We start from the raw sequence: 54727 nt of genomic DNA, 5'->3' as shown, positions 1-54727 counted from the left end.
AGTTCCAGGCGCTGCTGACCGAGATCGCCTCGCTCAACCCCGATGCCGTGGCCTGCTTCTTTGCGGGTGGCGGCGCGGCCAAGTTCCTGCGCGATTTCGCAGCGGCCGGCCTGAACAAGAACATCCAGCTCTACGGCTCGGGCTTCCTGACCGAGGGTGTGCTGGACGCCGCCGGTGACGCCGCCAACGGCGTGCTGACCACCATGCACTACAGCGACGCGCTGGACACGCCACGCAACAAGAAATTCCGCCTCGACTACGCCAAGACCTTCCGCATGCAGCCCGATGTGTACGCGGTGCAGGGCTACGACACGGGTCTGTTGCTCATCAAAGGGGCCAACGCCGTGAAGGGCGATCTGAGCAACAAACCAGCGCTGTACGCCGCCATGAACGGCGCCGAGATCGACAGCCCACGCGGCAAGTGGAAGATGAGCGCGGCGCACAACCCGATCCAGGACATGTACCTGCGCAAGGTGGAGAACAAGGAAAACAAGGTGATCGGCATTGCGGCCAAGGCCGTTGCCGACCCGGCCACCGGCTGCCGCATGGGCTGAAGCCGGCGGACCAGCGCCCGATCCGGGCGGGACGCACCACAGGCCGGCGCCTCACGGGCGCTGGCCTGTTTTTTGCACGCTTTCAAGATCCCACCACCCACCTGCTTGCCCATGGATTTCGCCAACTTCCTCATCCAGCTGCTCAACAGCCTGCAATACGGTCTGTTGTTGTTCATGCTGGCCGCGGGCCTCACGCTGATCTTCGGGATCATGGGTGTGGTCAATCTGGCCCACGGCAGCTTCTACATGCTGGGTGCGTATCTGGCGTGGTTCCTGGTGGGGCAACTCGACAGCCTGGTGCTGGCCATCGTGCTGGGCACGCTGATCGCCGTGGCGCTGGGCTGGCTGCTGGAGTGGTCGCTGTTCCGCCACTTCTACCACCGTGACCACCTTGACCAGGTGCTGCTGACCTTCGGCCTGATCTACATCTTTGAAGAGGTGCGCTCCATCCTCTGGGGCGACGACGTGCACGCGGTGCAGGTGCCCGAGGTGCTGAACTGGTCGATTCCGCTGACCGAGAACCTCTCCTACCCGGTGTACCGGCTGGTGATGTCGGGCGTGTGCATTGCGCTCGCCCTGGGTCTGTACCTGCTGATTTCCAAAACCCGCCTGGGCATGAAGATCCGCGCCGGTGCGTTCAACCGCGAGATGACCGAGTCGCTGGGCATCAACATCCGCCTGATCCACGGCGTGGTGTTCGCGCTGGGCGTGGCGCTGGCCGCCATCGCCGGCATGATCGCCTCGCCCATCGCCAGCGTCTACCCGGGCATGGGCAGCTCGGTGCTGATCATGTGTTTCGTGGTTGTCGTCATCGGTGGTATCGGCTCGGTGCGCGGCGCCCTCGTCGCGGCCCTGCTCGTGGGCCTGGTCGATACGTTCGGCAAGGTGCTGGTGCCACAGATCGCGGGCATGGCGGTTTACATGCTGATGGCCGGCGTGCTCCTTTACAAGCCTGAAGGGCTCTTCAAACAATGAGTTCCCCCAAAGCCCAACTCGAGAAGCTGCCGCGCAGCATCCAGGCCATTCTGGTGCTGGGCGCCATCGCGCTCGCCGCGTTTCCACTCATCCCGTTGACCGGTGGCGACTTTTACCTGCAGATGCTCTCGCAGATGATGATCCTGGCGATCTTCGCCATGAGCCTCGATCTGCTGCAGGGTGTGAGCGGCCTGGTGTCGCTCGGCCACGCGGCCTACTTTGGCCTGGCGGGCTACGCACTGGCCTTCCTCACACCGGCCGACACGCCCATCAGCCTGTGGTGGGCCCTGCCCGCCTCGGCGCTGGGCGCGGGCCTGGCGGCGCTCATCATCGGCTTCTTCGTGGTGCGCACCCACGGCATCTACTTCATCATGGTCACCATGGCGTTCGCGCAGATGGTGTTCTTCCTGTTCTTCGACAACAAGGTGCTCGGCGGATCGGACGGCGTGTACGTGAACTTCCGGCCCACGGCCTCGCTGTTCGGTTGGACCGGCATCGACCTGGAAAACAAGACCACCTTCTATTACTTCACGCTGCTGCTGCTGGTGCTGGTCTATGCCTTCCTGCGCCGCCTGCTGTTCTCGCCGTTTGGCCGCGTGCTCGCCGGCATCCGGGTGAACGAACACCGCATGCGCGCCGTGGGCTATGGCACCTTCGGCTACAAGCTCGCGGCCTTCACGCTGGCCGGTGCACTCGCCGGCGTGGCGGGCTTCCTGTGGGCGGCGCAGACCGGCTACGTGAACCCCGAGCTGATGGGTTTCCACATGAGCGCGCACGCCATCATGATGGTCATCCTCGGCGGCATGGGCAACTTCGCCGGTGCCATCGTTGGGGCCTTCGCGTTCGAGTACGTGATGCACTTCTTCAAGGACCTCACCAAACACTGGCAACTGCTCATGGGCACGTTCATCGTGCTGGTGGTGGTGTTTGCACCGCGCGGCCTCCTGGGCCTCGTGGGACAGCTCTCGAAGAAGGAGTCCCCATGAACGAACTCCTGCTCTCCGCTCGCCAACTCACCAAGCGCTTCGGGGGTCTGGCCGCCGTCAACGACGTGTCGGTGGACCTGCACCGCGACCGCATCCACGCCGTGATCGGCCCCAACGGCGCGGGCAAGTCGACCCTGACCAACCTGCTCTCGGGCGACCTGCCACCGACCTCGGGCCGCATCACGCTCAACGGTGTCGAGACCGCCGGCAAGAGCCCTGAAAAGATCTCGCGCCTGGGCCTGGGCCGCAGCTACCAGAAGACCAACATCTTCCTGCCCTTCACCGTGTGGGACAACGTGCGGCTGGCCGCCCAATCGCGCGAGCGGCACGCGCCCTGGAACCCGCTGCGCTGGGTGTCCTCGGCCAGTGCCATGGCTGCCGTGAACCAGCGCTGTGAACGTGCGCTGGAACTCGCGGGTCTGACCGCGCGAGCCAGCGTGGTGGCCGGCACCACCAGCCACGGCGAGCAGCGCCAGCTGGAGATCGCCATGACCCTGGCCACCGAACCCACCGTGCTGCTGCTCGACGAACCCCTGGCCGGCATGGGCCAGGCCGAGGCCGAGAGCATGGTGGCGCTGTTGCTGCGTTTGAAGAAAGACCACGCCATGATGCTGGTGGAACACGACATGGACGCCGTCTTCACCCTGGCCGACCAACTCACCGTGATGGTGAATGGTCAGGTGATCGCCAGCGGCACGCCGGCCGAGGTGCGGGCGGATGCTTCGGTACAAGCGGCCTACCTGGGTGAGGAGCATTGATGAGCGCCTTGATTGAAGCCAGGGGCCTCAACACCCACTATGGCGCCAGCCACATCCTGCGTGGCATTCACTTCACCGTGGGCCAGGGCCAGACCATCGGCCTGATGGGCCGCAACGGCATGGGCAAGTCCACGCTGCTCAAATCCATCATGGGCATCGTCAAACCGAGCGGCGGCACGGTGCATGTGAAGGGGCGTGACATGACCGGTGCACCCACCTTCGAGATTGCGCGCCTGGGTCTGGCCTACGTGCCCGAAGGCCGCGGCATCTTCGGCAACCTGAGCGTGCGCGAAAACCTGGTGATGTCGGCCCGCGCCGGCACGCAGGGCCAGCGCGACTGGACCTACGACCGCGTGCTGGAAACCTTCCCCCGCCTGGCCGAACGCCTGAACCACGGCGGACAGCAGCTCAGCGGTGGCGAACAACAGATGCTCACCATCGGCCGTGCGCTCATGACCAACCCCGACCTGCTCATCCTCGACGAAGCCACCGAAGGCTTGGCGCCCCTGATCGCGCGAGAGATCTGGCGCATCTGCGGATTGATCCGCGAGAGCGGCATCAGCAGCATCATCGTGGACAAGAACTGGAAACACGTCACCCAGATCACCGACCGCAACGTGATTCTTGTGAAGGGTGAAGTGGTGTTCGAGGGGAGTTCTGAACAGCTGCTGGCCCAGCCCGAGCTGCTGGAACAGTACCTGGGCGTCTGAGCCCAGTCAAAGCAAGGGCCGCAGCTCGCGCGCGGCGCCCTGCAGCAGCGGCAGCATGTCGCGCTGAAACTGCGGTGAATCCATGCGCTCGGCTGAGGACACCACGTTCAAAGCGGCCACCGCCTTGCCTTGCATGTTGCGCAGCGGCACCGCCAGCGCAAAGACGCCCAGCTCGTGTTCCTCGCGTGCAATCGACACATCCCGGCTGCGCACCTGCGCAATGACGGCCTTGAACGCTTTGTGGTCCACCGCGGTGTGCGGCGTCAACCGGGGCAGTTCACGGCCTTTGAGCCAGGACGCGAACTCGGATCTCGGCATGGCCGCGAGCAGCACCCGACCGGTGGACGTGGCGTGCGCGGGCAAGCGCGCACCCAGGTGCAGCCCATAGGCCATGAGCCGTTGCCCGCCGATGGACACGTTGCGCGCAACGATCACCACCTCGTCACCGTCGAGCACGGCCGCCGAGAATGAGTCTCGGGTCAGGGCCGCGAGTCGGTTCAACGTGGGCTGCAGCAAGCGCGGCAGGCGCGCCGAAGCCAGGTAGCTCCCGGAGAACCGCAGCACCTTGGCCGAGAGCCAGTAGTGGCTGCCGTCGGTGTCCAGATACCCGAGGTGCGCCAGCGTGAGCAGGTGGCGCCGGGCCGCCGCGCGCGTGAGGCCGGCGCGTTCGGCCGCCTGCGTGGCGTTGAGCCGCTGGCGCTGGGTGTCAAAGCTCTCCAGCACCGCCATGCCCTTGGCCATGCCTTCGATGAAATCCGCCTTGGCGATAGGGTGCTCGGGTGCGTTCATGGCCGGATTATGCGCCGGGGGCATTTCTTATTGCGCGGTGATCGCACAAGCCGTCCGATCATCGCGCAAGCTCGATCGCCAGCGATTGTGTTGCACGTCCCAGGTTTCTACGCTTGGTGATTCCCATCAGGAGACAAGACATGCGAACCCAGGTCGCCATCATCGGCGCCGGCCCATCGGGCCTGCTGCTCGGTCAGTTGCTGCACAAGGCCGGCATCGACAACATCATCATCGAGCGCCAGAGCGGCGACTACGTGCTGGGCCGCATCCGCGCCGGCATCCTGGAGCAGATCACGGTTGACCTGCTGGCGGAGGCCGGCGTGGGCGAACGCGTGAAAGCCGAGGGCACGGTGCACCACAGCATCGAGCTGGTGTTTGCCGGCAACCGCCATGCGATCGACGTGCACGGCCTCACCGGCGGCAAGGTGGTCACGGCCTATGGCCAGACCGAGGTGACCCGCGACCTGATGGACGCGCGCAGCGCCGCCGGCCTGCCCACCATCTACAGCGCGGCCAACGTGACGGTGAACGACTACGACAGCGACCACCCGGTGGTGCGCTTCGAGAAGGATGGTCAGACGCACGAGGTGAGCTGCGACTTCATCGCCGGCTGCGACGGTTTTCACGGCGTGTGCCGCGCCAGCGTGCCCAAGGGCGCCATCACCGAGTACGAGAAGATCTACCCGTTCGGCTGGCTCGGGGTGCTGGCCGACGTGCCACCAGTGTCCACCCACGCCATCGTCTACGCCAACAGCGAACGTGGTTTCGGCCTGTGCTCCATGCGCAGCCTCACGCGCAGCCGCTACTACGTGCAGTGCCCCATCGACGACAAGGTCGAGGCCTGGAGCGACGACCGCTTCTGGGACGAACTGCGCCGGCGCCTGGACCCCGAGATGGCCGAGCGCATGATCACCGGCCCGAGCATCGAGAAGAGCATTGCGCCGCTGCGCAGCTTTGTGGCCGAGCCCATGCGTTTCGGGCGTTTGTTCCTCGCCGGCGACGCGGCGCACATCGTGCCGCCCACCGGCGCCAAGGGCCTGAACCTGGCGGCCAGCGACGTGAAGTACCTCTCCAGCGCCTTCATCGACCACTACCTCGACAAGAGCAACGCCGGCATCGACAACTACTCGCAGCAGGCCCTGGCCCGCGTGTGGCGCGCCGAACGATTCTCGTGGTGGCTCACCTCGCTCATGCACCAGTTCCCCGACACCGCGGGCTTCGGCCAGAGGGTGCAGGAAGCCGAACTCGACTACCTGGTGAATTCAGAAGCCCTGTCGCGCTCGCTGGCCGAGAACTACGTGGGCCTGCCGCTGGATTTCGGGCGCCGCTGAGGTCTTGTGACTCGGTTTGAACGGGCGACGCTGTCGCCCGTTTGCGTTTCAGGCGGGCGATGCGGCGCTACAGTGAAGCGACCCCACCCAGTCCACCCGCCCATGACCGCCACCACCCGCCCTGCCCCTGCCCTCAAACCCCTGCGCGGCGTGCGCGTGCTCAGCCTCGCGCTCAACCTGCCTGGGCCGGCCGCGCTGATGCGCTTGAAAGCCCTGGGCGCCACCTGCCTCAAGGCCGAGCCACCCGCACCCAAAGGCTCGGTGGCGGGCGTGCCTGGCGACCCCATGGGCCAGTACAACCCCAAGGCTTACGCCACGCTGCACGACGGCATCAAGACCATCACCATCGACCTCAAGACCGACAAGGGCCAAGCCGCGCTGCACAAGACCCTGGCGCGCACCGACCTGCTGCTCACCTCGTTCCGCCCCTCTGCGCTGCTCAAACTCAACCTGGGCTGGAAGGCGCTGCACAAGCAGTACCCGGCGCTCAGCGTGGTCGCCATCGTGGGCGCGCCGGGCGAGCGCGCCGAGGAACCCGGCCACGACCTCACCTACCTGGCCGATGCCGGCCTGGTGCCAGGCCTGGAGCTGCCCGCGACCCTGTTTGCCGACATGGGCGGCGCCCTCATGGCCAGTGAAGCGGCACTCAAGGCGGTGATGGTGCAGAAATCCACCGGCAAGGGCGTGTTTCAGGAGGTGGCCTTGTCGGATGCCGCTGCCTGGCTCGCCCTGCCCCGCACCTGGGGCCTGACGCAACCCACCGGCGCGGTGGGCGGTGCGCACGCGGGCTACCGCGTGTACCCCTGCCAGGACGGCCGCGTGGCCGTGGCTGCGCTGGAACCGCATTTCGCAGCCGCGCTGTGCAGCGCAGCCGGCCTGTCGGCGAGCGACATGCGCACGCTGTTCAAACCCGCCACCCACGCGGCCATCGCCACCTTCCTCAAAGGCATGACGCGCAAGCAGCTCGATCAGCTGTCGTTGGCGAAAGACATTCCGCTGCACACGCTGGCCACCTGATCAAGCCGCCAGCACGGCGGCCGCCCAGCCCGGCAACACACCGGGCACCGCCGTCGGCAGCCCTCGACGGCAGCGGGCCACCAGCCGGGGTGGCTGGATGGCGGTGCCCGAGGTGTCGTAGAGCAAGGCCAGATCGGCCAGGCGCACGGCTTCCTTCAGATGCGCCAGGGTGCGTGGGTAGCGCGCCAGTATCCGGTCGGGTGGCACGGCGTGGCCGCCTTCGCGCACCCGCTGCGCGACCCGGCGCACCAGTTGCTGCGCATCGTCCACGCACACCACGAGCAGCACGGTGCGAAACCCCGCGGCCCGGGCTGCGCCCATGAGCTGCAGTTTGGAGGGATGGGAAAACACGGTTTCGCTCACGAACGAACAACCTGCGGCCAGCAGCGTGGCGCGGCGCTGGTCTGCCCAGGCTCTGGCCTGTTCGGAGCGCGCTTTCGGGTCGATCACCTGCGCCAGGTGGGTCGCCTCAAACAGGTCGGCGTTGACGAATTCCAGTTGGGTCGGGATCAGACCTTCCGTCACTGCAGCGCGGTACAGGGTGGATTTGCCGGCTCCGTTGGGGCCGGCCAGCAGGTAAAAAACCGGTGGCAAAACCGGTGGCGTCACGCAGCGCGGCGGACGGTGGGTGCCTTGCTGCGGTTGTCCTGCACGGTCTGGCGCACGGCCTGGGCCAGGCGGCCGCTGGATTCAGCGGCCAGAAAGCGGGCTTCGATGGCATCGAGCGGATCGGCCGGCACCGCGTGCCGCGCGGCTGCGTCGTAACGGGCGATGGCCTCGCGCGCTTCCTGCACGGTCAGGCCGGTTTCTTCGGCAATGCGCCCGAGCGTGGCCCAGTACTCGATTTGCCCGGCGACCGAGCGCCGCTGTGGCTGCGCAGCCTCACGCGCCTGCTGAACCAGCCCGGCGGGCAACTTGACAGAGGAAAATGCAGAACCGGTGGCCGACATGAAACATCTCCTGTTTGGCGCATTTTGCGCCATTCGGGACAAGCTGGCAAGCCCACCATTTCCGTTCATCGACCCATATCAACATCATGCGAAAACAGGGAACTGTGGTGCGCTGGGATCCAGCCAAGGCGTTCGGCTTCATCCGCAGCGAACAAACCGTCGCCGACATCTTTTTTCACATGCGGGACTTCCGCGGCCACCAGCCGCCCAGCGAGGGCTTGCCGGTCACGTTTCACGAGATCCATGTGGGAGGCAAGGGGCCGCGTGCCCTGTCGGTGGAGCCGTTGCGCAACGAGGTGAAAGCGCCGTTCGAGACGCCCAAGGCGGTTGTGCCACCCGAAGCCGAGTTGTTGCCCCGCGCCGCTCCCGCCAGACGGTCTCCATCGGCGCGCGAGAAGCGCCGCGAAGAGCGGCCGCTGTGGATCGGCCTCGGGCTGATCGTCTTCTGGCTGCTGCTCTGGCTGGTGGGTATCGGCCTGGGCCGTTTTCCCTGGGTGGTCCTCACGGCGGTGGTGCTGATCAACCTGGGCACCTTCTACATGTATTGGCGCGACAAGGACGCCGCCGTCAACGAAACCCAGCGCACGCCCGAAGACCACTTGCACGCGCTGGCGCTGCTGGGCGGCTGGCCGGGGGCCTGGTTTGCGCAGCAGATCCTGCGCCACAAGACGAGCAAGCAGCCGTTCCGGCTGTACTACTGGATCACGGTCGCCGCCAACACCTCTGCCCTGTTGGGCTGGATCGCCTGGCCAGCCTTCTCTGGCTGAGACCCGCGGTCAGCGCGGCTTGCGCTTGCCCGCACCAACAGGCGAACCAGGCCGCCCCGCACCGGTCACCCGCGGCGGCAAGCCGGTGTGCTGCGTGAGCAGGCGGCCCGCAACGGGTTGTGCCGCCTTGCCCACGGGCGTGCTGTTCTTGCGGCGCGCACTCTGGTAGCTGCCATCCGTCATCGGCTGGAAGGTGGGGATCAGGTGGTGCTTGCCGTTGCCGATCAAATCGGCGCGTCCCATGGTCTTGAGCGCCTCGCGCAGCAGCGGCCAGTTGTTCGAATCGTGGTAGCGCAAGAAGGCCTTGTGCAGGCGGCGGCGCTTGTCGCCGCGCACGATGTCCACCCGTTCGGCGCGCTGCGCGTCGCGACTGATGCCTTTGAGCGGGTTCAGGTTGGTGTGGTACATCGCCGTGGCGGTGGCCATGGGGCTGGGGTAGAAGGTCTGCACCTGATCGGCGCGAAAGCCGTTCTTCTTCAACCAGACCGCGAGGTTCATCATGTCTTCGTCGCTGGTGCCGGGGTGGGCGGCGATGAAGTACGGAATGAGGTACTGCTTCTTGCCGGCCTCTTCGCTGAACTTCTCGAACAGCTGCTTGAACCTGTCGTAGCTGCCAATGCCGGGCTTCATCATCTTGGACAGCGGCCCGCCCTCGGTGTGCTCGGGCGCGATCTTGAGATAGCCACCCACGTGGTGCTGCACCAGTTCCTTCACGTACTCCGGACTCTTGATGGCAAGGTCGTAGCGCAGGCCGGAGCCGATCAGCACCTTCTTGATGCCGCGCAGTTCGCGCGCGCGCTTGTAGATCTTGATCAGCGGGCCGTGGTCGGTGGTGAGGTTGGAGCAGATGCCGGGGTAGACGCAACTGGGCTTGCGGCACGCGGCCTCGATCTCCGGTGTCTTGCAGCCCAGGCGGTACATGTTGGCCGTGGGGCCGCCGAGGTCGGACACCACGCCGGTGAAGCCTTCGACCTTGTCACGGATGTCTTCCACTTCCTTGATGATCGATTCTTCCGAGCGGCTCTGGATGATGCGGCCCTCGTGCTCGGTGATCGAGCAGAAGGTGCAGCCGCCGAAGCAGCCGCGCATGATGTTGACGCTGAAGCGGATCATTTCCCAGGCCGGGATCTTGGTCGCGCCGTCGTGCTTGCCGTGCTCGTCGGCGTACGCCGGGTGCGGGCTGCGCGCGTACGGCAAATCAAACACGAAATCCATCTCGGCCGTGGTCAGCGGAATCGGCGGCGGGTTGATCCACACATCGCGCGAGGTCGCGCCTTCGCCATGCGCCTGCACCAGCGCGCGGGCATTGCCGGGGTTGGTTTCCAGGTGCAGCACGCGGTTGGCATGGGCATACAGCACGGCGTCGCTCTTGACCTGTTCGTAGCTGGGCAGACGGATCACGCTGCGGTCGCGTGCAGGGGGCTTGCGTTTGCTTTGCAGGGCCGGGTTGGGCAGGAACGTCAGCGGCTGGATGGCGGGGTTGGCCGTCGCGGGCACTGCATTGACCTCTTCCTTCGAACACGTCGCCCCCTGCGCTTGCGCCTGCTCGCTGGTCGTCAGATACGGGTTGGTGTGATCCTCCACCCGCCCCGGCATGTCGACCTCGGTGGAGTCGATCTCGATCCAGCCCTCGGCCGTGGGATCGTGCGGGCGGCGCACGAAAGCGGTGCCGCGCACGTCGGTGATGTGTTCGATCGGCTCACGCGCCGCAATGCGGTGCGCCACCTCGACCAGCGCGCGCTCGGCATTGCCATAGAGCAGGAGGTCGCACTTGCTGTCCACCACGATCGAGCGGCGCACTTTGTCGCTCCAGTAGTCGTAGTGGGCGATGCGGCGCAGGCTGCCTTCGATGCCACCGAGCACGATGGGAACGTCCTTGAAGGCTTCCCGGCAGCGCTGGCTGTAGACGATGGCCGCGCGGTCGGGCCGCTTGCCGCCCACGTCGCCCGGCGTGTAGGCGTCGTCGCTGCGGATCTTGCGGTCCGCCGTGTAGCGGTTGATCATCGAATCCATGTTCCCGGCGGTCACGCCCCAGAACAGGTTGGGTTTGCCCAGGGCCTTGAAGGCCTCGGCGCTCTGCCAGTCGGGCTGGGCGATGATGCCCACGCGAAAGCCCTGCGCCTCCAGCACACGCCCGACCACCGCCATGCCGAAGCTGGGATGGTCCACATAGGCGTCACCCGTCACCAGGATGATGTCGCAGCTGTCCCAGCCGAGCCGCTCCATTTCGGCGCGGCTCATCGGCAGCAGCGGCGCCACGCCGAACCGCTTGGCCCAATATGGGCGGTAGCTGGTGATCGGCTTGGCGGCGCGGGCAAAAAAGGAGACGTCGATGGGGGCGTTCATGGGGCTGGGGCCTGCTCACCCCGGAGCGCGGGTGGATGGAAAACCCACGATTTTACCGGCCCACCCCCTTTTCAGGGCTGTTCAGGGCTACTCATCGGCGTTTTCGCCCTCACAGGGACCACCCCGCCGCACGCAACCCTCGCCTTCCTGCACCAAGGCCATGATGTTCCCTTCCGTGTCCTTGAACCAGGCCGCCCGGGCACCACCGCCGGCGAACACGCTGTTCACCGTCTTCACCTGCGGGGTGTCGTACTCCTCGAACACCACACCACGACCTTTCAGCCAGACCACCGCAGCCTCGATGTCATCCACCTGCCAGAAGGCGCAACTGGCCTTGTTGGTGCCTGCGCCTGGTGAGGGGTACATGAAGAACGCAGTGCCGTTGCCACAGGTGTAGTGTCTGCCCGGGCCTTGCGGCTTGCCAGGCGCCAGGCCCAGCGTGTTCTCATAGAACCGGCGGGCGCGTTCCAGGTCATGAACGGGAACGTAAGAAACCAGGGGCGCGTTCTGCAGCATGTGTGTTCTCCTTGAATCCAGACGACCGCACGCCCACTTCAACTGCTTCGGCCCAAGCTGCCAGTCCGGGGTTTTTTATAAACCGAAGTGGCTCAATCGCAGACACCTTCCTTGAAGGAATGCGCTATCAGGCGGTCAAAAAATGTTTCCAACTGTCGCTGTTCGTTCGCGGACAGGCAGCCAAAGATGTCGGCATTGCGTTGCGCGATCAGGCGCATCACGCGCTTCCAGAGCGCCCGACCGCTGCGTGTGGGCGTGAGCACCACGCCACGCGCGTCCACATCGCTGGCCGACTTGAGCACCAGCTCGCGGTCAACCAGCATCTGCGCGGCCCGACTGGCCTGGGCCTTGTTCAGGTTGGCGCGCGCGGCCAGGTCGTTCACCGACAGCGGCGCGAATTCACCGATCGCGGCGAGGCACCGCGCCTCGCCCACCCCCAACCCCATCGCAGCGTAGGCCTCGCTGCTGTGGCGGTCTGTGATCTTGTTGAGCTTGTGCAGGCGGTAGGTGAGGAAGGCCTGCAGCGAAGGGGGGGTCTCAGCGCCCATCGGCATCCCCTTCATCGCTTTGTGCCAGCGCATTGGCGATCAGCGGCAGCACCTGGTCGGCGCGCTCGAAACGGCTCATGAGGGAGAGGCACAGCATGGCCAGCAGCATCGGCGCGCGCGCCTCGCCCACTTGCGCGAGTGCCTCGCACACGGCGCTGTAGCTCTGGTCCAGATCGGTATCGGTCATGCGATCACTCCGGTGTCTTTCAGTGCCGCCAGCAGCGGCGCGGGATCGAGGCCGAGCCAGCGGCCCATCACGTAACCATCCGGGCGCACAAGCACCAGTGCGGGCTGCCCGGGGCCGTGCAGGCCATAGCGCTGCCAGGCCTGGCCCAGGGTGTCGACCTCGGGCGGGAGTTCGAGCAATGCCACGCCAATGTCGTGCAGATCGGGGCCGGCACCGCCGAAAGCCAGGCACACGAAACCGTGCCCGAAATGGCGGCTCAGATGAAGGGCGCCTTGCAGCAGCGCTTCCGGCGCCGGCGCGCCTGGCACGGCCTGGTCGTGGACCCACCCGCTGGCCTGCACCGCATTGAGCGGCGAACCCACATAGGTGATGGGCGAGGACTGGCGCGGGTTGATCAGCGAGCGCACCTGCTCGTCGCTCACCGCCAGGCGCAGCGTGGCTTCGCGCATCCACTGGTAGGCAAAGTTCGGCGGCGCCATGAATTCGGTGCTCTTGGCGCCGTAGGCGATGTTCTCGCGCGCGGCGTGCACGCGCTCGGTGGAGTACGAATCCAGCAAGCCCTCGGGCGACTGGCCGCGCACCACCCGGGCCAGCTTCCAGGCCAGGTTGCCCGCGTCGTCCAGCCCCGAATTGAGGCCGCGAACACCGAAGATGGGCACCAGGTGCGCCGCGTCGCCCGCGAACATCACACGTCCATGCCGGTAGCTGGGCAAGGTGAGGCACTTGGCGTTGTAGATCGAGATCCACAGCGGCTCCCAGGGCTCGGTCTCGCCAATCATGGCCAGGTGGCTCTGCACGCGCGGCAACACGTTCTCGGGCTTCACCGCCTCCAGCGGGTCTTCGTCGTCGCGGATCTGGTAGTCGATGCGCCAGACGTCGTCGGGCTGGCGGTGCATGAGGATGGTGGAGCCGGGGTTGGACGGCGGGTCGAACCAGGCCAGGCGCTCCACCGCGCGCCGGGTCTTCTGCACCACGTCCACGATCACGTACTTGCCGTCGTACTGCGTGCCTTCGAGCTGCAGGCCGAGCTGCTCGCGCACCGTGCTGCGTCCGCCATCGCAGGCCACCAGCCAGTCGGCGCGCACGGTGTGCATCCCGTCGGACGTGCTCACCACCACATCAACCCCGTCGGCATGGGGTCTCACGCCGGTCACGCGGCTGGCCCATTGCACCTGCGCCGGTTCAACAGTGGCCTGAGCCGCACGGTGCGCGAACTCTTCCACGTAGAACTGCTGGATGTTCACCATGGGTGCGAAGCGCTGCGTGGGCTCGCTCGGCATCTGGAAATGCAGCACCTCGTTGTGGCGCCAGTAGCTGCGCCCACCCACCCAGCTCAAGCCCTTGGCGACCAGCGCCTTGTCGGCTCCCACCCAACCCAGGATCTCCTGCGAGCGGCGCGACATGCAGATGGCGCGACTGCCGCTGCAGTAGCCCTCGTCATCCTCGATCACGAGATTGGCAATGCCCTGGGCCGACAACAAGGCAGAGAGGGTGAGACCGACGGGGCCACCGCCAGCGATCAGCACGGGAATGGAGGGAGGCAGTGGTTGATTCATGTTGTCAATATGGTTGCGTGCGCAACTTTATCCAGTTTTCGTTGCGCGCGCAACCACATTCAAAGGCCCAATCCACTGTCTCCAAGGCAACCGCCGCGCGCGCACCAGTTGCCTATCATGGAAAAAACACCAGGAGACACCCATGCCCGCTTTCACCACGCTGCGCATCGAAAAGGACAGCGCTCAGCCGCGCATCGCCCGCCTGCTGCTGAACCGCCCCGAGCGGCTCAACGCCATCAACGAGGAGATGCCGCGCGAGATCCGCGCCGCGGTCGACTGGGCCAATGCCGACGACGAAGTGCATGTGATCGTGGTGGAAGGTGCCGGCAAGGGCTTCTGCGGCGGCTACGATCTCTCGTTGTTCGGCGAAGGCGAGATCGACCACCCCTGTCAGCAGGAGCGCGCGCCCTGGGACCCGATGGTCGACTACGCCTACATGAAGCGCAACACCGAGGACTTCATGAGCCTGTGGCGCAGCCCCAAGCCGACCATCGCCAAGGTGCACGGGGCGGCGGTGGCCGGCGGCAGCGACATCGCACTGTGCTGCGACCTGCTGGTGATGGCCGATGACGCGCGCATCGGCTACATGCCCACCCGCGTGTGGGGATGCCCCACCACCGCCATGTGGACCTACCGGCTGGGCGCCCTGCGCGCCAAGGAAATGATGTTCACCGGCAATGTGATCGACGGCCGCACCGCTGCCGCCTGGGGTCTGGCCAACGAAGCCGTACCCGAGCATCGACTGGAAGCCGTCACGATGGCGCTGGCCGAGCGCATCGCCGGCGTACCGCGCTCACACCTGGCCATGCACAAGATGGTGGTCAATCAGGTGATGCTCACCATGGGCCTGGAGCAGACGCAGATGATGGCCACGGTGTTCGACGGCATCACGCGCCACAACCCCGAAGGCGTGTGGTTTCGTCGCCATGCGCAGGAGGCTGGTTTCAAGGACGCGGTGCGGTGGCGCGACAGCGGCAAACCGATTCCTGAGGGCGACGAGGCACGCGCCCTGATCCGCGAAGTGGAATTGCGCAAGCCCTCTTCATCGGAGAAATGAAACAGCGTGTACGGTTCATCTCGTTACCCCTCTTACCGAACCGACCCGAATGTAAGCCGCACCACCCTTAGCATGACTGCTTCACTTTTTGAAGGAGCTGGCATGGCACTGCACTTTGGCAAACGCGACATCGATCAACCCAAAACCTTGAACACCGGCATGGCCACACCGCGCTACGGACAAGCCACCGGCGGTTCTGCCGCGCAGCCCCAACCCGCCCCGGCATCACAAGCCTCGCAGATCACGCCCGACGTGGACCTCACGCCCAGCACCAAGTCGGCCGGCGCGTCGCCCGAAGGCGGCAGCAAGCTCACCGTGGGCCCCAACATCAAGCTCAAAGGCGTCGAGATCACCGATTGCGACACGCTGGTGGTCGAAGGCATGGTGGAGGCCACCATGGACTCGCGCGTGATCCAGATCGCCGAGCAGGGTGAATTCAAGGGCTCGGCCGAGATCGACATCGCGGAAATCCGCGGTGTGTTCGACGGCAACCTGACCGTGCGCAACAAGCTGGTGATCTACTCCACCGGCAAGGTGACCGGGCGCATCCGTTATGGCAAGGTGGTGATCGAAGAAGGCGGCCAACTCTCTGGCGACATCGAATGTTCGGTGGCCGCGGGCAGCAAGGTCGGCAGCAAACACGCGATGGCCCTAGCGGCCTGATTTCACCCGCCGGCAAGGCGGCAGGATCAGCGATCCCGCCGTCTTCGCCTGTGCGTGGGACGGCGGTATGCTCAAAAGCATGTACGCCGAGTTTTTCGGGCTCCAGCAGAGCCCGTTTTCCATTGCTCCGGACCCGCGCTATCTCTTCATGAGCGAGCACCACCGGGAAGCCTTGGCGCATCTGCTCTACGGCGTTCGGGGCGATGGTGGTTTCGTGCTGCTCAGTGGCGAGATCGGTGCCGGCAAGACCACGGTCTGCCGCTGCTTTCTGGAGCAACTGCCCGCAGCCTGCCGGGTCGCCTACATCTTCAACCCCAAGCTCACCGTCGGTGATCTGCTCAAGACCATCTGCAGCGAGTTCCACGTCGAGGTGACCCACGAAGGCTTCGATCCGCCCACCGTCAAGGATCACCTCGACCCGCTCAATACCTACCTGCTGGCCAGCCACGCCCGGGGCGAGCGCAATGTGCTCATCATTGACGAAGCCCAGAACCTCACACCCGATGTGCTGGAGCAGTTGCGCCTGCTCACCAACCTGGAAACCAGCGAACGCAAGCTGCTGCAGATCATCCTGATCGGCCAACCCGAGTTGCGCACCCTCCTGGCCACACCCGAACTGGAACAGCTGGCCCAGCGGGTGATTGCGCGCTTTCATCTCGGCACCCTCGACAAGGCCGAGACCCAAAAATACATCGAGCACCGCATGCAGGTGGCGGGACTGAGCGGGCCACTGCCTTTCTCGAAACAGGCGGTGGCGCGCATCCACGCACTGACCCGGGGTGTGCCCCGGCGCATCAATCTGCTCTGCGACCGCGCGCTGCTGGGCGCATATGCCCGTGGTGTGCCCCACCTGACAGCGTCTGTGGTCAACCAGGCCGCGCGCGAAGTGTTCGAAGGCGACGCGGCCAGCCCTGCGGCGCATGCCACGCGGGGGCACGCGCAGACCTGGCCGGCGTGGCTGGGCACGCTGGGCGCGGGGGCGCTGGGCGGCGCCTTGGTGGCGGGCGCGTTGTTCTGGTGGGGGAACACCACCCAGCCAGTTCTGCGCCCCACGGTGCAGCCAGCCGTCGCGGCGGTGAGCGCGCCCGACGAAGTGCCCGTCCCAGCCGCTGTCGAGCAACCCGCCTCGACGCAGGCGACGGCCTTGGCGGTGTCGGACACCGTACCCGACCTCGAGGCACTCATCGGCAACGAGGCCCTGGCCTGGCGCGAACTCGGGCCCCTCTGGGGCCAAGCCCTCGCCGACGGCGAAGCCTGCGCCAACGCCTTGCAACACCAGCTTCAGTGCTACCGCACCGACCGCATGACGATCCACGGCCTGCGCCAGCTCAACCGCCCGGGCATCCTCACACTGCGGCTGCGTGGGCAAGGCACTGCACGGGCCTTGCTCACCGCCATGACGGACGACAGCGCCACGCTGCAGTCTGGTGAGCAACGCTGGCGACTGCCCCTCGCGACCCTGAACGACCTCTGGCAGGGTGAGTTCGCCACCCTGTGGCGAACACCACCAGGGCAGACGGGCCGACTGGTGGATGGGCGCGCGGGAGCCGCGGCCGAGTGGCTGGACACGCGCATCGCCGATTTGCAGGCCCATGGGCACGTTCCACCATCAGCCAACAACCTCAATGCGCGTATCCAGGCGTTTCAACGATCACGAGGTGTGGAGGCCGTCGGCGTGGCCGGGCCGCTCACCTTCATGCAGGTGAACCTCGCCAGCGGTGTGGACGAGCCCCGGCTCGTGGTGTCGCAACCCTGACGGCTGGCCGCGCCACCCCACTTCAACCCTACCGCATGTCTTACATCCTCGACGCACTCCAACGGGCCGAAGCCGAGCGCGATCGGGGCCGCGTACCCGGGCTCAAGAGCGGCCTCGTTTCGCCCGACCGGGCGGCGAGCAGGCACGCCGCAGCCCCGCGCCGCTGGCGCGCCGTGGGGGGACTGGTGGTCGCCCTCGCCGCCCCCGCGGCCTGGTGGTGGGGCGCCGGCACCGGCGAGCCCGAGACCCGGCCCATCAGCCAACCGATCGGGGCGCCGGCGCCGCTGGTGGCGCCCCGGACAACCAGCCCCCTGCCGGCCGAGCCCACGGTGCCAGCGCGTGCGCCCGAACAAGCCGCTGCACCGGCGTTGCCCATACTCGCACCCGCGCGACCGACCACCCCACCGCCCGCGGTCGAACCCACCGTTCGCGCGGACGTACCCACCTTCGGCCAACTCTCGCCCGAGGCCCGTGCGCAGCTTCCCGGCGTCAATGTGAGCGGCTCCACCTGGTCAAAAAACCCGGCGCTGCGCACCCTGATCGCCAATGGCAAGGTCGTGCAGGAAGGCCAGGACATCGCACCCGGTTTGCGCCTGGAAGCCATCGGCCCGCGCAACGCCGTGCTCAACCACCAGGGCCTGCGCTACAGCATCGGCTACTGAACAATGACACCCACCACCCACGTCCCCGTGCTGGAAGTCACCGGCCTGCATTTCGGCTGGCCAGGCATCCCCCTGTTTCAAGGTCTGAGCCTGCAGCTGCCCGCCGGCGTCTCGGTGGTGCACGGCGAGGAAAGCAGTGGCAAGACGACACTCTTGAGACTGCTGGCAGGCGACCTGCGCGCCGACAGCGGTGCCTTCGTGCTGCGCAACACCCCTCTGCAAACACACGCCGATGCCTACCGGGCGCAGGTGTTCCGCACCGAGCCGCGCAGCGATGCGCTCGATGCGGTCAGCGCGCGGGCGTGGTTCGCCACACTGGTATCGCGCTACCCCGGCTTCGACCTGGGCAGTGCGCAAGACCTCGCGCGAGGCTTCGCGCTGGATCCCCACATCGACAAGCCGATGTACATGCTGTCGGCCGGCAGCAAACGAAAAGTCTGGCTGAGCGCGGCGTTTGCGGCAGGCACCGCCCTCACACTGATCGACGAGCCGTTTGCGGCGCTGGACATGAGCTCCATCCGCTTTCTCAACGCCTTGCTGCAGGAGGCTTCGCAGCACACCGATCGCGCCTGGGTGCTGGCCGACCACACACCCCCCGAGGACCTTGCGCTGAAGACCCGACTGGTGCTTGGCGACGGCCAGTCCTAGCCGCGCTTTGCCCGACGGCGTGATTGATTTTCGCTATTCATTTCCCCGAAAGCGCTATCGTTATCTTCGAAATGGACGCCTGAGCGGCGCTTTCCTAAATTCCTCCCATCGACAACGCAGTCAATGGAGGAAGTTCATGGCACACCAAGACCCACCGCGCGGTGCTCACCGCCTTCTCGCACAACCGTCTTTTTCCTGTTTCGATCCCGTCCCCGGCTCGGCAAGACAGGTCAACAACACCAGCTTTCGAGAGTGGCTCAGAAGGATCACGTCCAGCGAGCACGAATCGATGCGGGTGGCGTGTGAGCACATCCGGCTCGAACGACTCAAGAAGCTGCTGGGAACGATGCTCGGGGCGCACATCGCGGACATGTCCCGCCGCGACCTTCGGCTCTACCTGAAACTGATCTCGGCCTCGCAGCTCGCCACCATTCGGGACCTGCGCTTCGAGTGCTTTGACCTCATGTGCAGAAAGATCAGCGAACCTGTCGCCGTGCAGAGACTGCGCGAGATGGATGCGCTGCTGGGGTGATGGCGGCTCTCGCAAACCGCGCACACGACGCGTCTCACGGAGCGCGGGAGATGATCTCTCGGCTGGCGACCTGCGCACCTTCCTCCGAGCCGCCCGCAAGGAACTCACGCAACTGCAAGCGCATCCACCGATGGGGTTTGCTGTTGTGGGTGCGCTGGTGCCAGATCATGTTGACAGGCATGGTGGGCCAGTTGAAGTCGGTGGGCAAGGGAATGCACCGGATCTTCGGATTTCCCCGCACCAGGTGTCTGGCCTGTTGCGGGCTGGTGGTCACCAGCCGGTCGGTGCGACCCAGCAACTCCGAACACAGGTGCCAGGAATTCACGATGGTCGTCCTTCGTGGCGCAAAGCCCCGTGCTTCAAGCTCCAGGTCGATGGGGCTGCGGCGCCCGCCGTGGCGCTTGAGGAAGGTGATCAACAGGTGCTCCTCGGCCTGGTATTGATCCAGCGTGAGCGCGTCGCCGATGCGCGGATGGTCCACATTCACGCAACAGTGCGTGATCTCGAAGTGCTTGACGGTTTCCACGTACAGATCGCGCGCATCGCCCGGTGGCTCGTAGTGGCTGCAGACCACGTCCACATCACCAGCGCGCAAGGCTTCCACGTCCTGGGGCCCGTTGGCAGGCGCATGAATGTCCAGGCTCAGACTGGGCGCCTTGCGCAGGATGCTGCGATACAACTCCGCCAGCTCGGTTTCGCCGAAAGCGTCGTAGCACGACACGATGACGTGCGCATCGCATTGCAGCGGATCAAACGCCCAGGCGCCATTGCTCACGTCCTTCCACAGACCGACCATCTGCTGGAACACGGCAAATGCGCCATCGGCGTAGGGCGTGAGCTGGTATCGGTTTTTTTCGCGAACGCACAAGTCGTCGTTGAGCACATTGCGCAGGCGGGTGAGCGCCTGGCTGGCTGCCGACGGCGTGATGTTCATGCGCGCAGCAGCCTCGGTGAGGCTCTGACTCTCGATGAGTTCGCAGAACAGCGCCAGTTGTTTGATGTCGACGTTTTTCACCTTCCACCCTCCCCAAGTCAAAAAGCGACCACATCATACTTTTCAACTACAAATCATGGCTTGGCGAGAACAAATCGAGTGCGAAATATTTCCGATGATCGATGCAAGGAGCGTCGTGATGTGCCGACGCCCGCACAGGGAACTCAGCGCCCGCCCAGACCCATGCCGCGCGAGATCACCTCCTTCATGATCTCGTTGGTGCCACCATAGATGCGCTGCACGCGCGCATCGGCGTAGGCACGGGTGATGGGGTATTCCCACATGTAGCCGTAGCCGCCGAACAGCTGCACGCACTCGTCCATCACCTTGCACTGCAAGTCGGAGCACCAGTACTTGGCCATGCTGGCGGTGGCGGTGTCGAGCTTGTCCACGTTCACCAGTTCGCAGCATTTGTCCACGAACACGCGCGCCACCTGCACCTCGGTCTGCAGCTCGGCCAGCTTGTAGCGCGTGTTCTGGAACGCGGCCACCGGCTGGCCGAACACCTTGCGGTCTTTGGTGTACTCCACCGTCCAATCGATCGCGGCCTGCGCCGCTGCCACCGCGCCGATGGCGATCTGCAGCCGCTCCCAGGGCAACTGCTCCATGAGGCAGATGAAGCCACGGTTTTCGTGTGCCGCACCGCCCAGCAGGTTCTCGGCCGGCACCTTCACGTTGTCGAAAAACAGCTCGGAGGTGTCTTGCGCCTTCATGCCCAGCTTCTTCAGGCGCTTGCCTTTCTCGAAGCCCGGCATGCCGCGCTCCACCAGCAGCAGGCTGGTGCCTTTGGCACCCGCGCTCGGGTCGGTCTTGGCGACCACGATCACCAGGTCGGCGTGCCAGCCGTTGGTGATGAAGGTCTTGCTGCCATTGAGCAGATAGCTGCCATCGGCCTGTTTGATGGCCGTGGACTTCACGCCCTGCAGGTCGCTGCCGGCAGCGGGTTCGCTCATGGCAATGGCACCCACCATCTCGCCGCTGGCGAGCTTGGGCAGGTACTTCTGCTTTTGCGCTTCGGTGCCGTAATGCAGGATGTAGGGCGCCACGATCTCGCTGTGCAGGCCGAAGCCGATGCCGCTGAAACCGGTGCGCGCGATCTCCTCCATCTGCACCACCGAGTACAGCTTGTCGGCTTCAGAGCCACCGTAGGCCTCGGGCAAGGTCATGCACAGAAAGCCGTTTTCGCCGGCCTTGCTCCACACCGCGCGATCCACGTAACCTTGCTCTTCCCAGGCCTCGTGGTGCGGTGCGATCTCTTTCTCGATGAACTTGCGAAAGCTGTCGCGGAAGGCCTCATGGTCGGTGTTGAACAGGGTACGTTCGATCATGGCGGTGTCACCTATCAGACTGGAAAAATGGGAGCAGAAGGAATTTGACAAAGCAGTTGCTTGGCAAAAGTCTATACTGATTCGCGGCATCCGCCTTCCCCCAGGAGACTCCATGAGCGAAGCATTCGTATTCGATGCCGTGCGCACGCCGCGCGGCAAAGGCAAGAAAGACGGCAGCCTGTACGAGGTCAAGCCGATCGACCTGCTCGCCGGTGTGTTGACCCACCTGCAGCAGCGCAACGGTTTCGACACCGCGGCGGTGGACGACGTGGTCATGGGCGTGGTCTCTCCGATCGGCGAGCAGGGCTCGGTGATCGCCAAGGTGGCCGCGCTCAAGGCTGGCTGGGACTGGCGCTGCTCGGGCGTGCAGCTCAACCGTTTTTGCGCTTCCGGCCTCGAAGCCGTGAACATGGCGGCGATGAAGGTGAAGAGCGGCTGGGAAGACCTGGTGGTGGCGGGCGGCGTGGAGAGCATGAGCCGTGTACCGATCGGGTCCGATGGTGGCGCCTGGGCGCAGGACCCGCAGACCAACAGCGACACGCTGTTCGTGCCGCAGGGCATCGGCGCGGATCTGATCGCCACGCTCGAAGGCTTCACCCGCGACGACGTGGATGCCTTCGCACTCGAATCGCAGAAGCGCGCGGCGGCTGCGCGCGCCGCAGGCCATTTCAAGGGCTCGGTCGTGCCGGTCACCGATTTCCTGGGCCAGACCATCCTGGACGAAGACGAGTTCATCAAGCCGCACACCACCATGGACGGCCTGGCCGCGCTCAAACCCGCGTTCGAGCAACTCGGCGGCATGGGGTTTGATTCGGTGGCGCTGCAGCGCTACCCGCAGGTCGAGCGCATCCACCACGTGCACCACGCGGGCAATTCTTCGGGCATCGTCGACGGCGCCACGGCCGTGCTGATCGGCAGCGAGGCCGCAGGCAAGACGCACAAGCTCACGCCGCGCGCGCGCATCGTCTCGGTGGCGCTCTCGGGCGCCGACCCCACCATCATGCTCACCGGCCCCATGCCCGCGGCGCGCAAGGCGCTGGCCAAGGCGGGCCTCACCATCGACCAGATCGACCTGTTCGAGGTGAACGAGGCCTTTGCCGCCGTGCCCATGAAGTTCATGAAGGAGATGGGCGTGCCGCACGAGAAGGTGAATGTGAACGGCGGCGCGATCGCCATGGGCCATCCACTCGGTGCAACCGGCGCCATGATCCTGGGCACGCTGGTGGACGAGCTGCACCGCCGCCAGCTGCGCTACGGCCTGGCCACGTTGTGCGTGGGCGGGGGAATGGGAATAGCCACGATCGTCGAGCGTGTCTGAACAGGAAGCCGATCACCACATGAAAACCATCCGCTACGAACTGCACGAAGGCATCGCCACCCTCACCTTCGACGAGCCCGGCTCGCCAGTGAACACCATGTGCGCCGACTGGCAGCGCGACCTGACCACCGCCACCGGCCTGGTGGTGCGCGACAAAGGCTTGATCAAAGGCATCATCCTCGCGTCGGCCAAGAGCACCTTCTTCGCTGGCGCCGACCTCAAGAGCACGATGCGCCTGACACCGGCCGACGCGCCGCGCGTCTTCGCCGAGATCGAGCAGACCAAGAAGAACTTCCGCACGATCGAGACGCTGGGCGTGCCGGTGGTGAGCTGCATCAACGGCGCGGCCCTCGGCGGCGGCTGGGAAGTGGCGCTCGTGGGTCACCACCGTGTGGCGGCCGACGACCCCAGGATCCAGCTCGGCCTGCCCGAGATCACGCTCGGCCTCATCCCCGGCGCCACCGGCATCACCAAGATGACACGCCTGCTCGGCCTGATGGGCGCGCAGCCTTTCATTCTGGAGAGCAAGCTGTTCAATCCGCGCGAAGCGCTCGAACTCGGCCTCGTGCACGAGCTGGTGCCGGCCAACGGAGCCGACCTGGCGGCCTCCTTGCGCACCACAGCCCTCCTGTGGATCACGGCCAACCCCAAGGCGCAACACCCCTGGGACGCCAAGGACTACAAGATCCCGGGCGGCACTCCGGCCAACCCCAAGATCGCCGGCATGCTGACCGTGGCCCCGGCCATGCTCAAGCAGAAAACGCGCGGCCTGTACCCCGCGCCTGAAGCCGCGTTGGCGGCCATGGCCGAAGGCGCGATGGTGGACTACGACACCGCCACGCGCATCGAGAGCCGGTACCTGGCCAGGCTCATCGTGAGCCCGGTGGCCAGAAACATGATCAACACGTTCTTCTTCAACATGAACGCGATCAAGAGCGGGCAGTCGCGCCCGAAGGATGTGCCGCGCTACAAGCCGAAAAAGGTCGGCATTCTCGGCGCCGGCATGATGGGCGCGGGCATCGCATACACCCAGGCCAGCCGCGGCATCGACACCGTGCTGGAAGACGTAAGCCTGGAAAACGCCCAGCGTGGCAAGCTCTACAGCGCGCGGCTCACACAGACGCGCGTGGACCAGGGGCGCATGAACCCCCAAGACCAGCAGGCGCTGCTCGAACGCATCAGGCCCACCGCCTATCCGTCGGACCTGCAGGGCTGCGACCTCATCATCGAGGCCGTGTTCGAGAACCGCGAACTCAAGGCCACCGTCACACACGAAGCCGAGCCCATGCTGGCCCCGGGTGGCTTCTTCGCCAGCAACACCTCGACCTTGCCCATCTCCAGCCTGGCCCAGGCCAGCATCAACCCAGCCAAGTTCATCGGCATCCATTTCTTCAGCCCTGTGGACAAGATGAGGCTGGTGGAGATCATCCGCGGCAAGGAAACGGACGACGAGACGGTGGCGCGCGCCTACGACTACGTGCAGGCACTGGGCAAGCTGCCCATCGTGGTGAACGACTCGCGCGGTTTCTACACCAGCCGCACCTTCGGCACCTTCGTCATGGAAGGCGCGGCCATGCTGGGCGAAGGCATTCCCGCGCCGGTGATCGAAAACGCGTCCATGCAGGCCGGCATGCCGGTGGGACCCCTGGCCGTTCTGGACGAGACCGCGCTGTCGCTCTCGGTTCACGTGCTCGACCAGACCCGTGCCGACTTTGCCGCCGAAGGCAAGGTCTACACCGCCACACCGGGCGAACTGCTGGTCGAGCGCATGGTCAAGGAACTCAACCGCGCAGGCCGCGCGGCCGGTGGCGGCTTCTACGACTACCCAGCCGGGCAAAAGAAGACGCTCTGGCCGGAACTCAAACCCCTGTTCGAAAAGTCCGGGCACGCCTGGGACCTGCAGGACATCAAGGACCGCCTGCTCTACCGCCAGGCCGTGGAAACCGCGCGCTGCCTGGCCGAAGGTGTGCTCACCTCCGTGCACGACGGCAACATCGGCTCCCTCTTCGGCATCGGCTTCCCGGCCTGGGCCGGTGGTGCGCTGCAGTTCATCTACGGCATGGGCATCGACGCCTTCGAGCAGCGCTGCGCCGGGCTGGCCGCCCGACATGGCCATGGCTTCGAACTCGACGAGGCCACCGTGCGTGCCATCCGCCACCACCAACCCGTGTACTGAGCGCCCTCATTCCTCTCGCCGGCGGTGGATCCGCCGGCTTTTTTTTTGACTCACTCCTCACCCATCCCACATGAAACGTCTCGAAGGAAAAATCAGCCTCATCACCGGCGCCGCCCAAGGCATCGGCCTGGCCACCGCGATCAAGTTCGCTCACGAAGGTGCCGTGGTCGTCGTCTGCGACGTGAAGCAGGCGGCGGTGGACGCCGCCGTGCAGCAGTGCGAAGCACTCGGCGCCCAGGCGGTGGGTTTCGTGATGGACGTGACCCAGCGCGAGATGGTGGATGCTGTCGTGGCACGGGTGACGGAGCGCTTCGGGCGGATCGACGTGCTGGTGAACAACGCCGGCATCACGCAGGATGCGCGGCTGCAGAAGATGACACTGGAGCAGTTCGACCGCGTGATCGACGTGAACCTGCGAGGCGTGTTCCATTGCGCCCAGGCCGTGACCGAGCACATGACCGCGCAAGGCAGCGGTGTGATCCTCAACGCATCGTCGGTGGTGGGCATTTACGGCAACTTCGGCCAGACCAACTACGCTGCAACCAAGTTCGGCGTGATCGGCTTCACCAAGACCTGGAGCCGCGAACTCGGCCCCAAGGGCATTCGCGTCAACGCCGTGGCGCCTGGCTTCATCGCCACCTCCATCCTCAGCACGATTCCGGAGAAGGTCATCACCGAGATGGAGCACCGCGTGCCCCTGCGCCGCCTCGGTCAGCCTGAAGAGATCGCCAACGTGTACGCCTTTCTTGCCAGCGACGAGGCGAGCTACATCAACGGCGCAGTGATCGAGGTGTCGGGCGGCATGTCGGTGTAGCCGGCGCGGCTTCACCGTGTGCGCCCTTGGGGGGCGCGTGTCGAAGTGGACGGGCGGCGCTATATCGCGGCTCAAAACGGGTGCTGCGCAGGGTGCTGTGTTACAACTTGGCGACCCCTGAAACGCGCACCATGCAGACATTCCCGATCCCGGCCAACGAGGCACAGCGACTGGCCAGACTCCACGGCCTGGGCATCCTGGACACGCTGCCGCAAAAGGCGTTCGACGACATTTCAGCACTGGCCCAGATGATCTGCGGCACCCCGGTGGCGCTCATCACGCTCATTGACCAGGACCGCCAGTGGTTCAAGTCGCGCATTGGCCTGGAAGAGCAGGAAACACCACGGGAAGTGGCCTTTTGCTCACACGCCATCATGGATCCGGAGCAGGTGATGATGGTCGAAAACCTGCAACTGGACCCGCGCTTCAACAGCAACCCGTTTGTGGCCGGCCCCGCCGGCGCGCGCTTCTATGCCGGCGCCCCCATCGTCACCCATGACGGCTTTGCGCTGGGCACGGTGTGTGTCATCGACCTGAAAGCCCGCTCGCTTCAACCCGACCAGCTGGGCGCCTTGCGCCGCCTGGCCAGCCTGGTCACCAGCCTGCTGGAACACGAGTCGGTGCGCCTCGAAGAAGCCCGGCTGCAGCACGAGCAACTCACCGCCATGGCGATTTCCGGTCTGGACCTGCAGGTCTACATCGACACGCAGCACGTCTATCAGCACGTCAACGACACGTTCCTGGCGTACTGGGGTTGTACCCGCGAGCAGATCATCGGACGCAGCGTTGCGGAGCACGTGGGTGAAGAGGCGTTTCGCACGATCATCCAACCCCAGCTGGTGCGCGCATTGGCGGGTGAGCCCGGGTTTTATGCCCGCAAACCGGATTTCCCTGGGCGCGGTCCTCGTCACGTGGAAGTGGCCTTGCTGCCCGTGCGCAACCCCCGGGGGGAGATCACCGGCGCCGTGATGCGGGCCCAGGACGTGCACGAAACCCGGGCGCGCGAAGCACAACTGCAGCAAACGGTTGCATTGCTCGAACAAAAAACCTTGGAGCAGGATCGCTTCATCCACGTCATTTCTCACGACCTGCGCGAACCGATCAACACCGTCAACAACTTCACCTCGCTGCTGGTCGCCGACCATGTGGACGAACTCAGCCCCCCGGCCCAGCGATACCTCTCGTTCGTGCGATCGGGCGGCCAGCGCATGGGATTCTTGCTCGACGACCTGCTGCATTTCGTGCGACTGGGCAACCATGCGGTGCAGCTTCGCCCGCTGGAGGTCTCCCGTTTGATGCACCAGCTTCAGGACGACCTGGCCCCCTTGCTTCAACGCACGGGCGGGCACGTCGAGTGCGCACCACACGCGCCGGTGGTGGCCGACGAACCGCTGCTGCGCATCGTGCTGAAGAACCTGACCTCCAACGGCTTGAAGTTTTCCCGCCAGGGCGTGCCTCCCGTGGTGCGTATCGCGGTCGAAGGGGACGACAGCGGCCACCGGATTCACGTGCATGACAACGGCATCGGCATCGCGGAGGAACACCAGCAAGACATCTTTGACATGTTCAAGCGCCTGCACACGCGCAAGCACTTTGAGGGCTCCGGTCTGGGCCTGTCCGTCTGCCGCCGCGTCGCGCAACTGCACGGCGGCAGCATCAGCGTGCAGTCCACACTGGGTGAAGGCAGCCGCTTCACGCTCCATCTGCCCGCTGCTCCCGCCGCTCCTCAACTGGCATGACCATGACCATGACCGCACCCGAGCGTTTCATCCTCATCGACGACAACGAAGCGGACAACGTCTTCCACGAGATCATGATCCGGCGCGCCGGGTTCACCGGCGACATCCTGGTGTTTGAAAGCGGCATCGAGGCATTGCGCCACCTCAAAACCGATCCCCTCACCCTTCCGACCTGCATCTATGTCGACATCAACATGCCGCTGATGGACGGCTTCGAGTTCGCGCTCGAAGCCACACCTCTGCTGATGGGCAAGCCCGCGGTGGTGGTGATGATGCTGACCTCGTCGGACGCCCCACATGATCGCGAGAAGGCCGCCCAGACGCCGCTCATCCAGGGCTTCGTGACCAAGCCGCTCACGCGCGAGCGGGTGCGCGAAATCCTGCAATCGGGCCCCAGTTTTAACTGACTTTGGCAGGCATTTAGTTGCCATAGTCAATAAAATGCCCGACACTGCGGGCATGCAAGCAGCCGCCTCCTCCACCGCCTCGACACCGGTCGACCCCAGCCAGGTGCGCGCACTGCGCGCCTTCAACCGCTTCTACACCCAGCGCACCGGCCTGCTCGACCCCTATCTGGGCAGCGCGTTTTCCCTCACCGAGGTGCGCGTGCTCTACGAGCTGGCGCACCACGCGCCCTGCGCCGCCAGCGAACTCGGGCGTCGGCTGCTGCTCGATGCGGGCTACCTCAGCCGCATCGTGCGCCGCTTCGTCGATGCGGGCTGGATCACGCGCGCCCCCTCGCCCACCGACGCCCGCCAGCATGCGCTGAGCCTCACACCCGAAGGCCGCGCGGCGTTCGAGCCCCTGCAACAGCGCTCGCGCGAGGAGGCCGCGCGCCTGCTGGCTCCGCTGGCGCCCGAACGGCGGGACACCTTGGTGGCTTCGCTGGCGCGGGTGCAGGCCTTGCTGGACCCCGACGCCGGCCAGCCCTCGCGCACCGCCGTGCTGCGCGACGTGCGAGCTGGCGACATGGGCTGGGTGGTGCAGCAGCATGGCGAGATCTACGCGCGCGAGTACGGCTGGAACAGCGAGTTCGAGGCGCTGGTGGCCGAGATCGTCGCCGGCATGATCCGCCAGCACGACCCGGTGTGGGAACGCGGCTGGATCGCCGAGCTCGATGGCGAGCGCGTGGGTTCAGTCTTCGTGGTGCGCAAGAGCGAGACCGAAGCGCAACTGCGGTTGCTCATCCTCAGCCCCGCCGCGCGCGGCCTGGGCCTGGGCGCGCGCCTCACCGACGAATGCCTGGCCTTCGCGCGCGCCAAGGGCTACCGCAAGATGGTGCTGTGGACCAACGGCAATCTGGCCGCAGCGCGCGCCATCTACGCGCAGCGCGGCTTTGTGCTGGTGCACAGCGAGGCGCACCACAGCTACGGGCACGACCTCGTGGGGGAGACCTGGGAACTCGTCCTCTGAGCCAACCCATGAGCGCAGCACGATAATCGCAGCCATGCCCACAGCCCCTGCCCACCTGCCTGACGACGCCCTCAACCACCCTCAGTCGAAAACCGACCTGTTCCTCTCCTTCACCTGGCTGGCCCTGCAGGGCTTTGGCGGGGTGTTGGCGGTGGTGCAGCGCGAACTGGTGGAGAACAAGCGCTGGATGACGCGCGAGCAATTCGTCGAAGACTGGGCGGTCGCGCAGATCATGCCGGGGCCCAACGTGGTCAACCTCTCCATGATGATCGGCGGGCGCTATTTCGGCCTGCCAGGTGCCATGGCAGCGCTGGCCGGCATGCTGGCTGCGCCGCTCGTGGTCGTGCTGCTGCTGGCGGTGCTCTACGGCAACGTGGCCGACAACCCCGTGGCGCAAGACGCGCTGCGCGGCATGGGTGCCGTGGCCGCCGGCCTGATCACCGCCACCGGCATCAAGCTCATCGCCGCGCTCGGCAAGAACGCGATGGGCATGACGGTGTGCGTCGGTCTCGCGGTGCTCACCTTCATCGCCATCGGCCTGATGCGCTGGCCCCTGCTGTGGGTGCTGCTGGGCATTGGCGGCGCGGCCTGCCTGTGGGCCTATCGCGTGCTGCCCGACGGACCTGCCGACGGGAAGACATTGCCATGAGCATGGCGCCCACCGTTGCCAACTGGCTCGACCTCTTCACCCACTTCGCTTCGCTCTCGCTGCTCGGCGTGGGCGGGGCCATCACCACCGCGCCAGACATGCACCGCTATCTGGTCTACCAGCACGGCTGGCTCAGCGACGCGCAGTTCACCTCATCGATCGCGCTCTCACAAGCCGCGCCGGGGCCCAACGTGCTGTTCGTCGCCCTGCTCGGCTGGAACGTCGGCCTCAACGCAGGCGGCGGCCCTGTTGCTGGTGGACTTGCCTGGGCGCTCGCGTTCCTGGGCGTGGTGATCACCATGGTGGCCATCATGCTGCCCTCGTCCGTGCTCACCTACACCGCCACCCGCTGGGCGCACAAGAACCGCGAACTGCGCGCGGTGCGGGCCTTCAAGACGGGCATGGCGCCGATCGTGATCGCCTTGCTGATTGCCACCGGCTGGCTGCTCACCGGCTCCCACGAGCACCCCGAGCGCGACTGGCCCCTGTGGCTGCTCACCGCCGCGGCCACGCTGCTGGTGTGGCGCACGAAGATCCACCTGCTGTGGATGATCGGTGCGGGTGCGGTGCTGGGGGCGTTGGGCTGGGTGTGAAGCCGCCGCAGGCTATTGGTTGGCCTGCAGCATCGCCGCCATCTTCTGGTGGATCAGGTTGATCGCCTTGAGCGGGCGGATCATCACCTTGAAATCGACGATACGGCCCTCGTCGTTCCAGCGAATCATGTCGACACCGTTGACAGTGATCCCGTCGATCTCGACCTGGAACTCCAGCACCGCGTCGCGTGGCCCGACCACTTCACGCACGTAGCGGAACGAAGCGTTGAAGAACACGTGGAACGCTGCGGCCAGGTACTGCGTGGTGACCGCCTTGCCGGCCTGGGGCGTGTGCACCACCGGCGAATGAAAGACGACGTCATCTGCCAGCAGATCGCGCAGGCCCTTGATGCTGCGGGTCTGGACCACTTCGTGCCATGTGTCGAGGGTGGCGATCGCCATGTGTCGTCTCCAGTGGTGCCAGCGGGCGTGGCAGGTGGTGACAGCTTACGCCAGCAGCAGCGGAAGACACAGCGCCGCTGGCTCCCTGAGACACAGCTGGGCCACGGCATCCAGCGGCGTGGCCTCAGGGTTCACGATCACCACGCGCGCGCCGCACTGGTGGGCGGTGAGCGCAAGGCCCGCGGCGGGATAGACCTCGCCCGAGGTGCCGACCACCAGCATCAGCTCGCAGTCGCGCGCGGCCTGTTCGGCGGCTTCAAGCGCGGCCACCGGCAAGTTTTCGCCGAACCAGACCACCGCCGGTCGGCGCAGGTTGCCACAGACGGGGCAGCGCGGCGGCCGTCCCGCCTCGATGGTGTCGACCCGGCAGCAGGCGCGCGGCGCGTCCAGCCAACGGTCGTCGGCGATGTTGCCGTGCAGGGCCAGGGCATCGGTGTGGCCCGCGCGCTGGTGCAGACCGTCCACGTTCTGGGTGATGAGGGTCAGGCGCCCGGGTTGCCGCTGCGCAAACGCCGCCAGCGCCACGTGACCCGCGTTGGGCGCCACCGCCGCGATCATCTCGCGCCGGTGGGCATACCAGTCCCAGACTCGCTGAGGGTGAGCGCGAAAGGCAGCTTCGGTGGCGAGCTCCTGAGGGTTGAACTGCGACCACAGTCCGGTCTGCGCGTCGCGGAAGGTGGGCACGCCGGACTCGGCGCTCATGCCCGCGCCGGTGAGCACGGCGATGTGGCGCGCTTCGCGGATCCAGCCGCGCCCGGTCTCACGCATGGGCTTCAGCTGCGCTGGCGCAGCGCCTCGTACAAACACACGCCGCTGGCCACCGACACGTTGAGGCTCTCCACCGCGCCGTGCATGGGAATGCTCACCAGCTCGTCGCAGGTCTTGCGCGTGAGCTGGCGCATGCCCGCACCTTCGGCGCCGAGCACCAGTGCCACCGGGCCCTTGAGGTCCACCTGGTAGAGCGTCTTGGGTGCGTCGTCGCTGGTGCCGATGATCCAGATGTTGCGTTCCTTGAGTTCACCCAAGGTGCGCGCCAGGTTGGTCACCATGAAGTAGGGCATGGTCTCGGCCGCGCCGCTGGCCACCTTGGCCACGGTGGCGTTGATGCCGGCGGCGTGGTCCTTGGGCGCGATCACGGCGTGCGCGCCAGCACCATCGGCCACGCGCAGGCAGGCACCGAGGTTGTGCGGGTCGGTGATGCCGTCGAGCACCAGCAGCAACGGGGGCACGCCGGTGGCCTCCAGCTGCTCCAGCAGTTCGTCGAGCGAATGCACTTGCTTGATCTCTTCCACCCGGGCGGCCACACCCTGGTGGCCGTGGCTGCCGGCGAGCTTGGCGATGCGCAGGCCGTCGGCTTCGATCAGGCGGGCGTTGGCCTCGCGGGCCTTGTCGAGGAACTGGCGCATGCGCGCGTCGCGGCGCGTGGGCTCGTAGTAGATCTCGATGATGGATTGCGGCGCGGTTTTCAGGCGCACGCCCACGGCGTGAAAGCCGAAAAGCACTTTGGGGGAAGACATGCCCGGATTATCCCCTCCGGGCGCGAGCAACCTCAGGCGATGGCCGTGGCCTCTTGGGCTTCGGGCACCACCTGCCCGGCCTCGATGGTGATGCGCCGTTCGCAGCGTTGTGCGATGGCACGGTCGTGCGTCACCAGCACGAGCGTGGTGCCCTGCTCGCGGTTCAGATCGAACATGAGTTCCATGATCTTGCCGCCGGTGGCGAAATCGAGGCTGCCCGTGGGCTCGTCGGCCAGCAGGACCGCTGGCTGCACCACGAAGGCCCGCGCCAGCGCCACACGCTGCTGCTCGCCGCCGGAGAGCACTTTGGGGTAGCTGGAGAGCCGTTCGCCCAAACCCACACGCTGCAGCATGTGGGTGGCGGTGGCGCGGGCATCGCGCCGCCCGGCGAGCTCCAGCGGCAGCATCACGTTTTCCAGCGCGGTGAGGTTGCCCAGCAGCTGGAAGCTTTGAAACACGAAACCGACCTTTTGCGAGCGCAGCGCGGCGCGCTGGTCTTCGTCCATCGCAAACAAATCAACGCCATCGATGTGAACTGTGCCGCTGGTGGGGGTGTCCAATCCGGCCACGATGGACAGCAGCGTGCTCTTGCCCGACCCGGAGGCACCCACTATGGCCGCGGTTTCCCCCTTGTTCAGGGTGAAATCGATATCGCGCAGAATGGTCAGCGAACCGGTGGAGTCGGTGACCGACTTGAACACATGCTGGACCGCAATCATCACATCGGACATGGAAGGACTTCTCAAGTTGAAACGCCGTCACTTTAACGCGCTGCTCTCCAGCCTGTGCGCGCTCGCCATCGCAGGGTCTTTCGGCAGCGCTCTCGCGCAAATGCCCGCGCAAGCCGCCAGCAGCAGTGCGCCCGCGATCCTGGTGGTGGGCGACTCGCTGAGCGCTGAGTATGGTCTCAAGCGCGGCACCGGCTGGGTGGCCTTGCTGAGCGAGACGCTCGCCGAGGAGAAGGTCAAGGCGCGCGTGGTCAACGCCAGCATCAGCGGTGACACCACGTCCGGCGGGCGCTCGCGAATCGCGGCGCTGCTCAAGCAGCACAAACCGAAGTGGGTGGTGATCGAGCTCGGCGGCAACGATGCGTTGCGTGGTCTGCCGCTGAACATGACGCGCGACAACCTCGCTACCATGGCACGCCTCTCGCGCGAGGCGGGTGCGCAGGTGCTGCTGCTGGGCATGGAGATGCCGCCGAACTACGGTGCGAAGTACGCGCAAGAGTTCCGCGACCTGTACACCACCGTGGCCAAGACCGAAAAAGCCGCGCTTGTGCCGTTCTTCCTCAAGGGCGTGGCCGACACCAAAGACCCCACGGCGCTTTTCCAGGCCGATCGCATCCATCCCAACGAGCGCGCGCAGGCCACCATGCGCGACAACGTGTGGCCCGAACTGCGCAAGCTGATCACGCGCCGATAATCGGGCATGCCCGTACACACCCTGAATGCCGCGGAAGCGCTGAGCCGCCTGGCCGAGTTCGATCTCATCATCGACGCCCGCACCGAAGACGAGCACGCGCTCGACCATGTGCCGGGCGCGGTGAACTGGCCCACGCTCAACAACGAAGAGCGCATCACCATCGGCACGATGTACAAGCAGGTCAATCCGTTCGAAGCGAAGAAGCGCGGCGCGGCGCTGTCGGCGCGCAACATCGCAGCGCACATCGAGCGCGAAGTGATCGACAAGCCGCGCACCTGGAAGCCATTGGTGTACTGCTGGCGTGGCGGCAACCGCAGTGGCGCACTGGCCACCATCCTGGGCGCCATCGGATTTCACGTCACCCTGATCGAAGGTGGCTACAAGGCCTGGCGCGCCGCGCTGGTTGAGTCGCTGCCCTCAATGGCCGAGCGCCTGCACTACCGCATCGTCTGCGGCCCCACGGGCAGCGGCAAGACGCGCCTGCTGCAGGCGTTGGCCGCGCAAGGCGCGCAGGTGCTCGACCTGGAGGCCCTGGCCAGCCACCGCAGCTCGGTGCTGGGCCACATTCCCGGCCAGCCTCAACCGAGCCAGAAGCGCTTTGATTCGATGGTGTGGCAGGCCCTGCGCGGCTTCGATCCGGCGCGTGTGGTCTACGTGGAGAGCGAAAGCAAGAAGGTGGGCAATGTGCGCGTGCCCGATGCGTTGATTGACGCCATGCGGGCGAGCCCCTGCATCGATCTGCGCCTGTCGGACGAAGAGCGTGTGGCGTTGCTGCTGGAGGACTACGACTTCTTCGTCAAAGACCCCACTTCGTTCTGCTCGCGCCTGGAAGCCCTGACGGAGCTGCGCGGCAAGGAGGTGGTGTCGAGCTGGATCGAAAGGGTCAAGAGCGGCAAGACGCCCGAAGTGGTGCTGGAGCTGCTGACCCGCCACTACGACCCGATGTACGCCCAGTCAATCGGGCGCAACTTCAAACAATTCCCGCAGGCCCTGCCCTGTGAGCTGCGGGACCGCTCAGCCGGGTCGCTGAGCGAGGCTGCGCGATCGTTGATCGCCAGCGAAAACACAGCCTGAGCGCGGGGCCCAGGCCGCTGACCTTGTCCGACGGGTCAATCCGCAGCGCCAGCGCTGTCGCCGCCCGATGCGCCGTCCGGTGCATCGGTGCCCGGCTCTTGCGGCGCATCGGTGTCGTCGTGGCGACGGCCTTCGGCCTTGGCCTTGAGCTTTTCCTCTTTCTTCTTCTTCTTGGCAAGCTCGCGCTGGCGCTTTTCGTATCCGTAGTTGGGAGTAGCCAAATCAGTCTTTCAGGTCTGTTGAAACAAAGGGGTCAGGCTTGCAGGGCCGCCAGGGCCTGTGCAAGGTCGGCACGCAGATCGTGCACGGATTCCAGACCGACCGCAAAGCGTACCAGACCACCGGCGTGAGGCCAGCCCTTGGGTCGAATGGACGCCATGTCGTAGGGGGCGCACAAGCTGATGGGCCCCGCCCAGCTCCAGCCCAGGCGGAAGAGCTTCAGGCTGTCGCAGAACGCATCAATGCGCGACTGAGGAATCGAGGGATCGAACACGGCGCTGAACAGGCAAGCCGCGGCGCTCGCGTCACGCAGCCAGGTGGCGTGGCCGGGTGAGCCCGGCAGTGCCGGGTGCAGCACCCGCACCACGCCAGGCTGTGCCTGCATCCAGGTGGCGAGCTCGCGCGTGCCGGCATCCTGGGCCTGGTAGCGCAAGGCCATGCTGGGCAGGCCGCGCAGCACGAGTTCGGCATCGTTGGCCCCCACGCCCAGGCCCAGGCGCATGCGCGTGAGCAGGATCTTGCGGTGCAAGGCGAGATTGCGCGTGATCACCGATCCCATGAGCACGTCGGCTCCACCACTGGGGTATTTGGTGAGTGCCTGCACCGACACGTCCACACCCTGCTCGAACGCATTGAATGCAATGCCCGCGCCCCAGGTGTTGTCCAGCGCGGTGACGATGGTCTGCTCCTGAGCACGCTGTGCATTGGCCTGCCGCACACGCTCGACCAATGCCGGGATGTCGGGGTACTCCAGCGTGATCGAACCCGCAGCCTCCAGCCAGACCAGGCGCGTGGCCGGGCCGATCTGGCGCGCGAGGTCCTCGGGATCCATGGCGTCGTAGTAGCGGTGCGTGATGCCCCAGGCGGCCAGCTCGACCTCGGCGAACACCTTGCCCGGACCGTAGGCGTTGTCGGGGATCAGCAACTCGTCGCCGCAGCGCAGCAAGGCCATGTCCACCAGCGTCATGGCGGCCAGGCCGCTGGGGGCGAGCATGCAGTGCTGGCCACCCTCGATCGTGGCCAGGCGCTCTTCCAGCGTGAACGTGGTCGGCGTTCCGTGCAGACCGTAGGTGTAGCCGCTCTTGTCTTTCCAGTCCTTGGTGCGCAGAGCCTTGACGTTGGGAAACAGAACGGTGGACGCCTTGTGCACACCCGGCGCCAGCGCCTCAAAGCCTTCGGGCGGCTTGTACGGGTGGTGGATCAGGCGGGTGGAAAGATCAGCCATTCAGATCAGAGCTTCCATTTTTCAAGGAGTTGCGCCGGGCGCATGCTGTCGTAACCCTCGAACGGCTGGTGAATCCAGGGATTGGTCGGCAGGAATTCCACCGAATAGTCTGGCGTGAAGGCCGACAGCTGTTTGGTCCAGATCACCGCGCTGCGCATCTCGGTGATGGGCGCGTAGTTGTTCTTGAGCATGTCGATCACGGCCTTGAGGGTGTGACCGGAGTCCGCCAGGTCGTCCACCAGCAGCACCTTGCCGGCAATCTCGCCCTTGGGCGTGGTGATGTAGCGGGCGATGTCCAGGTTGCCCTGCTCGGTGCCGGCGGCGGCCCGGTAGGAGCTGGTGGACATGATGGCCAATGGCTTGTCGAAGATGCGCGAGAGGATGTCGCCGGGGCGCATGCCGCCGCGGGCCAGGCACAGGATGGTGTCGAACTCCCAACCCGACTGGTAGACCTTGAGCGCGAGCTTCTCGATCAGGTTGTGGTACTCGTCGTAGGAAACGTAGAGGTGTTTGCCGTCTTCGGTGAGCATTCGGACTCCTGGGGGTATCGATCGGGATTTTGCACGATGCACGGCCCCGCGGGCCATGCATGCGCCGCTCAGCCGTGGTACGGGTGGTGGATCAGGATCGTGTGGTCGCGATCGGGGCTGGTCGACACCACATGGATGGGCACACCGGTGGTGTCCGCGATGCGCTGCAGGTAAAGACGCGCGTTCTCGGGCAGCTTGTCGTACTGCGTGACGCCCACCGACGAGTCGCTCCAGCCCGGCAGGGTTTCGTAGATCGGCTCGCAGCGTGCGATGTCCTCGGCGCTCATGGGCAGGATGTCGATGACGTCACCGTCGAGCTGGTAGCCAGTACACAGCTTGAGTTCCTTGAGCCCGTCGAGCACGTCGAGCTTGGTGATGCACAGACCGGTGAGGCCATTGACCTGGGCCGAGCGCTTGAGCAGCGCCGCATCGAACCAGCCGCAGCGGCGGCTGCGCCCAGTGGTCACGCCCTTTTCGGCGCCCACGGTGGCCATGTGCCAGCCCGGTGTGCCTTCCTTCTCCCACTCCAGCTCGGTCGGGAACGGGCCACCGCCCACGCGGGTGCAATAGGCCTTGGTGATGCCCAGCACATAGTGCAGCAGGCCGGGGCCCACGCCTGAGCCGGCAGCGGCGTTGCCGGCCACGCAGTTGCTGGAGGTGACGAAGGGATAGGTGCCGTGGTCGACGTCGAGCAGCGTGCCTTGCGCGCCCTCAAACAGCAGGTTGGCGCCCGCCTTGTGCGCTTCGTTGAGCTCGCGCGAGGTATCCGCAATCATGGGCTTGAGCAGTTCGGCCTGCTGCATGGCCTCGGCGTAGACCGGCTCGAACTGGATCGCGCCATCTTTCATGTACGAGGCGATCTTGTCGTCCCAGGCCATGTCGGCCGAATGCAGGTAGCTGGTGAGCACGTGGTTGTGCAGGTCGAGCAGCTCGCGCAACTTGGCGGCGAAACGCTCGGGGTATTTCAGATCCTGCACGCGCAGCGCGCGGCGCGCGATCTTGTCTTCGTAGGCCGGGCCGATACCGCGGCCGGTGGTGCCGATCTTCTCGGTGCCGGCCTTGACCTTGGCGGCTTCGCGCGCGATGTCGATGGCGGCGTGGAACGGCAGGATCAGCGGGCAGCCTTCGCTCACACGCAGGCGCGAGCGCACTTCCACACCGGCCTTTTCCAGCCCCGCGATTTCTTCAAACAGCTTGCCCACCGAGAGCACCACGCCGTTGCCGATGTAGCACTTCACACCGGCGCGCATGATGCCGCTGGGGATGAGGTGCAAAGCCGTCTTCACACCGTTGATGACCAGCGTGTGGCCCGCGTTGTGGCCGCCCTGAAAACGCACCACGCCGGTGGCGGTTTCGGTCAGCCAGTCAACCAGCTTGCCCTTGCCTTCGTCACCCCACTGGGTCCCCACCACCACCACATTGCGACCGGGTGTCACGGCGTTGCTGCTGTTCGTCATTGGCTGATTTCCGTTTGAATGTTCTTTACCGTCCATGCGCCCGCGCGCGCCGCATCGGGCACCAGTTCGCGGTCGCAATGAAATTCGTCGACTTCGTGTTCGTGACCGGGCAGCACACACACCACCGTGTGGCCTTGCGCGCGCAGGTCGGCGACGGCTCCGCGCAGACTGGCGTCCATGCCCCAGGGCGCGCGGATCGCCGCCACCAGGGGGCGTGGCGCCACCGCAGCCACCAGCTCTTTCAGGTCCAGGCTGAAACCCACGGCCGGGCGGTTGCGGCCGAACACGGCGCCCACCTCGTCGTAGCGGCCGCCGCGAGCCAATTCCAGCGACTGGCCCTGCCCTGCCTGGGCAAACAAGGCAAAGCGCATGCCGGTGTAGTAGGCATAGCCGCGCAGGTCGGCCAGATCGATCGATACCGTCATGTTCTGCGCATGTGAGGCGAGCCAGCGCAGGTTGTCGAGCGCTGCATGCAACTCGGGCGAGGCTTGCAGCGTCTGCCGGGCTTCATCGAGCACGGCCACATCGCCGAAAAGGCGCGGGAGTGCGCAGAGATCGCGTCGCACGGCAGGCGGCAAGTCGCGCGCGAGCACGCTGAGCTCGGCCACGTCCTTGGCGTTGAGCGCTGCATGGATGCGCGCTTCCTGGGCCGCCGTGAGCGCGACCGGCGCCAGCACGGCATCGATCACGCGCACATCGGCCATGTCGAGTTGCAGGCCCTTCACGCCGGTCACGCGCAGGCAGGCCTGCGCGAGTTCGATCACCTCCAGGTCGGCCTCCAGGCCGGCGTGGCCATAGATCTCGGCACCGAACTGCAACGGTTCGCGGCTGGCCAGCGGGCGGTCAATGCGCGTGTGCACCACCGGCCCGCAATAGCTCAAGCGAGCCACACCCTGGCGGTTGAGCAAATGCGCATCGATACGCGCCACCTGCGGCGTGCTGTCAGCGCGCAGGCCGAGCGTGCGGCCAGAGAGCTGATCAACGAGTTTGAAGGTTTGCAGATCGAGCGCTTCACCGGTACCGGTGAGCAGGGACTCGAGGTGCTCCAGCAGGGGAGGCATGACCAGCTCGTAGCCATAGCCACGGGCGGTATCGAGCAAGCTCCTGCGCAATTCTTCGATGTGGCGGGCCTCGGAAGGCAAGACATCGGCAATGTGATCCGGGAGGACCCAGGCAGACATGGGCATTTTCAGGAGCTGTTAAAACCGCGATTTTACCGGGGTGCGGTGGGGTATCCGCGGGCATGTCGCATGAGTGGATGGGCGTCGGCGAGTGGAGCACTCCGCCACGCAGGGAAATTCAGCCAAGCAGCCAGTACAACAGGGCACCGGAGGCCACGCAGATCAGGCCGAAGAAGCGGAGCTGTCCATCGCGCAGACCCAGCATTTCAGAGAAGACCTGGCGCCACAACCGCGGCGCCACCAAGGGCAGGATGCCCTCGAACACGAGCACAAGTGCCAGCGCGGCCCAGATCAGGTCCACGCCACCGAAGCTGCGTTGCCAGTGCGTGCGAACGACCACCCGGCGAGCGTCATGTCGATCACCGATTGGGCGCCAGATTGCTGCTGCGCAAGGACTTGAAGAAGTCGGAGGAAGGATCGACCACCAACACGTCGGACTTGCTGGCGAAGCTCGACTTGTAAGCCTCCAGACTGCGGTAGAACTGGGCAAAGGCCGGGTCGCGACCGAACGCGTCGGCGAACGACGCAGCGGCCTTGGCGTCACCCTCACCCTTGATGAGCTGGGCATCGCGATAGGCTTCGGAGACGATCACCTCACGCTGACGGTCGGCATCGGCGCGGATTTTTTCTCCTTCGGCAAAGCCGGTGGATCGCAGTTCGTTGGCCACGCGCTTGCGCTCGGCTTCCATACGCTGGTAAACCGACGCAGTGATGCTCTCGGCGTAGTCGACGCGGGTGATGCGCACGTCCACCACGTCCATGCCCCAGGGCTTGTCGGCGCTGCGCACCGCGGCCAGCACCGCGCGCTTCACATCGGCCATCAGCTCTTCACGCCGGGTCGACAGCAGCTCGTTGACGGTGCGCTTGTTCACTTCCTGCTGAAACGAGTTGCGCACCACGCGGTTGAGCTGCAAGGCGCCGGCGCGCTCGGTGATGCCGACATTGCGGATGTACTCCTGGGGCTCGGCGATGCGCCAGCGAACGTACCAGTCGATCACCACGCGCTGTTTCTCGGCCGTGAGCGTCGGTTCGGTGTCGGTACTCTCCAGTGTCAACAGGCGCTTGTCGATGTAGGACACATTCTGGAACGGCGGCGGCAGTTTGAAATTCAGACCTGGCTCGGTCACGACCTGCTTGATCTGGCCCAACTGGAAGACCACGCCGAACTGGCGCTGGTCAACCACGAAGAGCATGGAGCTGGCGATGGCCAATGCCACAACGAGGCTGGTGAGGATGAAACCCAATTTGTTCATGTGCGTTGCTCTGTGGTCTCGTGTGCTGCGTTCAACGGCTTTCGCGCTCGCGCGAGCGTGCTGCGTTGTCGAGGCTGCGGTTGGCCGGGGTGGACGCAGCGCCTGCGGTGGGCGGTGGCAAGGCGGTCGCGGGTGCAGCCGCTGGCGACTGGGCCGTCATCTGCATGATTTTGTCGAGCGGCAGGTACAGCAGGTTGTTGCCCGCCTTGGAGTCCACGAGCACCTTGGTCACGTTGCTGTAGATCTCCTGCATGGCGTCGGTGTACATGCGTTCGCGGGTGACCTGCGGCGCCTTCTGGTACTCGGTCAACACCGAGCGGAAGCGCTGCGAATCACCCTCCGCCTGCGCGACGATGCGGGCGCGGTAACCTTCGGCTTCTTCAGTCAGGCGCGATGCCGCACCGCGAGCCCGGGGCACCACGTCATTGGCATACGCCTCGGCTTCGTTCTTCGCACGCTCACGCTCCTGGCCAGCTTTGAGCACATCGTCAAATGAAGCCTGCACCTGCTCGGGCGGGCGGACACCGCCCTGCTGCATGTTGATGCCCACGACCTCGATACCCACCTTGTAGCGATCCAGGATGGTCTGCATGAGAGCGCGCACGCGCGGTGCGATCTGGTCACGCTCTTCGGCCAGCGCGGCGTCCATCTTCATCTTGCCGACCACTTCACGCACAGCCGTTTCAGCGGCCTTGACCACCGACGCGTCCGGGTCGCGGCTTTCGAACAGGAAGGCCCGGGCGTCGTTGAGGCGGTACTGCACAGCGAACTTGATCTCGACGATGTTCTCGTCTTCCGTCAGCATGGCGGATTCGCGCAGACCGGTGGCGGGCACGAGGTTGTCACGGCCCACGTCAACCGAGCGGATCTGGGTCACAAACACCGTTTCATGGCGTTGGACTGGGTACGGCAGGCGCCAGTTGAAACCGGCACCCACGGTGCTGCTGTACTTGCCAAACTGCGTGATGACGGCCTGCTGGCCCTCTTGCACGATGAAAAAGCCGGTGCCCAGCCAGATCAGTGCGGCAACGCCGACAATGAGACCCGCACCAATGCCGGTGGTCTTGGGGCTGGGATTGAAATTGGGCATGCCGCCGCCACCGGAACCATTGCCGCCACCCTGACCACCGCCCTTTTTGCCCAACAGGCCACCGAGCTTGCGGTTGAAGTCGCGCCACAATTCATCAAGATCGGGAGGACCCTGGTTGGGCCCCTGACCTCGCGGACGCTGCGGCGGACGGTTGTCGTCGTTGCGCTCGGGCTCCTGACCGTCCTTCGATCCCTCGTTGCGGGATGCGTCATCGCCCCGACCCCACCGCGGATCGTTCAGGTTGAACATGCCCAGCAACTTGCTCAAGACCCGACGTGGCCTGGCGCTGGAGCCTGGCTGATCAGCGCGGGCGGGGGTTTGCAGATTCACATCCATGTGTTGCCAACTCTTTGTCGATTCAAAAACCATCACATTGTGCCCAATCAAGACACCGGACTTTCAATTTCAGGGAACGCCCCGGGGGCCATGGGGCCTTGCCCACCATTGAGGTTCGTGACCTGCGCAGCCAGAAGCGCTCGCAAGGCAGGCAATCCTTCGCCTGTTTTCGCACTCACGTAGATTCGAGACACCGGTTGACCATCCAGTTCCATTTGATCACCCAGAACGCGCGGAATGACGGCTTCGTCCATCGCATCGAGCTTGTTGAACACCAGAATCTGCGGGACCTGATCGGCACCGATGTCTTTGAGCACCCCCATCACGGAAGCAATCTGCTCAAGATGCGAGGGGTTGGAAGCATCCACGACATGCAGCAGCAGATCGGCATCGGCCGCCTCCTGCAACGTCGCCGCGAAGGCGTCGACCAGCCCGTGCGGGAGATCGCGGATGAACCCCACTGTGTCCGACAACGACACCGATCGGCCTGCCTCGCCCAGGTACAGCTGGCGGGTGGTGGTGTCCAGCGTGGCAAACAGCTGATCGGCTGCATAGGCACGCGCCTTGACCAGGCCGTTGAACAAGGAAGACTTGCCCGCATTGGTATAGCCCACCAGCGAGATGGAGAAAGTGTCGCGGCGCTCACGCTGGCGTCGCTGGGTGGCTCGCTGCTTCTTCACCTTCTCAAGACGCTCTTTGGTCCGCTTGATCGAATCGCCGATCATGCGGCGATCAAGTTCGATCTGCGTTTCACCCGGCCCGCCCCGCATGCCGATGCCACCACTTTGTCGCTCCAGATGCGACCAGCGCCGCACGAGCCGGGTGGAGAGGTATTGCAGCCTCGCCAACTCGACCTGCAGCTTGCCTTCGTGGCTGCGCGCCCGCTGGGCAAATATCTCCAGAATCAGCAGCGTGCGGTCATTGACCGGCATGCCGAGGTGGCGCTCCAGATTGCGCTGCTGCGCAGGGCTGAGCGATTGATCGAACAGGACCTCCGAAGCGCCGGTCGATTGGGCCAGCAGCTTGATCTCATCGGCCTTGCCAGTGCCGACGAAAAGCGCCGGATCGGGCGCGCGCCGCTTGCAAGTGACCCGATCGGCAACGGTGTACCCCGCCGTCTGGGCCAGCAAGCCCAACTCCTCGAGGGGCGCGTCAAAGTGAGGCGTGCCGAAATCCACCCCCACCAGGATGACGGATGGAGTGGGCGTGGAAGAGGTTTCGGAAGATTTCAAATCGGTTCAGCGACAGCGCCATGGGCGCTGTGGACCAGGTGGCACGGCATGGCCGACCCGGCGTTCAAGAGGCACGTGTTCAGGACGCGGCAGGTTCATCCGCAGTCGCTGCGGTGAACTGCACGGGACGACCCGGAACGATGGTGGAAATGGCGTGCTTGTAGACCATCTGGGTGACCGTGTTCCGAAGAAGAACCACGTACTGGTCAAAAGACTCGATTTGCCCCTGCAGCTTGATGCCATTGACCAGGTAGATCGACACGGGAACGTGCTCCCGGCGCAGCTGGTTCAGGAAAGGGTCTTGCAAGAGTTGGCCTTTGTTATTGCTCACGATATGCTCCGTGTTCAGAAAAAAGTTGATAGGAGGAGAACCATACCACAGGGTTTGTACTGCTCAAGCCTGCGGGGAAATCCTATTCCTTGAAGGGATTGGTCGAGGTCTTGAATTCAATCCGCAAAGGTGTGCCCACGAGGTCGAACGCCTTGCGAAAGCGGCCTTCCAGAAAGCGTTTGTACGAATCGGGCACGTGCTCCAGTGAATTGCCGTGGATCACGATCACCGGAGGATTCATGCCGCCCTGGTGGGCGTATCGCATTTTGGGGCGGAACATGCCACCACGCGTGGGCGCCTGAAACTGCACGGCTTCGGCCAGAAGCCGGGTCAAAACCGGCGTGGACATCTTGCGCATGGCCGACGCCTGAGCCTGAATGATCGATTTCCAGACCGGCGCCAGACCCTGGCGTTTCTGTGCCGAGATCCTGTGCATCGAGGCAAATTTCAGGAATGCCAGCCGGGTTTCAATCTGTCGCTCGATTTGCTCACGCTGGTACGCATCCACCGCATCCCATTTGTTGATGGCCAGCACCACGGCGCGGCCACTCTCCAGGATGTAGCCGGCAATGTGGGCGTCCTGGTCGGTCACGCCTTGCGTGGCATCGAGCAGCAGCAGCACGACGTGGGCATTTTCGATCGCCTGCAGGGTCTTCACCACCGAGAATTTCTCGATGGCCTCGAACACGCGCCCCTTGCGGCGAATGCCTGCCGTGTCGATCAGCTCGAACTTCTGGCCGTTGCGTTCGAACGGCACGGAGATGGTGTCGCGCGTGGTGCCGGGCAGGTCGAACGCGACCAGGCGCTCTTCACCCAACCAAACGTTGATCAGGGTGGACTTGCCCACGTTGGGCCGGCCCGCAACCGCCAGGCGGATCACACCGACTGGCGCAGGCTCTTCCTCTTCGTCTTCGGGCGGCAGTCCAGGGATGCGTTCAAGTGCGAGCTCGACCATGGAGCGAACACCTTGCCCGTGCGCACCAGAGACCGGCAGCACCTCGCCCAGACCCAGTTCGAAAAATTCAACGAGCTGCAGACCCTGAGTCATGCCCTCGGCCTTGTTGGCCACCAGCACGCAGGGCTTGCCGAGGCGGCGCAGGTAGCTCGCGATCTCGTGGTCCTGTGCGCTGATGCCCGCGCGGGCGTCCACCACGAACAGCACCACGTCGGACTCCGCCACGGCTTGGCGGGTCTGTTTGGCCATCTCCTTGTAGATGCCTTCGGTGGCATCGGGCTCGAAGCCACCGGTGTCGATGACGATGTACTCGCGCGCACCGAGTCGGCCGTTGCCGTAGTGGCGGTCGCGGGTGAGGCCGGCAAAGTCGGCCACGATGGCATCGCGAGAACTCGTCAAGCGGTTGAACAGGGTGGACTTGCCCACATTGGGGCGGCCAACCAGGGCGATGACGGGTTTCAAGGAAAGCTGCTTTCGTTCAGGGGGCGGTTCGGCTCAGCCGTTACTGGGGGCGCCAGGCATACACGCCGCCGTTGCGGGTCTGCACCACGAGCGCGTCGCCCGAGAGCACAGGAGCCACAAGAATCGGCGAGCCGTCGGTGCTCAGACGGGTCATTTCGCTGCCGTCTTCGCGCGAGATCAGGTGCACCAGGCCGGCGCTGTCACCCACAGCGACCACGCGGCCCAGGGCCAGCGGCGCGCTCAAGCCGCGGTATTTCAGTCGCTGGGTGCTCCACGCTGGCTCACCGGATGCGCGTTGCCACGCCTGGAAGCTGCCTTCGTTGTCAGCACCAAAAACGAGGCGATCATCTCCGTGGACACCGGTGGTGCCCTGCGCTGCGCGCGTCCACACCACCGTGCCCCGGCTGGCGTCCACGCAGCCCACAGCTGCCGAGTAGGCGCGCGCGCACACGCTGTCGCCGATCCTGCTGACCGGGCCAACGATATCCACCAGCCGCTCCACCTCGTTGGTGCCGCGCGCCGTGGCCACCGGCGCCTCCCAGCGCACGGAGCCATTGGCGGGGTTGAGACCCACCAGGCGACCCGACAATCCAGCCACGAGCGTGTCGCCCACGGCCAGCAAGGCGCCGCTCTGGCTCAGCACCAATGGCTCGCTGGTGCGCGACTGAGTCCACAGGCGAGCGCCGTTCTGGGCGTCAAAAGCGGTGACGGTGCGGTCGGCCGTGAGCACGAACACGCGCGCGCCAGCCACCAGCGGCGCGGTGAACGCGCGCGCGGGCAGACGCACACGCCACACCTCACGGCCGTTGGCCAGCGCCACCAGCTGGTTGGATTGCGTGACCACAGCCGCTGTCTGCCCATCGGAGCCCACGCCGGCGGCGATCGGGATTCCCAGGTTCAAACGCCAGACATCCTGCCCGGTGGTGCCGTCCAGCGCAGCAACCGTGCCCGAGGTGCTGGCCACAAACACGCGGCCCGCCACCACCACCGGCGTGATGGACTCGGTGCCGGCTCCGATCTGGGCCGTCCAGGCCACGCGGGTACCCATGAGCGCGGCCACGGGCGGCAACTCGGTGGGCTGAGGCTTCTTGGCACCGGATGAACAAGCCGTCAGACCCGCCAGAACCAGCGTGGCCAGACAGATGGTTCGCAGGCTGTGCTGCCATGAAATCAGAAATGGGTTCAACGGACCACCTCGGTTGTTGGAGTCAAGCGGGCCACATCCACGCCCAGCGAAGCCAGCTTCACTTCCACAAGCCGGCGGTATTCAGTGCGGCTGCTCAGGCCGCGCCAGGCTGTCTGGTACTGCGCCTTGGCTTCGTCGGGCTTGCCCTGAGCCATCAGCACATCGCCGCGGCGGTCGGCCACGAGCGGCTCAAACGACTTCGGCACGGGTGCTTCCAGCGTTTTGAGCGCCTGGTCGTAGGCTTGCGCCTCGATGTCCAGGGCGGCCAGGCGCAGGCGAGCAACGGCCTTGTAGGAGTCATCGGACGATTTTTCAGCGGCCCAGGCCAACGCCGCACGCGCTTCGGCCAACTTGCCGGCGTCGAACAGCGTCTTGCCGGCTTGCAAGGCCGCCTGGCTGGCAAACGTGGTGCTGGCAAATTTCGACTGCATGTCGGCCAGCGCACGTTGCATGCGATCGGCATCCTTGGCGACCGCCGCGCGGTCCACCTCGTCATACAGGGCGGAAGCCTTGGCAGCCTGGGTGCGTTGCCAGTAATTCCAGCCGTTCCAGGCGGCGAACGAACCAAAAACCACGATCAACACCCAACTGATGAGGTTGCCGTATTGGTTCCAGAAGTGTTTGATCTGATCGAGCTGTTCCTGCTCTTCAAGGTCGAGGTGTTTGGCCATGTTGCAATTCAGTTCGGGTTCGCGCGCTGAAGGCGCAACGCTCGATTGTAGGCGGGCGGCTCTGGCACCACTGCCTCGGCCACACGGAGGAAACCAGACGGGATTCAGGCGCTGCGCAAACTGGCCGCCCAATCGGCCACGGCGGCGAGCGGCAACAGTCTTTGGGTGGCTTCCGGGGGCGGTGATTCCGCCTCAGGCCGAGGTCCGCGCAGCGGCTTCACGGCCACGCTGGCTTGCTGCAACTCCTGCTCGCCAAAGATCAGGGCGAAGCGCGCACCACTGGCGTCGGCCTTCTTGAACTGCGACTTCATGCTGCCCATGCCATCGGCGCCACCCGCGTGCATCTGTACGTTGATGCCATGTTGGCGCAGCGCACGCAACACCGGCATGACCTGCGCCACATGGGCCGCATCGGGCACCACCGCATAGGCGTCGGGCACCGGTTGCTCGGGCAGCCTGCCCTGCTCCTTCAGCAGCTCAAGGATGCGCTCCATGCCCAGCGCCCACCCCACGGCGGGCGCGGCCTTGCCTCCAATCTGTTCGAACAGACCGTCGTAGCGACCACCTGCGCACACCGTACCTTGCGAGCCCAGTTGGGTGGTGACGAACTCGAACACCGAGAGGTTGTAGTAGTCCATGCCACGCACCAGGCGTGGGTTGATACGGTAGGCAATGCCGTGCGCATCCAGCAGCCCGCGCAGGCGGTTGAAGTGATCCAGCGACTCGGCGCCCAGGTGGTCCATCAGGCGGGGCGCTGCATTCACCAGCGCCTGCATCACCGGGTTCTTGGTGTCCAGGATGCGCAGCGGATTGCTGTGCAGGCGGCGTTTCGCTTCTTCGTCGAGTTGGTCGGCGTTGGCTTCGAGGTAGGCAATGAGGGCCTGACGATGCGCCAGCCGTTCGGGTGGCTGGCCCAGGCTGTTGATCTCGAGCTCGATGCCGGTCAGGCCCAACTCGGCCCAGAGGTCACAGGCCAGCACGATGAGTTCGGCGTCCACATCCGGCCCGGCAAAGCCCAGGGCTTCAGCGCCGAACTGGTGGAACTGCCGGTAGCGCCCCCGCTGGGGCCGCTCGTGCCGGAACATTGGGCCCATGTAGTACAGGCGCTTGCCGCCGTCGTACAGCAAGGAGTGCTCGAGCGCGGCACGCACCACACCGGCGGTGTTCTCCGGGCGCAGCGTGAGTTGCTCGCCATTGAGCCGGTCTTCGAAGGAGTACATCTCCTTCTCGACGATGTCGGTCACCTCACCGAGGCCACGCACAAAGAGCGCCGTGGGTTCCACGATGGGCGTGCGCAGGTTGCGGTAGCCGTAGCGGCGCATCAGGCGACGCAAGGTGTCTTCGAGCCACTCCCAGTGCGCGGACGCGGGAGGGGCGATGTCGTTCATGCCTTTGACGGCGCTCAGTTTTTCTGCCATGTGCTGCAAGCCTGTGCGTTCAGCGGAAACCGGGTCGGGACCCAGGCTCAAACGGTGACGCCAAACTTTTTCTCGATGTAGTTGTCCACGATCACCTGGAACTCGCGCACGATGTCGTCGCCACGCAAGGTCAGTGCTTTTTGTCCGTCGATGAAGACCGGCGCTGCCGGCGCTTCGCCGGTGCCCGGCAGGCTGATGCCGATGTCGGCGTGCTTGCTCTCGCCAGGGCCGTTGACGATGCAGCCCATCACCGCCACCTTGAGGTTTTCCACACCGGGGTAGCGCGTGCGCCAGACCGGCATGGAGTTGCGCAGGTAGTCGTCGATCTGCTTGGCCAGCTCCTGGAAAGTGGTGCTGGTGGTGCGGCCACAGCCCGGGCAGGCGGTGACCGAGGGCACAAAAGCGCGCATGCCCAACGCCTGCAAAATCTCCAGCGCGATCACCACCTCTTGGGTGCGTGACTCCCCCGGCTGTGGTGTCAGCGAGATGCGGATGGTGTCGCCAATGCCTTGCTGCAGCAGCACCGAGAGCGCCGCCGCCGAGGCCACCGCGCCCTTGGTGCCCATGCCGGCTTCGGTCAGGCCCAGGTGCAGTGCGTAGTCGCAGCGCTGGGCCAGCGCCTGGTACACCGCGATCAGGTCCTGCACGGCGCTGACCTTGCATGACAGGAAAATGTTGTTGCCGTTGAGGCCGATCTCCTCGGCACGTCTGGCCGAGTCGAGCGCGGACGTGATCAGCGCTTCGTACATCACCTGGCGCGCCTCCCAGGGCTGGCGGCGGCTGGCGTTCTCGTCCATCAGGCGGGCGAGCAGGTCCTGGTCCAGGCTGCCCCAGTTCACGCCGATGCGGATGGCCTTGTCGTGCCGCGCAGCAATCTCCACCATCTGGGCGAACTGCCGGTCGCCCTTGTCGCCACGGCCCACGTTGCCCGGGTTGATCCGGTACTTGGAGAGCGCCTCGGCGCAGGCCGGGTGGTCGGTGAGCAGGCGGTGACCGTTGTAGTGGAAGTCACCGATCAGGGGCACATCGACGCCCATGCGATCGAGCTGCTCGCGGATGTAGGGGACAGCCTTGGCTGCCTCGTCGTTGTTGACGGTGATGCGCACCAGCTCGGAGCCGGCCAACGCGAGCTCTTTCACCTGAATCGCGGTGCCCACGGCGTCCGCAGTGTCGGTGTTGGTCATGGACTGCACGCGCACTGGAGCGTCGCCGCCCACCGCCACGCGGTGGTTGCCCCAGGCCACCACCCCTTGCCGGGTGCGGCGCGAACGGGCCGCAGCCAATGCGATCGGCTGGTCGCCGGATGCAGCAGACGCAGGAGATGGTCGGGACACGGTGTCCATGCTCATTTCACCTCGAATCGGGCCACGTTGTTGCGAGCAAATGGCGCCGTGTCAAAAGACTTTCCGCGCACGCTCACCTGTGCGGCGTCGACCTTGCCCAGCACCACCGTGTAAGGCGGTGCAGCCGAGAAATCGATCACGTCACCCGCCTGCAACAGCCGTTTGGCCACGACGGTGCCGGAACCATTGACCACCTCGACCCAGGATTCACCGGTGGCGGCAATGCTCAACAGGCTGGCCGAATGGGGGGCGGCAACCACCTCGGATGATGGGATGGATGCAGAAGCTTCTGGAGGTGCCGTCGTGGTGCCGCCGGGGGTGGCTGCAGGGTCAACTGCAGGCCCTGCAGGGTCGGTGGTGGCTGGCCCGGCGACATCTTGCGAACCAGGTTCCTGCGCGGCCACCGGCTCAGCTGCGGGCACCGGCTCCGAAATCGTCTCGGTGGCTCTGGATGGGGTTGGCGGGCTCTCGGCCTTCGGCAGGAAAACGATCACCAGCGCACCCAGGAGCAAAGCAATGGCCGCCAGCAACGCCGGACGCGACAGCCAGCTCAGTGGATTGAACGGTGCTTCATCGTGGCCGGGATTGAACGGTGCATTGAGCGTGTGGCCAGGGTTCCCGAGCTTGAGCAATGCGCCTTGCGGAATCTGTTGCAGGATCGGCACGGGGTCGACCTTGAGTTGCCGACAGGCACTGGAAGCCAGGGCACGGGCAAATGTGAGGTCGGGCAGTTCGTCGTAGCGCCCCGCCTCGAGCGCTTCCAGCTTCTTGACTGGCACCTTCAACGCTGCGGCCAGTGCGGCAATGTGCAACCCGGCGGCTTCTCGAGCGTCCTTGAGGCGAATGGGCCGAGAAATGGTCTCCGCGGAAATCTCGCTCCCTGGATGCGTCATCGCCTCACTCATTGAATGCTCCCCGCTGATAGTGCGCCCACTGCGCGGAATCGGGGTAGCGACGGCCCAGTTGCTGAGCAAGTTGCGTCATGGCCTGGGTGTTTTGCAGCTGCCGCTCCACCTTGATGCCCAACCACAACGTCTCGGCGTTCGCCAGATCGGTGTTGTTCAGTCGGCGGATCGTGAACTGTGCCTTGCTGGCCTCACCCCGACGGAACTGCAGTGAAGCAAGGTTGTACGCGACGATGGGGTTGCCCGCGTCAAGCTCGTACGAACGCGCCAGGCTGGCCTCGGCCTCGGCAAGCTGGCCGGCTCGGATCTGGCAAATTCCCATGGCCAACAACGACTTGGCCTGACCACCATACAACGGGCTGGCCAGCGCGCGCCGAAACAAGTCGGTGGACTGCGCGTAGCGGCCCGCCTGGCACTCGAACCAGCCGTAGTTGTGCAGCGCATCCGGGTCGCGCGGGTTGAGCTGGATGGCGCGCTTGAAACTGTCCTCGGCCAGCGCGTTGTTGTTCAATTGCATGTACACCAGTCCGCGCAGCGCGTAGGCAGGGGCGTAGGTGGGGTCGGCTTGCAGGGCAAGCTTGATTTCATCGAGCGCCACGGTGGTCTGGCCCTCCGAGAAATAGCCTGCAGCGAGCTCGATGCGGATGCGTGCGCGCTTGCGCACCTCGGGTTCGTCCGAATCGGTGATGGGCTCCTGCAGGGAAGTCGCACTGGGCGCTGCGCTCGTCTGGGCACAACCTGCCAACAGCGCCAGGCAGCACAACATGAACGTCAGCAACCCCACCGTGGCGCCCGAGAACCGGGCTGGGAATCGAGTGGCTGAAGTCATGCCTGCCTTTCCTTGTGAACGATGCGGATGGGATGCTCGACCGCGCTGCGGCGTTTGGCAAGGCGGCTCGCGGCATTGGTGCGATCAAGCACGTCGCCGGCGAGTTGACCACAGGCCGCGTCGATGTCATCGCCTCGGGTCTTGCGCACCGTCGTCACCAATCCGCCTTCGCTGAGTATCCTGGCAAACTGCTGGACCACCGGCCGCGGCGAACAGAGCAAGCCCGAGCTGGGAAAGGGATTGAAAGGAATGAGGTTGATCTTGCACGGAACACCGCGACCCGCGTGCCCCTTGAGCAAGGTGAGCAACTCACGGGCATGTTGCGGCTGATCGTTCACGCCATCGAGCATGCAGTACTCGAAAGTGATGAAGTCGCGCGGTGCAGCCGGCAAGTAGCGCAGGCAGGCATCGAGCAGTTCAGCGATGGGGTATTTGCGGTTGAGCGGGACCAGATCGCTGCGCAGTGCATCACCCGGTGCATGCAGGGACACGGCGAGCGCCACGGGGCAATCCTGCGCGAGGCGATCCATCATGGGAACCACACCCGAGGTGGATACGGTGACGCGGCGGCGCGAGAGGCCATAGCCGTGGTCATCGAGCATGACGCGAAGCGCCGGCACCAGCGCGCTGTAGTTCTGCAGGGGCTCACCCATGCCCATCATGACCACGTTGGTGATCACGCGTTCCTCGCGTTTCAAGTGCTTGCGCAGGAAAAATTCGGCCTGCCAGAGCTGGGCCAGGATTTCACCGGTGGTGAGGTTGCGTGAAAAGCCCTGATGCCCTGTCGAGCAGAAACGACAGCCCACCGCGCAACCCGCCTGGGACGAGATGCACAAGGTGCCGCGGTCTTCTTCGGGAATGAACACGGTCTCCACCGCGTTGCCACCGCCCACATCGAACAGCCACTTGATGGTGCCGTCGGCAGACTCCTGACGCGAGAGCACAGGCAGGCCGGTGATGGTGCAGGAGCCGGGGAGCTTCTCGCGCAGGCTGCGCGCGAGGTCGGTCATCTCGGTGAAGTCCGACGCCCCTTTTTGATGAATCCAGCGAAACAGCTGGACAGCGCGAAAACGCTTTTCGCCCAGCTGCTCGCACCAGGCGGCCAAACCCTCGAGATCGAAGTCGAGCAGATTGGCCGTCATGACATGGTCAGCGCGCTGGCTCAGCGCGAGTAAACGTTGAGACCGGCGAAGAAGAACGCGATCTCGGCGGCGGCGGTCTCGGGCGCGTCGGATCCGTGCACGGCGTTGGCGTCGATGCTGTCTGCAAAGTCAGCGCGAATCGTGCCGGCATCGGCTTTCTTCGGGTCGGTGGCGCCCATCAGGTCGCGGTTCTTGGCAATGGCGCCTTCGCCTTCGAGCGCCTGGATCATCACCGGGCCGGAGATCATGAAATCGACCAGATCCTTGAAGAAAGGACGGGCCTTGTGCACAGCGTAGAACGCCTCGGCTTCACCGCGCGACAGGTGCGCCATGCGAGCAGCCACGACCTTCAGGCCAGCGGCTTCAAAGCGGGCGTAAATCTGGCCGATGACGTTCTTGGCAACAGCGTCGGGCTTGATGATGGAGAGGGTGCGTTCGATGGCCATGGAAATCCTGAGGTTTTGTGGGTCAATTTGCTGAAGGTTCTGCCGGGGTTTGGGGTACCCCGCAAAGCCCATGATTCTACATTGGTCGCGTCACGTTGACGTGACGGCAGGCCATGGGCGGCACGCGTTCAACGGCTGCCCGATCGACCCCCACCGCCGCCACCCCCACCACGGCGACGTGCTCCCCCGGGCGCACTCCCGCGACCGGCTTCCTGCTCCCGGCGGCGCTGCAGAGCGTCCTGCCCGATGTAGCCGAACGAGGTCTTCATGGGATCGGGCTGCGAGGCCCCACCACCCGGTCCCCGCCCGCCCGATCCGCTGCCAGGCTTGCTGCCACGGCCTTTGCCGCCGGGTCCGGTGGGTGCACCCCCCATGCCGTATCCGCCACTGCGGCGGTCCCCGAAACCTGGACCTTCGTTGCGGCTGCCAGGCGGGTTGCCCTGGGTGCGACCGGGTCTGGGGCCCTGTTTCCCACGCTGCGCTGGATGGCGACCGCCGGGACGTGGCGGGCGTGCACCCTCCTCGTCTGCGCTCGGCATGCCGGCGGCAGCAGTCAGGCGGGCAATATCGCGCTCGTCCAGCTCCAGCCAGGCGCCACGCTTGAGTCCGCGCGGCAGCATCATGGCGCCGTAGCGGATGCGGATGAGGCGGCTGACCGCGTGGCCCACCGCCTCGAACATTCGGCGCACCTCGCGGTTGCGGCCTTCGCCGATGGTCACGCGGTACCAGCAGTTGGCACCCTCGCCGCCGCCGTCCTCGATGGACGCGAACTGCGCCATGCCGTCGTCCAGGCGCACGCCGTCGAGCAGGCGCGCCTTTTCATCGTTGGAAAGCGCACCGAGCACGCGCACCGCGTATTCGCGTTGCAGACCAAAACGCGGATGCATCAGGCGGTTGGCCAGTTCGCCCGAGCTGGTGAGCAGCAGCAGGCCTTCGGTGTTCAGGTCGAGCCTGCCCACCGACTGCCACTTGCCCTGCATCAGCTTGGGCAGGCGGCGAAACACGGTGGGCCGGTTTTGCGGGTCGTCGTGCGACACCACTTCGCCTGCGGGCTTGTGGTATGCCAGCACGCGCGGGGGCGGCGGCGTCATGCGCACGCGCACCGGCTTGCCGTTGACCTTGATCACGTCACCAAACTGGATGCGCTGCCCCACGTGGGCCGGCTCACCGTTGACCGAAATGCGGCCTTCCAGGATCAACTGCTCCATCTCCAGCCGCGAACCCATGCCGGCTTGCGCCAGCACCTTGTGCAGCTTCGGCGACTCGGCCTGGGGCGCCAGCACCCGCTTGGTGGGCAGCAGCGGCAGGTCCTGCTCTTGCTCGGCGTCGAAAGCGCCACTGACCACGTCGTCGAAACGCAGCACCTCGGGCACAGCCGGCGCTGGCACCGGGCGTGCCGCACCGGTTTGCTCGGGCGCATTCGCCTCGGGAGCGTGATCGGGTTCAGGCGAGGTGGGGGGGGTTTGATCCGGGGTCATGGTCTTCCTGGGTGGACGGTTCCAACAACTGCGGGTCGGAGGGCGGGGAAATGGGGTCTGGGGAAACGGGGTCGGTGGCCAGGGGGTCGGCCACCAGAAGCAGATCTGATTCAGGTGTGTCGGACTCGGATGCGCCGGGCTGCAGGCTGTTGGCCAGAGATTCGAAGTCGAGGCGGTCCAGCGCAGACTCCTGCACCTCGCTGCCGTCCAGCGGCGGCAGCTGGTCCAGCGAAGCCAGCCCCAGGTCGTCGAGAAACTGGCGCGTGGTGGCGAACAGGGCCGGGCGACCAA

59 protein-coding genes (2 of these 59 cut by a window edge) are annotated in these 54727 nt (G+C 65.5%); 24 read left to right on the top strand and 35 right to left on the bottom strand.

What is annotated here, in order from left to right; translation table 11 throughout:
• The 5 genes from V6M63_RS01805 to V6M63_RS01785 form a co-directional block, all read left to right on the top strand.
• Positions 1-554, top strand: the 3' portion of a protein-coding gene (locus V6M63_RS01805) for an ABC transporter substrate-binding protein (protein WP_332738866.1). It extends 634 nt beyond the left edge of the window; 554 of the gene's 1188 nt are visible here — the last part of the coding sequence; its start codon lies off the left edge, out of view; the stop codon is at positions 552-554.
• Positions 555-665: 111 nt separating this feature from the next.
• Positions 666-1529: a branched-chain amino acid ABC transporter permease gene (locus tag V6M63_RS01800; protein ID WP_332738864.1), complete on the top strand. Its 864-nt coding sequence runs from the start codon at positions 666-668 to the stop codon at positions 1527-1529.
• Positions 1526-2515 carry a branched-chain amino acid ABC transporter permease gene (locus V6M63_RS01795; protein WP_332738862.1) on the top strand — a complete coding sequence of 330 codons (990 nt, stop codon included), beginning with the start codon at positions 1526-1528 and terminating at the stop codon, positions 2513-2515. Before V6M63_RS01800 ends, V6M63_RS01795 begins: the two co-directional genes overlap by 4 nt.
• Positions 2512-3273, top strand: coding sequence for an ABC transporter ATP-binding protein (locus V6M63_RS01790; protein WP_332738860.1), 762 nt, complete (start codon positions 2512-2514; stop codon positions 3271-3273). The genes V6M63_RS01795 and V6M63_RS01790 overlap by 4 nt, the downstream gene beginning before the upstream one ends.
• Positions 3273-3983 carry an ABC transporter ATP-binding protein gene (locus V6M63_RS01785; RefSeq protein WP_442909518.1) on the top strand — a complete coding sequence of 237 codons (711 nt, stop codon included), beginning with the start codon at positions 3273-3275 and terminating at the stop codon, positions 3981-3983. Before V6M63_RS01790 ends, V6M63_RS01785 begins: the two co-directional genes overlap by 1 nt.
• A gap of 6 nt (positions 3984-3989) precedes the next feature.
• Here the strand turns inward: V6M63_RS01785 and V6M63_RS01780 are convergent, their stop codons facing one another.
• Complete coding sequence (locus V6M63_RS01780) at positions 3990-4772, bottom strand: IclR family transcriptional regulator domain-containing protein (RefSeq protein WP_332738856.1); 783 nt, start codon at positions 4770-4772, stop codon at positions 3990-3992.
• A 140-nt stretch (positions 4773-4912) separates the two neighbouring features.
• Between V6M63_RS01780 and pobA the strand changes: the two genes are divergently transcribed.
• On the top strand, positions 4913-6103 hold the full coding sequence (gene pobA / locus V6M63_RS01775; protein ID WP_332738855.1) for a 4-hydroxybenzoate 3-monooxygenase: 1191 nt from the start codon (positions 4913-4915) through the stop codon (positions 6101-6103).
• 102 nt (positions 6104-6205) lie between these two features.
• On the top strand, positions 6206-7120 hold the full coding sequence (locus tag V6M63_RS01770) for a CoA transferase (protein ID WP_332738854.1): 915 nt from the start codon (positions 6206-6208) through the stop codon (positions 7118-7120).
• Here V6M63_RS01770 and V6M63_RS01765 read toward each other — a convergent pair whose 3' ends face one another.
• Positions 7121-7714, bottom strand: coding sequence for an AAA family ATPase (locus tag V6M63_RS01765; protein WP_332738852.1), 594 nt, complete (start codon positions 7712-7714; stop codon positions 7121-7123).
• 11 nt (positions 7715-7725) lie between these two features.
• The gene (locus V6M63_RS01760; RefSeq protein WP_332738850.1) at positions 7726-8070 is read right to left on the bottom strand and encodes a TA system antitoxin ParD family protein; all 345 of its coding nucleotides are present in this window, start codon (positions 8068-8070) and stop codon (positions 7726-7728) included.
• Between the two features lie 86 nt (positions 8071-8156).
• Between V6M63_RS01760 and V6M63_RS01755 the strand changes: the two genes are divergently transcribed.
• Entirely contained in the window at positions 8157-8837 is a 681-nt protein-coding gene (locus V6M63_RS01755; RefSeq protein WP_332738848.1) for a cold shock and DUF1294 domain-containing protein, read from the top strand.
• Between the two features lie 9 nt (positions 8838-8846).
• On the opposite strand, the gene V6M63_RS01750 is transcribed toward V6M63_RS01755, so the two are convergent.
• From V6M63_RS01750 to V6M63_RS01730, 5 genes are all read right to left on the bottom strand, one after another.
• Positions 8847-11183 (bottom strand): YgiQ family radical SAM protein, encoded by a 2337-nt coding sequence (locus V6M63_RS01750; RefSeq protein ID WP_332738846.1) that lies wholly within the window; start codon positions 11181-11183, stop codon positions 8847-8849.
• A gap of 87 nt (positions 11184-11270) precedes the next feature.
• Positions 11271-11699: a VOC family protein gene (locus tag V6M63_RS01745; RefSeq protein WP_332738844.1), complete on the bottom strand. Its 429-nt coding sequence runs from the start codon at positions 11697-11699 to the stop codon at positions 11271-11273.
• 92 nt (positions 11700-11791) lie between these two features.
• Positions 11792-12247 carry a MarR family winged helix-turn-helix transcriptional regulator gene (locus tag V6M63_RS01740; protein WP_332738842.1) on the bottom strand — a complete coding sequence of 152 codons (456 nt, stop codon included), beginning with the start codon at positions 12245-12247 and terminating at the stop codon, positions 11792-11794.
• Complete coding sequence (locus V6M63_RS01735; RefSeq protein ID WP_332738840.1) at positions 12237-12434, bottom strand: hypothetical protein; 198 nt, start codon at positions 12432-12434, stop codon at positions 12237-12239. Before V6M63_RS01735 ends, V6M63_RS01740 begins: the two co-directional genes overlap by 11 nt.
• On the bottom strand, positions 12431-13990 hold the full coding sequence (locus V6M63_RS01730) for an FAD-dependent monooxygenase (protein WP_332738838.1): 1560 nt from the start codon (positions 13988-13990) through the stop codon (positions 12431-12433). Before V6M63_RS01730 ends, V6M63_RS01735 begins: the two co-directional genes overlap by 4 nt.
• 142 nt (positions 13991-14132) lie before the next feature.
• On the opposite strand from V6M63_RS01730, the gene V6M63_RS01725 reads away from it, so the two are divergent.
• The 6 genes from V6M63_RS01725 (at position 14133) to V6M63_RS01700 (ending at position 19308) form a co-directional block, all read left to right on the top strand.
• On the top strand, positions 14133-15047 hold the full coding sequence (locus V6M63_RS01725) for a crotonase/enoyl-CoA hydratase family protein (protein WP_332738836.1): 915 nt from the start codon (positions 14133-14135) through the stop codon (positions 15045-15047).
• A 102-nt stretch (positions 15048-15149) separates the two neighbouring features.
• The gene (locus V6M63_RS01720) at positions 15150-15710 is read left to right on the top strand and encodes a bactofilin family protein (protein WP_332738834.1); all 561 of its coding nucleotides are present in this window, start codon (positions 15150-15152) and stop codon (positions 15708-15710) included.
• 79 nt (positions 15711-15789) lie between these two features.
• A complete protein-coding gene (locus V6M63_RS01715) occupies positions 15790-17466 on the top strand; it encodes an ExeA family protein (protein WP_332738832.1) in 1677 nt (558 codons plus the stop codon).
• 35 nt (positions 17467-17501) lie between these two features.
• Positions 17502-18128, top strand: a complete 627-nt coding sequence (locus V6M63_RS01710) for a general secretion pathway protein GspB (protein WP_332738830.1) — start codon at positions 17502-17504, stop codon at positions 18126-18128.
• Between the two features lie 3 nt (positions 18129-18131).
• Positions 18132-18776 (top strand): ABC transporter ATP-binding protein, encoded by a 645-nt coding sequence (locus tag V6M63_RS01705; protein WP_332738828.1) that lies wholly within the window; start codon positions 18132-18134, stop codon positions 18774-18776.
• A 136-nt stretch (positions 18777-18912) separates the two neighbouring features.
• On the top strand, positions 18913-19308 hold the full coding sequence (locus V6M63_RS01700; RefSeq protein WP_332738827.1) for a hypothetical protein: 396 nt from the start codon (positions 18913-18915) through the stop codon (positions 19306-19308).
• Positions 19309-19342: 34 nt separating this feature from the next.
• Here the strand turns inward: V6M63_RS01700 and V6M63_RS01695 are convergent, their stop codons facing one another.
• Both V6M63_RS01695 and V6M63_RS01690 read right to left on the bottom strand, forming a co-directional pair.
• Positions 19343-20323, bottom strand: a complete 981-nt coding sequence (locus V6M63_RS01695) for a LysR family transcriptional regulator (protein ID WP_332738825.1) — start codon at positions 20321-20323, stop codon at positions 19343-19345.
• A gap of 143 nt (positions 20324-20466) precedes the next feature.
• Positions 20467-21630: an acyl-CoA dehydrogenase family protein gene (locus V6M63_RS01690; RefSeq protein WP_332738824.1), complete on the bottom strand. Its 1164-nt coding sequence runs from the start codon at positions 21628-21630 to the stop codon at positions 20467-20469.
• Positions 21631-21742: 112 nt separating this feature from the next.
• On the opposite strand from V6M63_RS01690, the gene V6M63_RS01685 reads away from it, so the two are divergent.
• The 8 genes from V6M63_RS01685 to V6M63_RS01650 all read left to right on the top strand — a co-directional run bounded on the left by V6M63_RS01685 (position 21743) and on the right by V6M63_RS01650 (position 30332).
• Entirely contained in the window at positions 21743-22948 is a 1206-nt protein-coding gene (locus tag V6M63_RS01685; RefSeq protein WP_332738822.1) for an acetyl-CoA C-acetyltransferase, read from the top strand.
• Between the two features lie 19 nt (positions 22949-22967).
• Positions 22968-25124 carry a 3-hydroxyacyl-CoA dehydrogenase NAD-binding domain-containing protein gene (locus V6M63_RS01680; protein WP_332738820.1) on the top strand — a complete coding sequence of 719 codons (2157 nt, stop codon included), beginning with the start codon at positions 22968-22970 and terminating at the stop codon, positions 25122-25124.
• Positions 25125-25194: 70 nt separating this feature from the next.
• Entirely contained in the window at positions 25195-25938 is a 744-nt protein-coding gene (gene fabG / locus V6M63_RS01675) for a 3-oxoacyl-ACP reductase FabG (protein WP_332738818.1), read from the top strand.
• A 131-nt stretch (positions 25939-26069) separates the two neighbouring features.
• A complete protein-coding gene (locus tag V6M63_RS01670; RefSeq protein WP_332738816.1) occupies positions 26070-27677 on the top strand; it encodes a sensor histidine kinase in 1608 nt (535 codons plus the stop codon).
• Positions 27674-28084 (top strand): response regulator, encoded by a 411-nt coding sequence (locus V6M63_RS01665; RefSeq protein ID WP_332738814.1) that lies wholly within the window; start codon positions 27674-27676, stop codon positions 28082-28084. Before V6M63_RS01670 ends, V6M63_RS01665 begins: the two co-directional genes overlap by 4 nt.
• Positions 28085-28136: 52 nt before the next feature.
• Positions 28137-29090, top strand: coding sequence for a bifunctional helix-turn-helix transcriptional regulator/GNAT family N-acetyltransferase (locus V6M63_RS01660; RefSeq protein ID WP_332738812.1), 954 nt, complete (start codon positions 28137-28139; stop codon positions 29088-29090).
• 34 nt (positions 29091-29124) lie between these two features.
• Positions 29125-29739, top strand: a complete 615-nt coding sequence (locus tag V6M63_RS01655; protein WP_332738810.1) for a chromate transporter — start codon at positions 29125-29127, stop codon at positions 29737-29739.
• Positions 29736-30332, top strand: coding sequence for a chromate transporter (locus V6M63_RS01650; protein ID WP_332738808.1), 597 nt, complete (start codon positions 29736-29738; stop codon positions 30330-30332). Before V6M63_RS01655 ends, V6M63_RS01650 begins: the two co-directional genes overlap by 4 nt.
• Positions 30333-30344: 12 nt before the next feature.
• Here V6M63_RS01650 and V6M63_RS01645 read toward each other — a convergent pair whose 3' ends face one another.
• The 4 genes from V6M63_RS01645 to V6M63_RS01630 are packed head-to-tail and all read right to left on the bottom strand — an operon-like array spanning position 30345 to position 32982.
• Positions 30345-30734, bottom strand: coding sequence for a nuclear transport factor 2 family protein (locus V6M63_RS01645; protein ID WP_056277650.1), 390 nt, complete (start codon positions 30732-30734; stop codon positions 30345-30347).
• Between the two features lie 45 nt (positions 30735-30779).
• A complete protein-coding gene (locus V6M63_RS01640; protein ID WP_332738805.1) occupies positions 30780-31502 on the bottom strand; it encodes an SIR2 family NAD-dependent protein deacylase in 723 nt (240 codons plus the stop codon).
• Positions 31503-31507: 5 nt separating this feature from the next.
• Positions 31508-32251 carry a 23S rRNA (guanosine(2251)-2'-O)-methyltransferase RlmB gene (rlmB, locus tag V6M63_RS01635; RefSeq protein ID WP_291079928.1) on the bottom strand — a complete coding sequence of 248 codons (744 nt, stop codon included), beginning with the start codon at positions 32249-32251 and terminating at the stop codon, positions 31508-31510.
• A gap of 32 nt (positions 32252-32283) precedes the next feature.
• The gene (locus tag V6M63_RS01630; RefSeq protein ID WP_332738802.1) at positions 32284-32982 is read right to left on the bottom strand and encodes an ABC transporter ATP-binding protein; all 699 of its coding nucleotides are present in this window, start codon (positions 32980-32982) and stop codon (positions 32284-32286) included.
• Here V6M63_RS01630 and V6M63_RS01625 point away from each other — a divergent pair.
• Both V6M63_RS01625 and mnmH read left to right on the top strand, forming a co-directional pair.
• On the top strand, positions 32981-33673 hold the full coding sequence (locus V6M63_RS01625) for an arylesterase (RefSeq protein ID WP_332738800.1): 693 nt from the start codon (positions 32981-32983) through the stop codon (positions 33671-33673). The genes V6M63_RS01630 and V6M63_RS01625 overlap by 2 nt on opposite strands.
• Positions 33674-33679: 6 nt before the next feature.
• Positions 33680-34747, top strand: coding sequence for a tRNA 2-selenouridine(34) synthase MnmH (gene mnmH / locus V6M63_RS01620; RefSeq protein WP_332738797.1), 1068 nt, complete (start codon positions 33680-33682; stop codon positions 34745-34747).
• A 35-nt stretch (positions 34748-34782) separates the two neighbouring features.
• Here the strand turns inward: mnmH and V6M63_RS01615 are convergent, their stop codons facing one another.
• The 21 genes from V6M63_RS01615 to scpB form a co-directional block, all read right to left on the bottom strand.
• Complete coding sequence (locus tag V6M63_RS01615; protein WP_332738795.1) at positions 34783-34968, bottom strand: hypothetical protein; 186 nt, start codon at positions 34966-34968, stop codon at positions 34783-34785.
• A gap of 32 nt (positions 34969-35000) precedes the next feature.
• Positions 35001-36191 carry a PLP-dependent transferase gene (locus V6M63_RS01610; protein WP_332738793.1) on the bottom strand — a complete coding sequence of 397 codons (1191 nt, stop codon included), beginning with the start codon at positions 36189-36191 and terminating at the stop codon, positions 35001-35003.
• 5 nt (positions 36192-36196) lie between these two features.
• Complete coding sequence (locus V6M63_RS01605; protein WP_332738791.1) at positions 36197-36721, bottom strand: phosphoribosyltransferase; 525 nt, start codon at positions 36719-36721, stop codon at positions 36197-36199.
• 68 nt (positions 36722-36789) lie between these two features.
• Positions 36790-38178 carry an adenylosuccinate synthase gene (locus V6M63_RS01600; protein ID WP_332738789.1) on the bottom strand — a complete coding sequence of 463 codons (1389 nt, stop codon included), beginning with the start codon at positions 38176-38178 and terminating at the stop codon, positions 36790-36792.
• Entirely contained in the window at positions 38175-39359 is a 1185-nt protein-coding gene (locus V6M63_RS01595; protein WP_332738787.1) for an ATP phosphoribosyltransferase regulatory subunit, read from the bottom strand. The genes V6M63_RS01600 and V6M63_RS01595 overlap by 4 nt, the downstream gene beginning before the upstream one ends.
• A 118-nt stretch (positions 39360-39477) precedes the next feature.
• Positions 39478-39699, bottom strand: coding sequence for a DUF2065 domain-containing protein (locus V6M63_RS01590; RefSeq protein WP_332738785.1), 222 nt, complete (start codon positions 39697-39699; stop codon positions 39478-39480).
• A gap of 19 nt (positions 39700-39718) precedes the next feature.
• The gene (gene hflC, locus V6M63_RS01585; protein WP_332738784.1) at positions 39719-40612 is read right to left on the bottom strand and encodes a protease modulator HflC; all 894 of its coding nucleotides are present in this window, start codon (positions 40610-40612) and stop codon (positions 39719-39721) included.
• Between the two features lie 31 nt (positions 40613-40643).
• Positions 40644-41951 carry an FtsH protease activity modulator HflK gene (gene hflK, locus V6M63_RS01580; protein ID WP_332739211.1) on the bottom strand — a complete coding sequence of 436 codons (1308 nt, stop codon included), beginning with the start codon at positions 41949-41951 and terminating at the stop codon, positions 40644-40646.
• A 134-nt stretch (positions 41952-42085) separates the two neighbouring features.
• Positions 42086-43222 (bottom strand): GTPase HflX, encoded by a 1137-nt coding sequence (gene hflX, locus V6M63_RS01575; RefSeq protein ID WP_442909524.1) that lies wholly within the window; start codon positions 43220-43222, stop codon positions 42086-42088.
• Positions 43223-43349: 127 nt separating this feature from the next.
• A complete protein-coding gene (gene hfq / locus V6M63_RS01570; RefSeq protein ID WP_056277693.1) occupies positions 43350-43619 on the bottom strand; it encodes an RNA chaperone Hfq in 270 nt (89 codons plus the stop codon).
• Between the two features lie 64 nt (positions 43620-43683).
• Positions 43684-45018 (bottom strand): ribosome biogenesis GTPase Der, encoded by a 1335-nt coding sequence (gene der / locus V6M63_RS01565; RefSeq protein ID WP_056277694.1) that lies wholly within the window; start codon positions 45016-45018, stop codon positions 43684-43686.
• Positions 45019-45058: 40 nt separating this feature from the next.
• Positions 45059-46204: an outer membrane protein assembly factor BamB gene (gene bamB / locus V6M63_RS01560; RefSeq protein ID WP_442909517.1), complete on the bottom strand. Its 1146-nt coding sequence runs from the start codon at positions 46202-46204 to the stop codon at positions 45059-45061.
• A complete protein-coding gene (locus V6M63_RS01555; RefSeq protein ID WP_332738782.1) occupies positions 46201-46875 on the bottom strand; it encodes a YfgM family protein in 675 nt (224 codons plus the stop codon). The genes bamB and V6M63_RS01555 overlap by 4 nt, the downstream gene beginning before the upstream one ends.
• 104 nt (positions 46876-46979) lie before the next feature.
• Positions 46980-48293: a histidine--tRNA ligase gene (gene hisS, locus V6M63_RS01550; protein ID WP_332738781.1), complete on the bottom strand. Its 1314-nt coding sequence runs from the start codon at positions 48291-48293 to the stop codon at positions 46980-46982.
• A gap of 47 nt (positions 48294-48340) precedes the next feature.
• Positions 48341-49636, bottom strand: a complete 1296-nt coding sequence (ispG, locus tag V6M63_RS01545) for a flavodoxin-dependent (E)-4-hydroxy-3-methylbut-2-enyl-diphosphate synthase (RefSeq protein ID WP_332738780.1) — start codon at positions 49634-49636, stop codon at positions 48341-48343.
• A 2-nt stretch (positions 49637-49638) separates the two neighbouring features.
• Positions 49639-50610, bottom strand: a complete 972-nt coding sequence (locus V6M63_RS01540) for a RodZ domain-containing protein (RefSeq protein ID WP_332738778.1) — start codon at positions 50608-50610, stop codon at positions 49639-49641.
• Entirely contained in the window at positions 50534-51370 is an 837-nt protein-coding gene (pilW, locus tag V6M63_RS01535; RefSeq protein WP_332738776.1) for a type IV pilus biogenesis/stability protein PilW, read from the bottom strand. The genes V6M63_RS01540 and pilW overlap by 77 nt, the downstream gene beginning before the upstream one ends.
• Positions 51367-52512 (bottom strand): 23S rRNA (adenine(2503)-C(2))-methyltransferase RlmN, encoded by a 1146-nt coding sequence (gene rlmN, locus V6M63_RS01530; protein WP_332738774.1) that lies wholly within the window; start codon positions 52510-52512, stop codon positions 51367-51369. Before rlmN ends, pilW begins: the two co-directional genes overlap by 4 nt.
• A 20-nt stretch (positions 52513-52532) precedes the next feature.
• Positions 52533-52958, bottom strand: coding sequence for a nucleoside-diphosphate kinase (ndk, locus tag V6M63_RS01525; RefSeq protein ID WP_056277714.1), 426 nt, complete (start codon positions 52956-52958; stop codon positions 52533-52535).
• A gap of 128 nt (positions 52959-53086) precedes the next feature.
• Complete coding sequence (locus V6M63_RS01520; RefSeq protein WP_332738771.1) at positions 53087-54436, bottom strand: pseudouridine synthase; 1350 nt, start codon at positions 54434-54436, stop codon at positions 53087-53089.
• A protein-coding gene (scpB, locus tag V6M63_RS01515; protein ID WP_332738769.1) for an SMC-Scp complex subunit ScpB crosses the window boundary here: on the bottom strand, positions 54402-54727 show its final stretch. It continues 418 nt past the right edge of the window; the window shows 326 of its 744 coding nt (coding positions 419-744); its start codon lies beyond the right edge, outside the window; the stop codon is at positions 54402-54404. The genes V6M63_RS01520 and scpB overlap by 35 nt, the downstream gene beginning before the upstream one ends.

Source organism: Hydrogenophaga sp., assembly GCF_036675665.1.
Classification (GTDB): Bacteria; Pseudomonadota; Gammaproteobacteria; order Burkholderiales; family Burkholderiaceae_C; genus Hydrogenophaga.
This window is presented reverse-complemented; position numbering and strand designations above follow the sequence as displayed.

What these genes read in the sequence shown, in the direction of transcription:
- V6M63_RS01800 (WP_332738864.1), top strand. Translation starts at nt 666, where the DNA reads ATGGATTTCGCCAACTTCCTCATCCAGCTGCTCAACAGCCTGCAATAC.
- V6M63_RS01795 (WP_332738862.1), top strand. Translation starts at nt 1,526, where the DNA reads ATGAGTTCCCCCAAAGCCCAACTCGAGAAGCTGCCGCGCAGCATCCAG.
- V6M63_RS01790 (WP_332738860.1), top strand. Translation starts at nt 2,512, where the DNA reads ATGAACGAACTCCTGCTCTCCGCTCGCCAACTCACCAAGCGCTTCGGG.
- V6M63_RS01785 (WP_442909518.1), top strand. Translation starts at nt 3,273, where the DNA reads ATGAGCGCCTTGATTGAAGCCAGGGGCCTCAACACCCACTATGGCGCC.
- V6M63_RS01780 (WP_332738856.1), bottom strand. Translation starts at nt 4,772, where the DNA reads ATGAACGCACCCGAGCACCCTATCGCCAAGGCGGATTTCATCGAAGGC.
- pobA (WP_332738855.1), top strand. Translation starts at nt 4,913, where the DNA reads ATGCGAACCCAGGTCGCCATCATCGGCGCCGGCCCATCGGGCCTGCTG.
- V6M63_RS01770 (WP_332738854.1), top strand. Translation starts at nt 6,206, where the DNA reads ATGACCGCCACCACCCGCCCTGCCCCTGCCCTCAAACCCCTGCGCGGC.
- V6M63_RS01760 (WP_332738850.1), bottom strand. Translation starts at nt 8,070, where the DNA reads ATGTCGGCCACCGGTTCTGCATTTTCCTCTGTCAAGTTGCCCGCCGGG.
- V6M63_RS01755 (WP_332738848.1), top strand. Translation starts at nt 8,157, where the DNA reads ATGCGAAAACAGGGAACTGTGGTGCGCTGGGATCCAGCCAAGGCGTTC.
- V6M63_RS01750 (WP_332738846.1), bottom strand. Translation starts at nt 11,183, where the DNA reads ATGAACGCCCCCATCGACGTCTCCTTTTTTGCCCGCGCCGCCAAGCCG.
- V6M63_RS01745 (WP_332738844.1), bottom strand. Translation starts at nt 11,699, where the DNA reads ATGCTGCAGAACGCGCCCCTGGTTTCTTACGTTCCCGTTCATGACCTG.
- V6M63_RS01740 (WP_332738842.1), bottom strand. Translation starts at nt 12,247, where the DNA reads ATGGGCGCTGAGACCCCCCCTTCGCTGCAGGCCTTCCTCACCTACCGC.
- V6M63_RS01735 (WP_332738840.1), bottom strand. Translation starts at nt 12,434, where the DNA reads ATGACCGATACCGATCTGGACCAGAGCTACAGCGCCGTGTGCGAGGCA.
- V6M63_RS01730 (WP_332738838.1), bottom strand. Translation starts at nt 13,990, where the DNA reads ATGAATCAACCACTGCCTCCCTCCATTCCCGTGCTGATCGCTGGCGGT.
- V6M63_RS01725 (WP_332738836.1), top strand. Translation starts at nt 14,133, where the DNA reads ATGCCCGCTTTCACCACGCTGCGCATCGAAAAGGACAGCGCTCAGCCG.
- V6M63_RS01720 (WP_332738834.1), top strand. Translation starts at nt 15,150, where the DNA reads ATGGCACTGCACTTTGGCAAACGCGACATCGATCAACCCAAAACCTTG.
- V6M63_RS01715 (WP_332738832.1), top strand. Translation starts at nt 15,790, where the DNA reads ATGTACGCCGAGTTTTTCGGGCTCCAGCAGAGCCCGTTTTCCATTGCT.
- V6M63_RS01710 (WP_332738830.1), top strand. Translation starts at nt 17,502, where the DNA reads ATGTCTTACATCCTCGACGCACTCCAACGGGCCGAAGCCGAGCGCGAT.
- V6M63_RS01705 (WP_332738828.1), top strand. Translation starts at nt 18,132, where the DNA reads ATGACACCCACCACCCACGTCCCCGTGCTGGAAGTCACCGGCCTGCAT.
- V6M63_RS01700 (WP_332738827.1), top strand. Translation starts at nt 18,913, where the DNA reads ATGGCACACCAAGACCCACCGCGCGGTGCTCACCGCCTTCTCGCACAA.
- V6M63_RS01690 (WP_332738824.1), bottom strand. Translation starts at nt 21,630, where the DNA reads ATGATCGAACGTACCCTGTTCAACACCGACCATGAGGCCTTCCGCGAC.
- V6M63_RS01685 (WP_332738822.1), top strand. Translation starts at nt 21,743, where the DNA reads ATGAGCGAAGCATTCGTATTCGATGCCGTGCGCACGCCGCGCGGCAAA.
- V6M63_RS01680 (WP_332738820.1), top strand. Translation starts at nt 22,968, where the DNA reads ATGAAAACCATCCGCTACGAACTGCACGAAGGCATCGCCACCCTCACC.
- fabG (WP_332738818.1), top strand. Translation starts at nt 25,195, where the DNA reads ATGAAACGTCTCGAAGGAAAAATCAGCCTCATCACCGGCGCCGCCCAA.
- V6M63_RS01670 (WP_332738816.1), top strand. Translation starts at nt 26,070, where the DNA reads ATGCAGACATTCCCGATCCCGGCCAACGAGGCACAGCGACTGGCCAGA.
- V6M63_RS01665 (WP_332738814.1), top strand. Translation starts at nt 27,674, where the DNA reads ATGACCATGACCATGACCGCACCCGAGCGTTTCATCCTCATCGACGAC.
- V6M63_RS01660 (WP_332738812.1), top strand. Translation starts at nt 28,137, where the DNA reads ATGCAAGCAGCCGCCTCCTCCACCGCCTCGACACCGGTCGACCCCAGC.
- V6M63_RS01655 (WP_332738810.1), top strand. Translation starts at nt 29,125, where the DNA reads ATGCCCACAGCCCCTGCCCACCTGCCTGACGACGCCCTCAACCACCCT.
- V6M63_RS01650 (WP_332738808.1), top strand. Translation starts at nt 29,736, where the DNA reads ATGAGCATGGCGCCCACCGTTGCCAACTGGCTCGACCTCTTCACCCAC.
- V6M63_RS01645 (WP_056277650.1), bottom strand. Translation starts at nt 30,734, where the DNA reads ATGGCGATCGCCACCCTCGACACATGGCACGAAGTGGTCCAGACCCGC.
- V6M63_RS01640 (WP_332738805.1), bottom strand. Translation starts at nt 31,502, where the DNA reads ATGCGTGAGACCGGGCGCGGCTGGATCCGCGAAGCGCGCCACATCGCC.
- rlmB (WP_291079928.1), bottom strand. Translation starts at nt 32,251, where the DNA reads ATGTCTTCCCCCAAAGTGCTTTTCGGCTTTCACGCCGTGGGCGTGCGC.
- V6M63_RS01625 (WP_332738800.1), top strand. Translation starts at nt 32,981, where the DNA reads ATGGAAGGACTTCTCAAGTTGAAACGCCGTCACTTTAACGCGCTGCTC.
- V6M63_RS01630 (WP_332738802.1), bottom strand. Translation starts at nt 32,982, where the DNA reads ATGTCCGATGTGATGATTGCGGTCCAGCATGTGTTCAAGTCGGTCACC.
- mnmH (WP_332738797.1), top strand. Translation starts at nt 33,680, where the DNA reads ATGCCCGTACACACCCTGAATGCCGCGGAAGCGCTGAGCCGCCTGGCC.
- V6M63_RS01610 (WP_332738793.1), bottom strand. Translation starts at nt 36,191, where the DNA reads ATGGCTGATCTTTCCACCCGCCTGATCCACCACCCGTACAAGCCGCCC.
- V6M63_RS01605 (WP_332738791.1), bottom strand. Translation starts at nt 36,721, where the DNA reads ATGCTCACCGAAGACGGCAAACACCTCTACGTTTCCTACGACGAGTAC.
- V6M63_RS01600 (WP_332738789.1), bottom strand. Translation starts at nt 38,178, where the DNA reads ATGACGAACAGCAGCAACGCCGTGACACCCGGTCGCAATGTGGTGGTG.
- V6M63_RS01595 (WP_332738787.1), bottom strand. Translation starts at nt 39,359, where the DNA reads ATGTCTGCCTGGGTCCTCCCGGATCACATTGCCGATGTCTTGCCTTCC.
- hflC (WP_332738784.1), bottom strand. Translation starts at nt 40,612, where the DNA reads ATGAACAAATTGGGTTTCATCCTCACCAGCCTCGTTGTGGCATTGGCC.
- hflK (WP_332739211.1), bottom strand. Translation starts at nt 41,951, where the DNA reads ATGTTCAACCTGAACGATCCGCGGTGGGGTCGGGGCGATGACGCATCC.
- V6M63_RS01555 (WP_332738782.1), bottom strand. Translation starts at nt 46,875, where the DNA reads ATGGCCAAACACCTCGACCTTGAAGAGCAGGAACAGCTCGATCAGATC.
- hisS (WP_332738781.1), bottom strand. Translation starts at nt 48,293, where the DNA reads ATGGCAGAAAAACTGAGCGCCGTCAAAGGCATGAACGACATCGCCCCT.
- ispG (WP_332738780.1), bottom strand. Translation starts at nt 49,636, where the DNA reads ATGGACACCGTGTCCCGACCATCTCCTGCGTCTGCTGCATCCGGCGAC.
- pilW (WP_332738776.1), bottom strand. Translation starts at nt 51,370, where the DNA reads ATGACTTCAGCCACTCGATTCCCAGCCCGGTTCTCGGGCGCCACGGTG.
- rlmN (WP_332738774.1), bottom strand. Translation starts at nt 52,512, where the DNA reads ATGACGGCCAATCTGCTCGACTTCGATCTCGAGGGTTTGGCCGCCTGG.
- ndk (WP_056277714.1), bottom strand. Translation starts at nt 52,958, where the DNA reads ATGGCCATCGAACGCACCCTCTCCATCATCAAGCCCGACGCTGTTGCC.
- V6M63_RS01520 (WP_332738771.1), bottom strand. Translation starts at nt 54,436, where the DNA reads ATGACCCCGGATCAAACCCCCCCCACCTCGCCTGAACCCGATCACGCT.